Here is a 57,070-nt window from a genome sequence, read left to right on the forward strand (position 1 = left end):
CACTCCACTCACTTCACGCACTCCACGCACTCCACTTACCCCCACGCACTTCCCGCCACCCCACGCACCCCACATAATCCACCAAACCTAGCTCATCTCATGCAACCCTATATACGCACCCGACGGTGCTCCTCCCTAATCTATCGAGAGAAACCATTTTCTGTGGTATCTACAATAAATAACTGGAGCTAGAAGCCTTCTTTGGAAAAAGGATTTATGACTTTTCGAGCAAGAGGTGAGCTAGATTTTTCAAAAATAGAATAATTATTAAGTGTAAAATAGTGAGTTTTTGAATTACCTTCATACCAATTGTAGATATCACAGAAAATGCCTTTCTTTGAAATAGTCAGTCGAAGGGTTCTTGCTGATTGAGCGAACTGCCCATTAGTGTGCTAAATGAAAGTCTTTAAGGGCTGGCAAGCCACTTGTAGATATCACAGAAAATGCCTTTCATTGAAATAGTCAGTCGAAGGGGTTCTTGCTGATTGAGCGAACTGCCCATTAGTGTGCTAAATGAAAGTCCTTAAGGGCTGGCAAGCCACTTGTAGATACCACAGAAAATGCCTTTCATTGAAATAGTCAATCGAAGGGGTTCTTGCTGATTGAGCGAACTGCCCATTAGTGTGCTAAATGAAAGTCCTTAAGGGCTGGCAAGCCACTTGTAGATACCACAGAAAATGCCTTTCATTGAAATAGTCAGTCGAACTTGAGCATGTATCTCAATTTTTTCAAGACTTTAGTCAAGTTCAGCACCTTTGCGCATATACTGTGTTAGATTCTTATCTTTATGCTTGTTCGAAAGCTCATAAAATGCTCTGTAAGCGATTACGTATCGACATTTACGTGACAAAATTCACAATGATGATAGGCCCACTCAGGCCAGTTGTCCAAACATGCAAGCCAGTTCCTCGCAGAAATAGGAGGGTGCAGAGATGCTGCATATTGTCGTCTGTATTAAACAAGTTCCGGATTCTAGAGAAATTCGCATTGATCCCAAGAATAATACGCTCATTCGTCAAGGTGTTCCCAGCATTGTGAATTTCTATGATATGCATGGCTTGGAAGAAGCATTGCGCATTAAGGATGAGCAAGGTGCGCGCATTACAGTTGTCACTATGGGGCCGCCACCAGCAGAAAAAGGACTCAAGGAATGTATTTCATTAGGTGCCGATGATGCGGTATTGGTGACGGATCGTGGTTTTGCTGGGGCGGATACTCTTGCTACCTCGTATGTTGTTGCTCGCACAATTCGTAAAATTGCAGAGACGTGGGGGCAAGTAGACATCGTTTTTTGCGGGAAACAAACGTTAGATGGTGATACCGGACAAGTTGGCCCAGGTGTTGCTTGCCGATTGGATTTGGAGCAACTTACCTATGTCAATAAGGTGGTTAAAGTCGATGAAGAAAGCCGTAAAGTACGCGTGCACCGACTCCTAGAGGACGGGATTGAAGTGGTTGAGACAAGCATGCCGGTGTTAATCACCGCACTGAAAGAACTGAATAAAGTGCGACGGGCATCACTGCCGGGCATGATTCGAGCGGCTAGATATAAGCCAACTGTATGGACGACGGCGGATTTTCCCGATCTGGAGCGGGCAAAAATTGGACTTAAAGGTTCTCCAACGATTGTTGCCAAAACATGGGTGCCCGAGATCAAAGCGGTTAAAACGCAAATGATCACTTTCGATAGTCCAGAAGCTGGCGCGGCTCAGCTTGCCGACAAGATATTGACGAAGGACATGCAGAGCCTATTAGATTGGGCTTGATAGATGGGAACGGAGGATGACACGATGGCAAGAGAAACAGAACAGTTGGATCCGACAATGCCGGACTGGTCGGCGTATCGTGGGGTTTTGATCGTTGTTGAGCAGCGCGAGGGCATCGCGAAAAAGGTGTCCTGGCAGCTGTTAGGCGAAGGCAAAAAGCTGGCAGCAAAGCTGGAGGCGCCGCTCATGGCGCTCGTCATCGGCGAGAATGTCGCACATCTAGCTGATGAAGCCGTGCACTACGGCGCGGATCGGGTTTACCTCTGCGAAGCCGCGGAGCTTCGCAATTATAGGACCCGGCCCTATAGCCGGGTCTGCTTGAAGCTGATCGAGGATGCGAAGCCCGAGATCGTGCTGTTCGGCGCGACAGCGACAGGTCGCGACTTAGCAGGTGCGATTGCAACGCACCTGCCCACGGGGCTTACGGCCGACACGACGCAGCTCGACGTGGAGCCGCCGCCATCGCGGCTGTTGCTGGCCAGCCGGCCGGCTTTCTCCGAGAAGATGATGGCTACCATCCTCTGTAAGCAGTACCGGCCGCAGATGGCGACAGCGCGTGCGGGTGTATTCCAGGCGCTGCCGAAGGACGCGGAGCGCCAAGGCGAGATCATCCGTATCGAAGCTACGATGCGGGAAGAAGAAATTGATGCGCAGGTGCTCGAGTTCCTGCGCGAAACAGGGAAGCTCAATCTCGAGGACTGCGAGATTATCGTTGCTGGAGGCCGCGGACTTGGCGGGCCTGATGCTTTCAAGCTGCTCGCCGAGCTTGCGGACGCGCTCGGTGGTGTCGTAGGCGCGTCACGCGCTGCCGTTGATGCGGGCTGGATCAGCCACGAGCATCAGGTGGGGCAGACGGGCGCCACGGTGCGGCCGAAGCTCTATTTCGCCATCGGTATCTCTGGCGCCGTGCAGCACACGGTCGGAATGAGTCATGCCGATGTCGTCGTTGCGATCAACAAAGATGAGAAAGCGCCTATTTTCCAATTCGCCCATTACGGTCTTGTAGGGGATTTATTCAAAATTGTTCCAGCGATTACAGAGGAATTCAGGAAACGTCGTACGCTTTTCGGCATTCACCCGTCTTCAGTGGTTGATGCCTCGATATCCACTACACAGACGCAGTCAGAGGCGACTTTCGCGAGAGAAAGGAGTGAAGCGAAATGAATGAAAAATTCGACGCCATCGTCGTTGGCGGTGGTCCTGCTGGAGCGGCAGCGGCGTTAACAATGGCACGAGCTGGGTTATCAGTTGTTCTGCTTGAAAGAGGCGAGTTTCCGGGCGCTAAGAATATTTTTGGCGGTGTTCTCTATCGTAAGCAAATCGAGGAGCTTGTTCCTGAGTTTTGGACGGAGAAGAATTTTCCGATGGAGCGCTATATTGTTGAACAGCGGATTTGGATGATGGGCAAAGAGTCCATGGTCACGTTTGGCCATCGCAATGAGGCCTATAAGGAGCCTTACAATTGCTTCACGGGTCTGCGTGTCAAATTCGATCAGTGGTTCGCTGAAAAAGCGGTAGCAGCAGGCGCGATCCCGATTTACGAAACCGTCGCGCTGGACGTTATTCGTGAAGGTAATAAAGTTGTAGGTGTCCGAACTGACCGAGATGATGGCGATCTGTATGCGGATGTTGTTGTCATTGCCGATGGCGTTAACTCTTTGCTCGGTAAAGCGATGGGGATTCATAGGGAATGGATGCCGGATGAGGTGTCTTTAGCTGTCAAAGAGGTAATTGCGCTGCCACGAGAGAAGATTGAGGACCGCTTTGGACTTGAGGGAGACGAAGGTGTCACCATCGAATTTATGGGAGAAACCTCGCTTGGAATGGCGGGGATGGGCTTTCTTTACACGAATAAAGAAACGATCTCGCTAGGGGTCGGTGTGATGGTCAACCATTTGCGGGATAAAAAGGTGAAGCCATACGCGGTACTTGATGCGGTTAAACAGCATCCGATGATTCGGAAGTTGATCCAAGGCGGGGAGACCAAGGAATATTCCGGTCATCTCATTCCAGAAGGGGGCTTTCATTCAATCCCAACCCTATCCGGTGACGGCTGGTGTGTCTGTGGTGATGCCGCGCAGTTGATTAACTTTGTCCACAGGGAGGGGACAAATCTCGCCATGACCTCGGGCCGCTTGGCCGGAGAGGCTATTATCGAAGCGAAAGCTCGCGGGGATTTTACAGCCCCAACGATGCACCTCTATGATAATAAAATCAAAGAATCCTTTGTACACAAGGATTTACAGAAGTACAAGGGAATGCACCAATTTTTGAAAGAGCAGGATCCTGAATTATTGTTCGATCGACTGCCACGTGCTGTAAACGAAGCGGCGTACAACATGTTCCTCGTGGATGGGATTACGAAAGCAGAAAAGCAAAAAATGGCCATGAAGCTTATCAAGAATGCCGCAGGCGGTACGGTCAACTTGATGAAGCTGGGCTATAAGGGATGGAGGGCGATGAACGGATGAGCCAAAGTGATATTTCAGATAAACTGTTCACCATTCGTTACAAATGCGATGATAAATCCCACCTTGTCATTAAAGACAAACAAACCTGCTTGAATTGTGTGACGAAGGACTGTAATTATTTCTGTCCTTCTGATGTGTATGAATGGGAAAAAAAGCTTAAGATCACGACTGTAGCATTTGAAAATTGTATTGAATGTGGTACCTGCCGCATTGCGTGTCCTTCTTACAACATCGATTGGGTGTATCCGAAGGGCGGTCATGGGATGACGTATAAGTACGGTTAATTGATCTATGTTGATGAAAATAGAGCCGAGACCATTTAGAGGTCTTAGTTCTATTTTTTGCTAAAAAACGACATTCCTCCATATGTAGGTGTAGTTTCTCCATAGTTTTGTTCCTTTCAGGACACGATAATAGAGAATAGGAGGGATTTATAATGTCGATTTCTTTTGAACCTGTACAAGGTATTTTTCATTTACAGAATAATCATATGAGCTACGTGATTCAGCTTATAAATGGTTCCTATCCAGCCCACGTGTACTGGGGCCGCTCGATACGATCTGGTCAACTCGGTACGGTGATTCAATATAAGGAGCGAGCTTCTTTTAGCCCGAATCCGGTTAAGGATAATAAAACGATCTCTTTTGATACACTCCCACAGGAATACCCTGCTTATGGGACAAGCGATTTCCGTGAGCCGGCGTATCAAGTTGCACAACCTAATGGTTCGACGATTACTGAGCTTGTCTATGACAAGCATCGTATCGTGCAAGGCAAGCCAGTTCTAGAAGGCTTACCATCTACTTATGTAGAAGCAGATCATGAAGCAGAAACACTTGAAATTGAGCTTGTTGACAAAGTAGCTGGCTTGCGAGCCATTCTGTCGTACACGATTTTCGCCGATCATGCGGCTATCACACGTTCTGTTCGTTTTATTAATGAGGGAACTGCTGAACTTAAGTTATTGCGAGCATTAAGCTTGAATGTAGACTTTCCACATGCTGACTGGGATCTGTTGCAGCTCTCAGGAAGTTGGGCGCGTGAGCGTCATATTGAAAGAAGAGCCTTGGCTCCAGGGAAATTAACGGTTGAAAGCCGACGTGGATCGAGCAGTCATTCCCATAATCCATTCGTCGCTTTACTTGCTAAAGATGCCAATGAAGACTACGGAGATGTGTATGGTTTTAATCTCGTATACAGCGGGAATTTCGCAGCGCACGCCGAAGTCGATCCTTTTGCAACTGCACGTGTCTCCATCGGAATCAATCCTTTTGATTTCAGCTGGCTGCTAGAGCCAGGACAACAGTTCCAAACACCTGAGGCTGTTATGGTGTACTCCGGCCAAGGGATTGGTGAGATGTCCAGATCCTATCACCGCCTATATCGTACGCGACTTTGCCGCGGTGAATTCCGTGATCGTGTACGACCTGTCCTAGTCAACAACTGGGAAGCGACGTATTTCGATTTTAACGCAGATAAAATTGAGAGTATTGCTCGTGCCGGAAAAGAGCTTGGTATTGAGCTGTTCGTATTGGATGATGGTTGGTTTGGCAAAAGAAATGACGATACGACTTCACTTGGAGATTGGGTTGTCGATAAGGCGAAACTGCCTAACGGACTTGAAGATTTGGTAGAACGCGTGAACAAGCTAGGACTGGAATTCGGTTTATGGTTTGAGCCTGAAATGGTATCGCCAGAGAGTGATTTGTACCGTAAGCATCCAGATTGGTGCTTGCATGTACCAGATCGTCGGCGTACCGAAGGTCGTGGGCAGCTGATACTTGATTTTTCACGCGAAGAGGTATGTAATGGCGTAATGGACATGCTGCGTAAAATTCTAAGCAGTGCGCCGATCACTTATGTCAAATGGGATATGAATCGGAATATGACGGAGATTGGCTCGGCTGCCTTGCCTCCTGAACGTCAAAGAGAAACGGCGCATCGCTACATGCTTGGCTTGTATCGCGTAATGGAAGCCATTACGACCGAATACCCGCATATCTTGTTTGAAAGCTGCTCCGGTGGTGGCGGACGTTTCGATCCAGGTATTCTGTATTACATGCCGCAAACATGGACGAGCGATAATACGGATGCTGTATGCCGTTTGAAAATCCAATACGGGACGAGTATCGTGTACCCTGTAAGTTCCATGGGATCGCATGTATCTGCGGTACCTAATCATCAAGTTCATCGCATCACGTCTCTGGAAACTCGCGGTCATGTGGCTATGTCGGGTAACTTCGGCTATGAGCTTGATCTGACGAAGTTCACAGAAGAAGAGAAGGAGCTCGTCAAACGTCAGGTTGCCGACTACAAACAACTTCGACCTCTTGTTCAGTTTGGCGATATGTATCGCCTGTTGAGCCCGTTCGAGGGGAACGACACCGCGTGGATGATTGTCTCCGAGGACAAGACACAAGCTATGGTTGTGTTCATCCGAGTGCTTGCACAACCTTATGCGCCGTTGAAGACGTTGCGCTTAAAAGGACTCAACCCTGACTTCGATTATCAAATCGAAGGCGCAGAAGGGCTGTTCCCCGGCGATCATCTGTTATACGCCGGTATTCCTGTCGTTGGTCTGCAAGACGACTTCCAGAGCAAAATCTGGCTGCTTAACGCTAAGCAACAGTAATAGATCTCCCCCCATTTCCTAATCAGGGAATGGGGTGTTTAAGTTGGTCAAAGTGAATAGAGTGAAAGCGAGATTCATTTTTTGGGAATTTTGCGATATGATAGATAGACTCAAACTATCATATTAGTGAAGGGAGACAATTCTAACATGCTGCAACGACCAAGTCATGACGAATATTCATCCTACTACACGGGTTATATCGGGCTGGTGCCCGAAGGAGACTATGTATCCATTTTGAACAATCAAGAAAAAGCACTCCTATCCTTATTCTCACAATTAACGGAAGAACAGGCGTTATCACGTTATGCTCCAGAGAAGTGGAGTTTGAAGGAAGTACTGGCTCATATCACGGATACAGAGCGAATTATGAGCTATCGATTACTGCGAATAGCTCGCGGGGACACGACGGATTTACCTGGCTTTGATCAAGATATTTTTATTGCCAATGCGTCTTTCGATGATGTGGCCTTAGTTGACTTGGTGAAAGATTTCCAAGCGGTGCGACAAGCTACGTTGGCGCTGTTGCCTACAATTACAGAAGCAGCATGGACACGCTTTGGGACAGCGAATACATTCTCTATTTCTGCCCGCGCCATTGCCTATGTGATCGCAGGTCATGCGCAGCATCATCTTAACATTGTAGAGCAGAAGTACTTATAAGCAAAAAAAAGCCTGAAATCCATCAAAGGATTTCAGGCTTTTTTTAGTAAAGTGATAGTGCCAACGAATCTCGTTCATTCAATGAATGAAGAATCGCTTCGCACCCGACAATCTCGATGCTGATGATAGAATCCAGACATTTCTTGAGTGTTGCTCTACCTTTGGTGACTTTGGCCTCAAGTGCTGACTTCAGTAAATTGAACTTCTTTTTATTTTTCTCATCGGAGTATACGGGTACAGGTTTGTTATGAATCGTTATAAACATTTTCATGAGTTCCACCATCCTAAGAATTGGATATAGTACTAGCATATCGGATTATTATTAATAGAACCTTAAAATAGTTTTACAATTTTAAGACAAATAAGAGATTGCTATGTATTTTCGTATATAGATAATACGATTTAGCGGCTGAAAATGTTTCATACAATAGGTAGAAAAATTGAATATTGTGTGAATTTAATTTTCTAAAGCGTGTTAAGTGTGCTGCATGTTTTGTCTATAGGCTTTAGGTGACGTACCGAAACGTTGTTTAAATGCACGATGAAAGTAAGGGTAAGAGCCAAATCCACAGCTAAGCGCAATTTGTTCTAAGGACATGGAGCTATCATGCATACGCTCAACGGCGCTGGATAGGCGTACTTCTGTGGCATATTGGATCATTGTTTTGCCAAAATATTCTTTGAACAAATGGACAGCTCGGGAGATACTAAGTCCTACATGATCTGCGACATCTTCAATTTTGAACGCTGCAGTAGCATGTGCCTCAATAAATCGTTTCATACGAGTGCCCGTGAAAGGGCGCCCCTGCACCGTTTCAGTTGCTGCACGTTCAAGATAAAGACACAGAGCTTGGAGTAAATAACCGCTTAGCTCGGGATTCTCATCTTCCATTCTGCGCTTCTCAAGACTTAGTTGCCGCCAAAGTGAGATCAATCTGGGGTCGAGGTCAATGCGCATGCAAGTTGGTTTGTTGTTGCGTTTCCACCATGCATCAATCCAATCACCCTTGCAAAATAAGTAATAGTCGCCGCTGGCGATTTTCTGATCAGGTTGCGTCTTTGCCTGTTCGATTCTCAGCTCGTAGGGATCGCCAGGTTTATACAAAAGCAGATGACCTGCTTCTATCTGGATCATACGGCCATCAACAAGGGCTTCACAACTGCCTTCTGTCTGTAGTCGAAAAAGATAATATAGCAGTCCGGATTTATTACTGTTATAAAACGGATCCATATGAAAAGAATACCCACAAGTTAATAGTTCAGCTTCCATGTCATTTCGCCTTTCGTAGCCAAATAAGAGATGTTTTAATTATATCGTGAATGGTCATAATAGGCTAATCTCGCGTATACTAAGGCCAAGGTTACTATAATTGATTTCACTATGAGAAAAGAGGAGAACAAATGGGACGTTTAGGAATTGGACTTCAATTGTACACATTGAGAGATGATATGGCACGTGATATGGAAGGTACACTTCGCCATGTTGCGAAGTTAGGATATGAGGGTGTTGAGTTTGCTGGCTATTATGACATGCCTGCAGATAAACTTAAAGGTTTGCTCGATGAGCTTGGATTGAAAGCTTTCGGAAGCCACATTAGCTTGCAAAGATTCCGTGATAATTTCCAAGGTGAGATCGACTACTTGAAAACAATCGGCGCTACTTATGCGATTTGTCCGTATGTTGGTGCGGAAGAGCGTGAGAATGTTGAACAATGGAAATCTCTAATTGCTGAGTGTCAGGGACTTGCAGTTGAGACACAAAAACAAGGATTGCAATTCCTTTATCACAACCATGACTTCGAATTCCATTACAAAGTGGAAGATGAGTTCGTTTTTGACGCGATGTATGCTAATAACGATGCAATTAAAGTCGAAATGGATGTATGTTGGGTACAATATGCAGGCCAAGACCCGCTCGCATACATTGCCAAATATGCAGGACGTCTTCCTTTGGTGCATTTCAAAGATTTCACGAAGGATGCTGATGGTAAACTAGTTACGTTGGAGCTAGGCTTAGGCGATGTTCCTTTAGATAAAGTTATCGTTGCTGCTGAGCAAGCTGGCGCAGAGTGGCTTGTTGTAGAACAAGATAACTGCCAGAAGGCACCTTTAACGAGTATCGAAAACAGCTTTAACTGGGTTAAAGAGCATTATTTGAACGTTCATAACTAATTTATTCTTATTATTGAAGGAGCATTTATCCCATGAGTAAAATTAAAGTAGCCGTCATTGGCTGTGGATCCATTTCCAAACATAGACATATCCCAGAATACGCAAACAATTCAAATGTTGAGCTAGTTGCATTCGTTGATCCGATCATCGAAAGAGCACAGCACTACGCTGAATTGCATGGCGGTAAAGCATACAGCAACTATGTTGATATGTTGAAAGCTGAGAAAGTTGATGCAGTTAGCGTATGTACACCGAACTACCTTCACGCTGAAATCTCCATTGCCGCGGCTAATGCTGGCGCACACGTACTTGTTGAGAAGCCAATGGCTACAACAGCTGCTGAGTCCGAGGCAATGATCGAAGCTGCGAAGAAAAATGGCGTATTCTTGATGGTTGGTCACAACCAACGTCTAATGCCTCCACATGTGAAAGCGAAAGAAATCTTGGAGTCAGGTAAGCTTGGGAAAGTTCTTACATTCCGTACGTCGTTCGGTCACCCTGGTCCTGAAGGTTGGAGCATTGATGGTCGTGAGAGCTGGTTCTTCCGTAAGGAAGAAGCCATTATGGGCGCAATGGGCGATCTAGGCGTACACAAGTCAGATCTTATCCGTTGGTTGCTTGATGATGAAGTTGCTCAAGTAGCAGCTTTCGTTGGTACCCTTCACAAAGAGGGAACTGACGTTGATGATAACGCGACTTGCTTGCTTCGTATGAGAAGCGGAGCTACGGGTTCCCTAGTAGCAAGCTGGACGTATTACAAAGGTCAAGACAACTCCACAGTTCTATGGTGTGAGAATGGTGTTATCAAAATTGATACAGACCCTAACGATCAAGTAATCGTTGAGCTTCGTAACGGTACGGTTGAGCGTTACAAAGTGGGTCAAGTAGCAACGAATGAGAAACAAACATCTAGCGGTGTTGTCAACGAATTTGTTACGAGTATTCTAGATAACAAACCACCTCGCATTTCTGGTGAAGAGGGTTACCAAGCTTTGAAAGTCATTCTTGCAGCATTTGAATCCGAAGCTACGGGTAAAATCATTAATCTTTAATTTATAGAGGTAGTCACGAGAGCTCGTCCCATCATGGGATGAGCTCTTATTTTTTCTCAAACAGCAGGATATGAAGAAAAAGCCTCCAATCCTCAAGTATGAGAATCAGGGGCTTCCTCCAATGCTTCTTAACGACCGCCAATATCAATGGATACGGAGTTCGATTTGCCTACAATTGTTTCTTTGGAGTCTTTGACTTGTACTTGGATGTCCCAAAGGCCTGTTTTGAGTAAAGGACCTTCAACTAACGCGGTAGCTGTATGTTCGTCTTTCCAAGTCGTCGGTATTACTTTGCCGTTTAAAGTTACATAACCCAGAGGGGGAAGATTATTTCCGGTTACCGTAAGTGTTAAACTCGTGCGACCAGATATATCTTGTGAGTCAGCTTCTACTTTATCTAACGTGATTGGCCCGAAACCGAGCATATATTTAGGATTAATAATCGGTGTTAAATAGTTTTTGTATGCGTGTCGATCACCGAAAAGAATATCATATTGCAAAGTTTCGTAATTTTTGAGATCATCTTCTTTTATGTTCATTTCAGCAAAATGATCCTTTGGCGGAATGACTGGATACTTTTTAGCCAATTCCGTTAAGAAGTTTGTATAATAATTGCCTTGTTGCCTCGACAGTTCGATTAGATAAGGTCCTAAGAAAGAAGGGCTAATATTCAAATTGTCTTTCCGCTCATCGTCGAAATTATTCCACACGACCAACGGGACGCTGTACATTTTTTTCAAGAAATCAGGATCATCTTTACCGCTTATATACTTCGTGTCTATATACGTTGCGTAGTCATCACCAAGAGCTGGCAAATGATCGCCCCAGAAAGCAATAATTGTAGGCTCGCCTTTTTTCTCATAGTATTCCACTAATTCCTTCAGCATCTTATCAGACCCATTGATACCTTGGGCCAACGTTTCAAGCATCCCCACGGAAGAAGCGGAGAAGTTGCCTGTTACATTAAACTCGTTTTTCGGGAATTTACCTGGATAGAAATGAAAATGATTTTCCATCGTGTTCGCGAACACGAAATCAGAGCCTGCACTTTGCTCAGTTGCATGAATAATGTTAGCAGCAACTTCACTATCTGCGATGTAAGGACCGGAATAGGTCGGTTTGAAATACTCAATCGGAATATATTTGGAAAAGCCGAAATCTTGATAGATTTTATTACTATTGAAGTACCAATTATAAAATGGGCTAATCGCAGTCGAAGTGTAGCCTTGACGTGCATAAATACTCGCTAATGAATCGACTTCATTTGAAATATATTGATTATAGGCAATGGAACCTTGTGGTAGGAACCGCATGGAGTTACCTGTAAGCACTTCGAATTCAACATTGGCTGTTCCGCCGCCATACTGAGGTGAAAGCATCGTTCCGCTCGTTCCAGTCTTCTGTAGTTTATGGAAGAAAGGAATTGGATCTTTGTCGAACTTCGCGCCAGGGATAATGGTTGGATCCCAGAAAGCTTCACTTAGAATAACAATTACGTTCGGTTTAATTGGTTTTGTGTTAGAATCACCAGCCTTCACTGGTGGTGTGGGTGATGCATTCACGATGGCTTCTACAGCTTTATCATCATAGCCTTCCCGGTGATCCGAGAACATGGCTTTGGTATTCAAAACTGTGGCTAACGCATATCCGTTTGTTTTGGTGTTCTGCACTTGATTCCAAACAGCTGCCTCGATGCCAAACCACTTCTGAACAGGCAGTGGTAGATCGGTATAGACAGCTAAAAACATAACTAAACCAATTCCGGCAAGAATTGCCCGTTCTTTTAAAGCTACTTTTTTAATAAACATGGTTGTACGGTAGAGGATGAAGTAACTGCCAACAAGAAACAGGAGAATGACAGATAAAACGTTAAAAGTCAAAATGTTGGATAAATACTTCACCATATCGGAGGCTTCGCCTGCTACTACTAAATCCCACGGCGTCAAAGGCACGCCAAGTATTTTGAGTTTTACGCCACTAATAAGGGCCAAAATGATCAGGAAACCGCCAATCACCCAATACGCGATTCGAGTGCGCCCGATGATGGCAACGAATAACAAGAGAAGGCTTACTACGATCCATTCGTTGAAAAGAAGCTCTAGAATATGCTTGAAGCTCCAAGACATCATTTCAATGTAGTTTCCGCGGCTCAAGATTTCCATGATCAGAACAGGGATTAATGCAAGGAGTAAAAGTGGCAGCCTTGGCCGGATTACTAATAATAATCGTTCAATGTGTTGTTTCATAGTTTCTCCTGTACAAATATAAGTTAAAAGTCCTTTGAACATCTGATATTATACCATGCATTTCGACATTATTCGATGGTATCTCTATGAAAAATAGATAGATTGCAGGAAAATCGTGGCTATATCAAGAATACTTATAAAGAGTAGATAAGATAGGGGGACTCTCGTATGGCAAAAGAACAAATGCAACTAAAAAGAGAAGCAGTTATGCAACTTCAACACCGAAAAATGACAAAAAGTGCGTTTTTTCGTCGTGGATTGTTCTTATTCATTGGTGCCGTTTTAATGTCTGTTGGGTTAGAAATTTTTTTAGTGCCTAATCGAATTATCGATGGAGGCATTACGGGAATTTCGATTATTTTATCTTATTTGACGCATGGACCGATTGGTGTGTTCTTGTTCTTATTAAATATTCCTTTCTTATTCATCGGTTATAAATTGATTGGTAAAACATTTGCTTTATCTACGCTTTTCGCTATTCTTGTCATGTCGACAGGAACGGCTTTGCTTCATCCTGTGAAGGAACTTACGAACGATCCCTTGTTAGCCGCGGTATTCGGCGGGATCATTCTTGGTATTGGCGTGGGGATGGTTATACGTTTCGGGGGATCACTAGATGGTACAGAAATCGTTGCGATTCTCGTTTCCAAAAAAATTCCTTTCTCGGTCGGCGAGATCGTAATGTTTTTAAACCTATTCATCCTTGGAAGTGCAGGATTTGTCTATACGTGGGACCGTGCCATGTATTCGTTAATCGCTTATTTTATTGCTTATAAAATGATTGATGTCACTATTGAAGGCTTCGATGAGTCGAAGTCGGTGTGGATTATTAGTGACAACTTTAGAGAAATTGGCGAAGCAATTTTGGATCGCCTAGGACGCGGTGTCACCTATTTGGAAGGTGAAGGCGGATTCTCTGGAGATAACAAGAAAGTCATCTTTTGCGTGATTACACGGTTGGAAGAAGCCAAGTTGAAATCAATCGTGGATGGACTTGACCCTAAAGCATTTCTTGCAGTTGGCAATATCCACGATGTGAAAGGGGGAAGATTCAAGAAGCGAGATATCCACTAGTCAGATTTCTCCTTCTTGATTTCAATATCCTTTTGTGAAGAACCCCGCTCAAAAATACCTAAATTTCGTAGCTGCTGAGCAGCATCCTTGCTGCTCGGGCTCCCGAGCTTTTTCAAAATATGCCCAACATGAATTTTAACTGTTCGTAATGAAATGAAGAAACGATTCGCAATTTCCGTCTGCGTATGACCTTGATCGATCATATCAAGCACTTGAAGCTCCGTTGGAGTGATGAGATCGCGCACCTCTTTGATCTTGAATTGCTGCTCCAGACGTTTAAGTCTGCGGAACTCTTCTCGCATCTGTTCAGAAACAGCTGCATTAATAGCGGACTGGCGGGCATGCGCCGCCCGAATAATGCCTGGAAGCTCTTCGAACCGCGACTTTATTTGATAATCGATTGCCCCTGCTTGAAAGGATCGGAAAATGAAATCCTTCTCCTCCATCGAAGTTAACATGATAACTTTGGCTCCCCAGGATAAGAAGGCTTGCTCCGCAAGACTAATGCCCGCGGGTTCATTTTGAAGCATAATATCCATAAGTACGACATCAGCAGAAGGTGTGGCCTCATTAAACAATGCCTCGGCTTCTTCTGCTGTAGATCGGCTCTCCACGACAATCATATCTCCTTGCCGATTCAAATAATCCGTCAGACCTCGCAACCAGTCCAGATCATCTTCCACGATGAGTATGCGAATTGCATCCATTCCTGTAACTTCCTCTCTTCTGCAAATCTACCGCTGTCCCGGAAAAGTCAAATATACACTTGTACCTTTACCGGGTTCACTGCTAATTTCCAAACTACCGCCGTGCTTTTTCATGACGCTATAGCAGTAAGCTAGACCGAGCCCGAAATTATTCCGGTTGCCACTTTTTGTCGTATAGAAAGGTTCTACAGCTTGCTTAAGAACGGATTTCTCCATGCCCATGCCTGTATCTTTAATTTCAAGTACACTATTTTTTTTGTTCGAAAAAGCTTTAATAGAAAGCTCCCCGCCGCTGCTCATCGCTTCAATGGCATTCATCAGGATGTTCGTTAATGTTTCTGAAACTTGGATGTGATCCAACTGAAGTTCGAGGTGATCTGGCAGCTCTACATGTACTTGAATTTTGCCTAAATAGATATCAAGAGGTTCTAGCACATCTTGCAGCAACTGACGAACGTCAACCTGTGATATGCGCAGGGGCAATTCTTGCGTTTGTTCATGTACGCGACTAATCATATCTTGAATATGCCTGGAGGCGTTCATGACCACATGAATGTCCTGTATTAGCTCTGTTTGCCCTGTATCAGCTGCGTGTTGGTTCATTTTTTCCAAGAATAAACGCATTTTTCCTACATCATTTTTGATGGCATGATTAAGAATAGCCGTACCTGACGTAATGGCTCGGAGTGTTGAATCCAACTTACGGCGCTCGATGAGCAGCCGAATACCGAGAAACCCATATTTGAAGAACGTAAATACAAAGAAAGGGACCACGAAGGCCAAAATCCACACATGATAGATCCAAAGTCGATAGAAGCCGAAGCTAGGTAAAACATAATTGAGTACGCCAACACAAAGTATGGGTGGTAAAAGTGCTAGGCAAGTGAATAAATGAGTGCGTTTCATGGCCGGGAGATGTTCTTTTTTGAATGCAATCAGTAAGGAACCTATTAGGATGTATGGGAAAACCCAGGTCACAACTACTCGAAATTCTATGGGCATTTCTTCGGTATACCCTGGTAATAAGATCAGACAAGCTATTGGCGGTACTAGCAATACAAGCGGTAACCATGTACGTAGCAGAGGCTTCTGCCAAGTGGAATGATAAGCTAAAGATAGCATGGCGAAAGCGTAAGGTAAGCCATAATAAGAAAGCAAAGAACAGATGCTCATTACGCGGTAAAAGAAAGAAACTAATGCTGGATTTGGTGATGTCAGCTGAAAATAGGGGATGATATCCGCTGAAATGACAGCTGCTAAGGCTCCAGAACCGCCAGTAAAAGCAATTGCGCTCATCCAACGCATGGTACGTGAAGCGGGATCTACAATAAGTAGGCTTGATGCGATAAACCAAAGTGCAAAAAGAACAAAAAGCATGTGTTCCCCCTTAGGTAATGTCAATAGATAGTCTTATTGTGGCATGACGTAATCGTTTGCACAAGAGATTCCTTTCTAATAAATGGGAGGATTTGGGCATGATTTCGCGAATTGTTGGTTTATGAAAGGAGTGAAGCGATATCGAGGTTAAAAAGAAAATAATATTTCCAATCCTCCAGATTGTGGGTAAAGTTCTGCTAACCCTCATTTTCATCATCGTCATCACGGTCATTTTGTCCATAGCTGCAGCTGTTCTAGCCGTAAGGCTAAACCCTGAACTAATCGTGAGTATGGAGGCTGTTACTCATAATCCCTTTTTTATTAAAGCATCATTATGGGCACAGATTGTAGGTTTCATTAGTGGAGTTTGCTTGGGGTTTTATACATTTGAGCGTAAAAAGGGATGGAAATTAGGGCTGCAAACTGTTCAGTTCCGCCGTCGGTTTGGTGAGGGAATCCTATGGGGATGCGTGCTGATAACCTTGAGCACTATAGTGATATGGGTATTCGGAGGCATCCATTTCGTTCAGATGGAATGGAGTTTATCGAAGGGTTATGCGATAGGCGGGAGCTTTCTTCTCTTTATTGGCGTAGCGATCAACGAAGAACTATTTGCACGAGGGTATTTACAAGGTCTTGTGAAAAATCGCTTCGGGCCGAAAATAGCTGTTGGAGTATCAACGCTTGTTTTCGCCTTGTTGCATAGCTTTAATCCCGGAATGTGGACTACGGCACTACCTTTTATTAATATCTTTTTGGCGGGTCTTTTAATGGGGTTATGTCGTGAGTTTACAGGGAGCCTATGGATGCCCATAGGACTGCATTTAGCGTGGAATTTTATGCAAGGCTGTGTATTTGGTTTTGATGTTTCAGGAATTCCAATGTCTTCACTTATTACGACAGAAACGAAAGGTGCAATTTTCATTTCTGGTGGAGCTTTTGGGGCAGAAGGAAGCTTAATTACGAGCTTAATTCTTGTGCTTGGCATCATAATGATTTATAACTATTATCAAACCCGAAATCGGTTTAGTCATACAACGCAATCTATTCAGAAAGACAACATCAACTAAGGGGGATTCATCTTTGAGCCAGTATGAAGTTATACATAGTGAATGGGAAGGGGAGTCGACACTCCAACTCGTCGACCACCAGAATGAAGCCGTAGCCGAAATTATTCCGGCTGTTGGTCTACACCTGTTCCGCTTTGATGTGCGGAACCACAGCTACATCGCGAAGCCCGACGCCTTGTCGGAGCTTCGCATCAATTCATCGCGATACGGCGTGCCGATTCTGTTCCCGCCGGGGCGCGTAAGAGAGGCGGCCTTCACCTTCGGTGGCCGCGAATACCGGCTCCCGGCGAATCGGGAGCCTGATCACGCCCACGGCCAGCTGCGCGAGCGGCCGTGGAAGGTCGTCGCCAGCGGCGCGGACGCGGCTGGCGGGGCTTACGTCTCCGCGGAGTTTGACATCGCGGAGACACCGGACATGCTGGCGTATTTCCCACACGCCGCATGCTTCCGCTTTACGTACCGTCTGCAGGACGGTACGCTGTCGCTCAGCGGTGAAATCGCCAACCGAGGCGGCAATACCATGCCGCTTTCGCTTGGCTTTCACCCGTACTTCGCGTTCGCGGAGGGCGAGGCCGACCGCGTGCGGGTAACCATTCCCGCGGCGACAGAATGGCCGCTGTCCGCGGGTGGGTTTGCGGCTGGGGAGCCTGTGCCGACAGCGCTCACAGAGGCCTTACAGAGCGGCGCGAAGGTTACATCGCTGCCAGGTTATCCGGGTGGTTCACAGATGCTCAGCATCGTTCCTGGGTCGCAAGTATGTGAGATTGAGTACGAGGCACGCGACACGAAACTTATCTTTGAAATGGGGGACAAATTCCCAATTCACGTTCTATTCACAGCACCATGGAGCAACGCAGTGTCACTTGAACCGTATACAAGCATCATGAACGTGTTCAATGAATCCTATCCTGCTGAAATCTCAGGTGCACAAACCTTGGAGTCAGGGGCGACCTTTACTTTCAATTGGGCGATTCGTATTGAAACGAAATAAGCTACCAAGGTTCATATCCAAAACCTACTGACGAATAACCTTGATAAGCATGTTGATGGAGTTGTACAATAATCCCTTCCATTTGAGCGGATTTTGCGAGTGCACCTCGTCTTCCTGTGTTGTACAGATTCAGATCCAGATCACCTTGGAGCAAATGAATATGGGCCCCGTTCGCTACAGCAATTGGCGGGCTGGTAATGCCATAAAAAGCGTGATAATGACCATATTTAATCCCGGAAATACCTTGATATTGATGGACATGTTGGTCGTAAGAAGTACCGTTTACATTAAAAGTGTACAGTCGCAATAGATGATGATGACCTAATTCTTCTGAAGTAACCGTTGTGAAGAAATGAACATGAGCTGGTGGAATGCTCCTCATCACACGAAAGCCCCCTATGAGTAGGATATGCTTCATCCTATTCATAGGGGGCTTTTGTCATGACGATGGCAATGGATAAAGATTTGATTGACCGATTTTCATCTTTTTATCATCATAAACACGTACTTCAACTTGCTGCGACTTACCTAGTTCAATCACAGGATTAGATGAGATATCAACGTACAGCGTATCTTTTCCATCGAAATTAGATTTAACTTCCTGCCCATCAATATACACATTGCACGAGGAAAAAAATGGTGAACCGGTTACTTTAATTTTGTTGTCTGCTACCGTGACCTTTGAAATGATAGGATCACCGTATCCTAGTGTATAGGTGGGTTGAACAATCGTATCTTTGTAGCCTTTAGCTTCATAACCATACCTGCCCCCAAAAAGATTATCATACTGCAACTTCTCATAACCAGTGAGATCACTCGCCTGAATGTTATATGCCGGCCACATGTCTTGCGGAGGAATGACAGGTATTTTCTTGGATAAATCATATAAATAATCCGTATAGTAACTTCCCTTTACACCTGCCAAATGCAGCAGCATCGGCCCCAAAAAAGAAGGACTTGATGATAGATTCAGCTTTTCTTGATCAGCTGGCACAAAGTTATTCCAGATTACAAAAGGTGTGTAGTGTGTCTTCGTATACAGTTCAGGGTCATCAGGTAACACATATTTGGCATCGCGGTATACTTTATAATCTTTCTCAAAGAAAGGGAAATGATCACCGAAAAATAAAATAATCGTCGGTTCTGACTTTTTGGAATAATAATCGACTAGAGATTGCAGGGCCTGATCCGTCGCTGTTATGCCTTGAGCATATGTTTCTAAAATGCTTTTCGATTCTGCCGAAATATCACCACTTACTTGAATCGTATTTTTACTGAATTTATCGGGAGGGTAAGGGTGGTGATTTTCCATCGTATTCGCAAAGATGAAATCAGGCCCAGCGCTTTTTTCTGTTTCCTCAATAATTTTGTTCACAACGGCATGATCCGCATAATTGGGTCCTGAGAAATCATTCGGGAAATATTCACTCGAAATGAACCGGGAAAAACCAAGATGTTTATATACTTTTCTACTGTCAAAGAAATAACTGAAAAATGGATTAATCGCAGTTGCCGTGTATCCTTGTCTTGTCGTAATACTCGCCAAGGAGTCGACACCATGATTCATATATTCAATATAAGGAAGTATTTCATCAGGTGATCTCCCGAAAAATCGCATCGAGTTCCCCGACAATACCTCAAATTCAACATTTGCTGTACTCCCCCCGAATTGAGGAGATAACATCTTGCCGCTTGTGAATTTTTTCTGCAACTCGTGCAAATGTGGAATTGGATCACGGCTAAAAGTTACGTTTTTCATCGTCGTTGGATCGAAAAATGACTCCCCGAGCATCACAATAATATTTGGTTTTTTATCATTCGTTGCTGGTTTATCTGGGATTTGGTTTAAAAGTGAAGTAATTGCTTTCTTACTATAACCATCTGGTTTCGCTACATTTAGAAAATTAAGCATTTGAACAGTAGCGTACAGATATCCATTTTCATCATAGGTAATCGTTTGATCCCAGGGGACCGTGTAAACCCCATATAGTTTTGTAAACGAAAGAGGTTTGTCTGCATAAAGACTAGTTGCGAGAACAACAGCGATTACACCATAAACAGAGCGTTCGATCCAATGAAACTTCATTTTACGATTGCGTAAAATGAGATGAAACAGACAAGCCACAATAATGATAAACAGCAGGGTATAGGTAACAATAAGATTCGTAAAATATTCGCTCAAGAACTTCTTATACTCCATAAGTTGGTTATTAAAATATAGATCCCATGGATAATAAGGTGCACCAATCGCCTTTAACTTACTGCCGCTAATCGCCCCAAGTGGCAACAAAATGGCACATAAGAGCCAAAACGACAGCCTAGAACGACCAGTAATAGCGATGAGAAACAAATACAAAGATCCTACAACGAAATAAGCAAGCACCATGGCCAACGGATACGATGTCATCCAATGATGAAACTCCTTGTAAGTGCTCCTCTCCAAAAATTCAACCATGCACATCAATACAAAAGGAAGTATCACAATCATTACGCGCGTAGGCAGCTGTTTAAGTGCCTTAAGAAAAGTAGTCATTCGTAAAACTCCTATTTATCAGCTTATAAAAACCCGACTCTCCAATGGAGATGCCGGGCGATATTGAACTTTAGATCATGCTTCGTCAGTACCCTCTGCGCTAATTTGCTTTAAAGCTTGTAGAAACGTAGCTGCGGGTTGCGCACCTGTTAACGCATACTTATGGTTAATAACGAAAAAGGGAACCCCTGTTACACCCGCTTGACTGGCAAAAGCAAGGTCATCTTCAACCTGCTCCAAACCTTCTTTAGCAAGAAGGTTGATGCGTGTTTGATTCGGATCAATACCTACCTGACTAGCAGCTTCAAGTAGGAAATCTATATCACCAATATCTTTTCCATCTTCAAAATAAGCTTTGAATAAGTCATCTACAAGCTTCTGTTTGACTTCGCCAGGTGCGATCGCAATAAGCTGATGCGCTCTTAACGTATTGGGCATTTTCGTAACTTTCGCAAAATCAAAATGTAAACCAGATGCTTGTCCAGCTTGAGTCACTTGTTGCAGCATAGCTTGCAGTTTACTTTCGTCAGCACGAAATTTAGTGCGCATAAGCGTCGCGAAATTCTCACCCTCCATGGGTGTCGAAGGATCAAGTTGATACGCACGATAGTGCAGTTCAACAGGTTCATCTGTAAAATCCTCAAGCGCATCCATCAAATTCTTCTTCCCGATGCGGCACCAAGGACAGACTAAATCTTGAAATATCTCAATTATCATAGCAAATATACTCCTTCAATCATGGCTTCAGCTCCATTCAACATTATAACCCAAAGATGATAAATGTCACCATGTAACACAATTCGTAAATCTATTCCATCACAAACCATTCGTGCTAGGTCAAACCATAGTAATCAAACCTTTCTATTACACGCTTTTCCTAATCCAACGCAACTCCCCAAGCCGCAGGCTCTACGATCCCTAAGTCTCACCGACCCCCGACCCCCGACCCCCGACCCCCGACCCCCGACCCCCGACCCCCGACCCCCGAACCCCGAACCCCGAACCCCGAACCCCGAACCCCGAACCCCGACCCCCGACCCCCGACCCCCGAACCCCGACCCCCGAACCCCGAACCTCGACCCCCGAACCCTCTAAGCAATTAACCTCAATCTATTAATGAAATCGGAGATATCTACCTTTTTTCAGATCGAATTTCTGTTGAAATTTTAACCGTAGGTGATTACCGAAGACCTTGAGGGAAGGTATCCCGCTAAAAACTAAATTCTGTGATAGCTACAAGAAGCGGCGGATTGAATTGTACTTTTCAAGTAGTTCATAATCGAAGTTAATAGATTTGTCGAGCTTGAAAAAAATACTGAATAACTATTCTATTCCCTAGTTTTTAGACTTGTACATATCACAGAATTTGTTTTCTAGCGAATATATCCCTTGCGAAGAAAATCCCAAGAGATTGCAGTAAATTTGGAAAATATTATGTAAAACCTCTGTACAAGCGAACGTATGTTTGATATAATTAATTATAGAACATAAGTTCTCGTTAGGGGTGATCGGATATGAATATTAAATCAATTGCTAGTGATGCGTCATTCTGTGAAACAGAAGAGGCGTGTGAGGATTTTCTTATGAACTTGCGTTGGTCTAAGGGATTTCATTGTCCTCGGTGTGATCATCATGAGGCTTTTCAAATTCGTACCCGTAGATTATTGGAGTGTAAAGAGTGTAGAATGCAGATTTCGATTACCGCGGGCACAATTATGCATAAATCTAAATTATCGTTATTAACCTGGTTCAAAGCTATCCAGCTTATGTTTAAAAGCGGTGTTGAATTTACTGCCTACGGATTATCAGAGATTCTAAATATTAATTATAGAAGTGCAAAGCTGCTCGTTGATAAAATTTGTCTAGCAATTAAAGTTGAGGAGAGCAGATTACTTGCTTTGCGCAAAATGAAAATGAAAGCTATTCACTCTAACTCAACTAAATCAAAGTTTCCTAAGCCGAAAATCATCGGTAATTGGTGTGATTCATTTGATCTCAAATCCTATATAGAAGTCAAATTATCTAAACTTACACAGCAATCAGTGATGAAAACTTTTGTGTCTATTCATTTATATTCAAGATTCCTGAAGTGTTTTCAGGTCTGAAGGAGTTGGATGTCACAGTCATAGTAAGAGCATTTGACGGGATCCTTATTTTCAGTCAAGATGGTAGTGATAGATACAACTTTACAAAGAATTAGGAGAATACTGATGAAAAGGGTTGTGCAAGCCCCTATCCATTTTTATCGGAAGTTTATTTCGCCGCTTAAACCACCTACATGTCGATTTTATCCAACTTGTTCGCAATATGCGTTAGAAGCGATTGAGGTTCACGGACCTTTAACAGGTTCTTGGTTAGCTGTGAAACGGATTTGCAAATGCCATCCTTTTCACCCAGGTGGCGTAGACCACGTGCCTGCAAAGAGCGGAAATTAATATAGTGAATCTGTCGGCTTGACACGAGGCTGTTTTTTTCGATATATTGTGCTTAAAGATGCTAAATATTGTTTTTTCGATGAACGGATAAGTACAATCAGATACCTATGAACAGAGAGCCGGGGCAGGTGAAAGCCGGTATAGGAGAATGTTTGGAATATGGTCCCGGAGAATAGGCCTTCGAGCTACTCAGCACAGTTGTGTAAAGCAAGTGTTTACACAAACTTTGGCAGAGAGTAAGCTGGCCTCGTGTCCCAGCGTTAATGGGCAAGTCGTAATAGACTTACTGAGCCCCGAGCTTGTGAAAGGCGGGGGAACCTGGGTGGTACCGCGTGAGTTCAACTCTCGTCCCAAGATGGATGAGGGTTTTTTGTGTTTTCTACTAACCGCTATTGGAGGAACGAATCATGTCCGAACAATCAAAAACATTTTACATTACGACACCGATCTACTATCCAAGTGATAAGCTGCATATCGGCCATGCGTATTCGACTGTTGCCGGAGATGCGATGGCGCGCTACAAAAGGTTGCAGGGCTATGATGTTAGGTATTTGACAGGAACTGATGAACATGGACAGAAAATTGAGCGTAAGGCGCAAGAAAAAGGAACAACCCCACAAGCATTTGTGGACAATATTGTTTCTGGGATTAAAGACCTGTGGGCGAAGTTGGACATTTCGTATGATGATTTTATTCGTACGACGGAAGATCGCCATAAGGACGCGGTTGCGAAGATTTTTCAGCGTTTACTCGATCAAGGTGATATTTATTTAGGTGAGTATGAAGGCTGGTACTGTATTCCGGATGAATCCTTCTTCCTAGAGAGTAAGTTGGTTGATGGGAAATGTCCGGATTGTGGACGTCCTGTGGAGAAGATGAAGGAGCAAACGTATTTCTTCCGGATGAGTAAGTATGCGGATAGACTTGTTCAATATTATGAAGAGAATCCTGATTTCATCCAGCCGGAATCACGTAAGAATGAAATGTTGAATAATTTCATTAAACCAGGTTTAGAAGATTTGGCTGTTTCGAGAACCACTTTTGATTGGGGAATTAAAGTGCCTGGAGATCCCAAACATGTTATTTATGTTTGGATTGATGCGCTTTCCAATTATATTACAGCTCTTGGTTATGGCTCAGACGATGAGACGATTTTCAAAAGGTATTGGCCAGCAGATGTGCACTTAATGAGTAAGGAAATTGTACGATTCCATACGATTTATTGGCCGATTATGTTAATGGCACTTGATTTGCCATTGCCAAAGAAGGTATTTGCACACGGATGGCTGCTCATGAAGGATGGCAAAATGTCAAAATCGAAGGGCAATGTTGTAGATCCTGTTACTCTTATTGATCGTTATGGTTTGGATGCTCTTCGTTATTACCTCATGCGCGAAGTGCCATTCGGAGCAGACGGCACGTTTACGCCTGAAAGTTTTGTGGAACGTGTAAATCATGATCTAGCGAATGATTTGGGGAATTTATTGAATCGTACGATTGTGATGATCGATAAGTATTTTGCTGGTCATATTCCCGCCTATATTCCTGGTGCTACTGAATTTGACGAAAGCCTACTGGAGACGGTTCGTGCGACAGTAACAAAGTATGAAGAATCAATGGAAAAAATGGAGTTCTCCATTGCACTATCCGCGGTGTGGCAGCTGATTAGCCGCACGAATAAATATATCGACGAAACACAGCCGTGGTCGATGGTGAAGGATGAGGCCAAGCGAGATACGCTAGGCTCAGTCATGTACGTGCTGGCGGAATCGCAGCGCATTTCTTCGGTTCTTCTTCGTCCTTTCTTGACGAAGACGCCTGAATTGATCTGGGCGCAGCTAGGACTTGCTGCTGATGACGATTTGCCACGCTTAACCGCGTGGGAGAGCGTGCAGTCCTTCGGTCATCTCCCTACGGGCACCAAGGTGCAGAAGGGAGAGCCGATGTTCCCTAGACTCGACGTAGCGGCAGAAGTCGCCTACATCGTCGAGGCCATGGGTGGCGGTGCTTCGGAGAGCACCGAAGAACCAAAGGCAGCGGCGACAGCGGCCGCTGCAACGACTTCCGTGCCAACGCCGGAGCCCAAAGAAGAAATCGGGATCGATGATTTCGGTAAAGTGGAGCTGCGTGTGGCACAAGTGATTTCGGCGGAGCCTGTGAAAGGCGCCGACAAGCTTCTCAAGCTGCAGCTCGACCTCGGCTATGAGCAGCGTCAGGTTGTTTCGGGCATCGCGAAGTTCTACACGCCCGATGATCTTGTTGGACGCAAAGTGATTTGCGTCACGAACTTGAAGCCCGCCAAGCTGCGCGGCGAGCTGTCTCAAGGTATGATTCTCGCCGCTTCACATGGCGATCAGCTAACGTTAGCGACCGTTCCTGATTCGATGCCGAACGGTGCGATCGTGAAATAATAGCTTAGACACGAAAGACCCTTTTCCAGATTTTCTGGAAGGGGTCTTTTGCTTTTTATGGCAATGCTTTGTCGCCATAGTTGAGGGTATTTTTGAAAACAAAGGGCAAGCTATAGGAAACTAACCACGGAGTGAATGAGATGCTTATTGGGCGTATAGGAAAAGGGATAACTATAGCGATATTAATCATCACTTTGACAGCTTGTTCGTTATTCGGTGGAGGCGAGAAGAAAAAAGAAGAGGCCAAAAAAGAAGCTGAAGCCAAGAGTCAAGAGAGTGTCATTGATCAAGAACTGAAGAAACAGTATCAGATGTTCAATGAAGTGATTGAATATCAAAAAGAACAAGATGCCAAACTTATTAAAGAATCGGAAGAACGTTATAAAAAGTTGAAAGAAGAATCAGACAAACCAACTAAAGGTAGCAGTGAGGAAAAACAGAAAGCCAAAGAGGCTAAAGTTGGGCAAGAGGGATCTGACGATTCTGGTTCTGATGATAATTCAGGTGGCGCTGACGAATCCAGTAAATCAGACAATTCTGAAGCTTCAGAAGAGGAATAAGTATCGGAGAATGTCGAGAAAAACATAGTTGAAACATAAATGGCCATGCTGTGAACAATGCAGCTGGCTTTTTTGACTTTCCTCTCCAGATATATTGACTTCAATAAACCCACCTCGTATAATCAAAACGTTAATAAAAAAAATTACGATTTAGAGTGGGTGTTTATTCAAATGACAAGACATGCGAAGCGTTTTATCTACATAGCTTTATTGATGATAGCTGCTTGCTGCATTGCGGGCTGTGGCAGTTCGAAAGCTGGATTAGTAGAGGGAAAAGTAAATGTCGTTACTAGCTTTTATCCATTATATGATTTTACAAAACAAATTGGCGGCGATTATGTAAATGTAATTAATCTTGTTCCGGCTGGTGTTGAGCCGCATGACTGGTCTCCTAAAAGCAGGGACATTAAAAATATGTCAGGGGCACAAGTTTTCGTATATCAAGGTGCAGGCTTTGAAGGTTGGGTCAAAGATTTCCTTGGAAGTCTATCAAGTAAATCGACAGTACGTGTCGTTGAAGCAAGTACAGGCGCTAATTTGATCACAACGGATGAGAATAAAAAAGAATTTGATCCACATGCTTGGTTAAGCCCGTTAAATGCACAAAAAATGGCTAATAATATTAAAGCAGCATTAATCGAAGCGGATCCAGCTCATAAAGACGCGTATGAGCAAAACTATCAGAAATATAACGCCAAATTATCAGAGTTGGACACAAGATACAAAAAAGAACTTGCGACCACTTCAAAAAAAGAAATTGCAGTATCTCATCATGCATTTGCATATCTATGTAGAGACTACGGCTTGACTCAAATGTCTATCATGGGGTTATCACCAGATGCAGAGCCAACAGCTCAAGATCTCAAACAAATTAATGCTTTTATTAAAGAACATCAGCTCAAATATATTTTCTTCGAAGAACTTGTCTCGGATAAGCTGGCAAAGACGTTAGCCAAAGATGCAAAGGTAGACACCCTTGTACTTAATCCACTAGAGGGACTTACGGAAGAGCAGATTAAAGCAGGGGAAGATTATATTTCAATTATGGACAAAAACTTGAAAAACTTAGTCCTCGCGTTACAATAAGAAAGTAGGACAATTCTTAGTAAGTCAGGAGTAATCAGATGGAAGCTAATAATAGAATGTTATGCCATCAGAAAATCGTTTCTATCGATCAGATTTCATTTGGATATGAAAATAAGACAGTGATTAACAATCTCCAGTTTGATGTATTTGAGCGCGATTTTGTGGGTGTGATTGGTTCCAACGGGGCTGGTAAAACGACGCTTCTAAAGATGTTAGTTGGTCTATTGAAACCAACTAATGGAGAAATCCGATTATTTGATCGTCCATTGAATCAATTCAAGGACTGGGAACGTATCGGTTATGTGCCACAGAAGAATGCTTTCAATCCTTTATTTCCAGCGACAGTTAGGGAAGTCGTACTTTCTGGCATGTATACCAAAAAGAACATATATCGCCGACTCTCCAAAGCTGATTTGCAAAAAGCTGAAGACGCGATGCTGGCGATGCGCATTGAGGATTTAGCCGATCGGCGTATAGGCCAGCTCTCAGGAGGTCAGCAGCAGCGAGCGTTCTTAGCTCGTGCGATCGTGAACAACCCGGAACTGCTTATTCTAGATGAGCCTACGGTTGGGATTGATGCTGAAACGCAGATAGGTTTCTTCCGGATGATCAAGCATATGCATCTCCATCATCATATGACCTTCATTATGGTTTCCCATGATATGGACATGATTCAGTCGTATCTCGGTACAGAGGCGAAGCAAGTAAGCGGTGGCATCAAGTTTTATGTGAAGCATACCCATGATCCCGAGGATTGCCGTGAGACGAATCTAACCCATTCACTCGGCCAGATTCGAGAGATGATCGGAGTTCAGTAAGGAGCGGGCATTTTGGACATATTTACAGAGTACTTTTTTCAACGTGCATTAATAGGTGGATTATTGATCGGGCTGACTGCGCCATTAATGGGCGTTTTTCTTGTTCTAAGACGTCTATCTATGATAGGTGACACCTTAGCACATGTTTCGATTGCTGGCGTAGCACTCGGCTTTTTGATCAATGTATACCCACTAGGCGTAGGGCTTGTATTTGCCTTGCTAGCTTCATTTGCCATAGAAAGGCTGCGCAAGGCATATAAGACTTACGCTGAGCTCTCCATAGCCATTATAATGTCAGGTGGCGTTGCTTTGGCAACGTTACTTTTTACCCTAGGCAAAGGTTTTAATATGAATGTCATGAGCTATCTGTTCGGCAGCATTTATACGTTAGATTCCACTGATTTATGGGTGGTACTCGTTGTTTGTGTACTTGTTATCGGCGTTATCGCTTTTCATTTCAAAGAATTTTTCTTAATGTTTTTTGATGAGGATGCAGCGAGTGTAAGTGGACTTCCTTTGAAATTTTATAATATGATGATTACGATGCTGACGGCACTTGTAATTTCGGTTGCTATCAAAATTGTAGGAGCTTTATTGGTTTCCTCGTTGTTAACAATTCCAGTCGCATGCAGCTTGTTAATTGCTCGCAGCTTCAAACATTCCGTTTTCTTAGCGATTTTATTCTCGGAAATAGCCGTGATCGTTGGTCTTGTAGTAGCCGGGATTTGGGATCTGGCACCTGGAGGGACGGTCGTACTGAGCCTCATCGCTATTTTAATTGGGATTATTTTAAAAAGAGGATTGAGGATATAAATCATGGATTCAGTTAATATTTGGATCGCCCTTTGGGCGGGTATCGCATCTTTCATTTCACCTTGTTGTCTTCCTTTATATCCTTCGTTCTTATCCTACATAACAGGCATTTCGGTCAGTGAACTTAAGTCAGGGAGAACAACGGTTCAAGTTAGGCGTCAAACGATGCTCCACACGTTAAGCTTTATCGTAGGTTTCTCTATCATTTTTTATGCTTTAGGACTAACGGCAGGCTTTGTCGGGAGCTTCTTTATTGACTACCGCGACTTGCTTCGTCAGATCGCTGCACTTTTAATATTTGTCATGGGTCTATTTTTACTCGGTATTTTTCAACCGCAATGGCTAATGAAAGAACGTAAATTGTCTATTAAATTTCGGCCAGCTGGCTATGTGGGCTCAGTCTTTGTTGGCATGGGTTTTGCAGCGGGGTGGTCACCATGTGTAGGGCCGATTCTGTCAGCCATTCTTGCTTTAGCGGCAACAGAACCGGGAACCTGGTTGCAATTAACGACTGCATACTCACTTGGATTCGCTATTCCTTTCTTCCTTCTTTCCTTTTTCATCGGTTCAACCAAATGGATTCTACGTTACTCCAACCTTCTTATGAAAATTGGCGGAGGCTTAATGATTATCATCGCCATTCTTCTTTATACAGGTAAAATGACGCAAATCACCCTTTGGTTGAACTCCATTACACCAGATTTCTTGAAATTTTAAGGGATCATGTAAAATATTCAATCTTCGCTTGAGGGAATTTCTCGAAAATTTGCTCTGTAATAAATTCCCTCAACGCGGTAGCTTGTTCATCTTTGTATACATATTTACCTTTCCCATATTTTCCCCATTTGTATTTTCTCTTTTCTTCGTCCATTTCCAGCTTCGTTTTGGGATACCGCTTCTCAATAATATTCTTGGCTGTTTTCGTGAATCTATGTTGAATCATTTCAAAAGTGAGATCGTGTGTGGCCTCGGCAGGTAAGGTATTGTAGAGCTTTTCAAGTAGCGTTGCATAGCCTTCCTCCCAGCCTTCATGCCAAATAATAGGGGCAATGATGAAACCAAGCGGATATCCAGCCTTGGCCACTTTGCCTGCCGCTTCAATGCGTTCATGAAATCGAGATGTACCAGGCTCGAAGTTCTTGATCACATAATCCGCATTCACGCTGAACCGAAATCGGGTATGCTTGTTATGTTTGGCATCTAATAAAGGCTCCACATGATGGTACTTAGTGACAAATCGTAGGCGTCCGTGTTCCTGTTCACCCATAAATTCGATTAACTGTTTGAGCGATCCAGATATATGTTCAAGTCCTACGGGGTCAGATGTACACGCGGCTTCAAAACGAGTAATTTCAGGCTCGCGTTCCTCGATATAGCCTTTGGCTGCCTCGAGAATCTCGTCTATATTGACATAGACACGTATATAAGGCTTCGCACCCATCGTTGTTTGCAAATAACAATAATGACAATGGCCCATGCAGCCTGTTGCGATGGGTATCGCGTATTCGGCGGATGGCTTGGATGTCTCGAACTTTAACGTTTTTCGGATACCAACGACTAAAGTTCGCTTCGCTATCCGGTATTTATCTAATTCATTTTCTCCGGGCAAATCGCGGATTTGATTATGAGAGGTCGTCATATGAATCTCAAGGCCTTCCTGCTCAGCCCATTGATAAATTTGTTTACCTTTGGGATAATTCAGGGCATCAGGTTCAAAATAAACAAGCTCAGGCACGAAAATCGTCGTGCTAGGTTGCGGCCTTGTAAGTAACTCAGTAGACATAAGGGCCTCCTTCACAAATGGGATTAACAATCTATTATTTTAGTGTGCCAAAGAGAAGTGCTTTGAAATCATGGGAGATTTGACCGCATCTGGGTAGATGGATTATGATAGGAAAGCCAGTATGGCTTGAGAAAACCTTTATACATTTTTTGTGGAATGAAATTCGCACAGCAGGGGGAAATATAGCAATGGCTACGCCAAGTATGGAAGATTATTTGGAGAGAATATACAAGCTTATCGATGAGAAAGGTTACGCTCGTGTTTCCGACATTGCTGAAGGGCTTGAAGTGCACCCCTCCTCCGTAACGAAAATGATTCAAAAATTAGATAAAGATAATTATTTAATCTATGAAAAATATCGTGGTCTCATCCTAACGCCCAAAGGGAAGAAAATGGGCAAACGTTTGATGGATCGGCATGAGCTTTTGGAAAATTTTCTAACGACTATTGGTGTCCATGAGGACAATATATATAAGGATGTCGAAGGCATTGAGCATCATCTAAGCTGGGATTCGATTACGTGCATTGAAACCTTATTAGAATACTTTCGGAGAGATCCCAGCCGAGCAGATGAACTTATGAATGTTCGTAAAGAGTTAGAGGCAGAGAATTAGACAGAGACCGTTTACGGTTCTCTGTCTTTTTTCTTTGGGAATAGAAACAAACTGCTCACGCATACATACCTAAGAAGCCCTATGAATTAGAGCTAAGGGGAGGATGCCGGGTATGAAGATTAATGGCGTGTTTGAAGGTGGCGGCGTCAAAGGGATTGCCTTGGCGGGTAGTGTGAGCGCAGCGATAGAACAAGGATATACCTTTCATAATGTCGCAGGTACAAGCTCTGGTTCGATTGTAGCTGCTTTGTTGGCTGCCGGCTATACCGGGGAAGAGATGAGGGAATTGATCCTTAGAGCGCCATTTAAGTCGTTCATGCAACGTTCTCCTATTTTCAATACGAAGATCATTGGTCCCGCGGCACGCTTATTGCTCAAAAAAGGACTTTATTCCGGGGAAGCCTTGGAACATTGGGTCAATCAACAACTAGCTATGAAGGGTGTTCGCACATTTGCCGATCTTCAGCCAAACCAGCTCCGCATTATTGCTTCTGATATTACGCAAGGCAAGCTATTGGTTCTGCCTAATGATATAGCCCAATACGGCATCGAGCCTGGTAAGCTTTCCGTTGCGAAAGCGGTGAGGATGAGCACGAGCATCCCCTACTTTTTCGATCCAGTCAGAATCCGTCGTAATATAAAAAGCTCCGAGAAGGCTAAGCCTTTCTCGGAGCAGTTTAATTATATCGTGGATGGCGGCTTGTTAAGCAATTTCCCGCTTTGGGTGTTCGACAATGAAATGCCGCGTACTAAAGTCATTCCTGTTATTGGTTTCCAACTTGTTGGAAAAAGTGATACCCCGACACATACGATCCGAGGGCCTATTACGATGCTAGAAGCACTCTTTAGCACTATGCTTAGTGCGCATGATGAGCGTTACATCGAACAGAAGAATCGCTTCCGTACCGTTAAGATTCCTACGCTAGGTGTTGGGAATACACAATTCACCATCTCCAAGGAGTTAAGCATGTCACTTTATGAGTCGGGCTTCATGGCGGCCAAAGCGTACTTCAAAAGTTGGTCTGCAAGTACCTACGAAGAAAATTATGAGAAATACGTCATGCGACCTCCGCATAAATCCTTGACTTAGTGGTATTTCGGGAAATCATCCTTATCGGAATCTTTCGTGCCGTTAATGACGCGGAACTTCGCGTTTTTGGTTTTACCTTTTTCAGCTCCACGAGGAATGGAAGGCTTCTTCCAACGGGAAGGTGGGAATTTATATAATAGAAAAATGACACCAAGCACAAATATAGGAACAAGAAAAAATCTGAAATTTGCGAGCAAGCCTATTGCAATCAAAACGCCTATGGCAATTTCAATCGGAGAAAACTTTCTTCTCATGCCCGTCCCTCCATAATTCGTTTTTCCGCTTCTAGCATGCGGTTAAATGATGCAATGGATACCTCTACTTGACTGTCTTCAGGTTCTTTAGTTGTTAGTAATTGAAGCCAAAGACCAGGGTAACCAAGATAACGAAGAACAGGTACATCACGAAGGGAATTCGTAAAACGTAATACCTCATAAGATACACCGATTACCAATGGTAACAAAATTAAACGCTGCACAATTCGTTCGACCATTCCGTCATAGTGAAGGAAAGAGTAGATGATAACACCAATTAAAACGGTGAATACGATAAAGCTGCTTCCACAACGGTAATGAAGCGTGTTGAACTTTTGAACATTGCTTACCGTTAATTCCATGCCTGCTTCATAAGCGCTGATCACTTTATGTTCTGCGCCATGATATTGAAACAATCTCCGAATCATAGGTGTAAGAGAGATGAAATAAATATATCCCACTAACAAAATGAGTTTGATTACACCTTCTATAAGATTATGAAGAATCTGATTGCTAAATACATTTTGAAACAAAAACTGTTCAATAATAGCAGGAACTAAAGTGAAAATAAATTTCCCGAACAAAAAGGAAAGGACACCGACGAAAGCAACACCTAATACCATGGAAATGCTAGAGAAAATGCCGCCTTTCTCTTCTTTCTTCGTCGTGTCTTCTTCACCTTCTTGCTCGGCGAAGGACTCAGCGGAGAAATTCAGATGCTGTGCACCTTTGGCGCTGGACTCGATAATACCTACAATTCCTCGAACAAAAGGAATTTTCTTAAGTGCTTGAACCCACGGAATCACTTTCTTTGGTACTTCCAGAAAATCAAGGGAACCGTCTTTTTTGCGCACAGCAGTTACGTGCACATTTCTTCCTGCGAACATGACGCCCTCGATGACGGCTTGTCCTCCGTATATACTGTTTTGTTCTGCCACAAGATTCACCTTCTCATCTTTCTCGAATTCAATTATGTTCTTTCTTATTGTAACGGATTCAGGTGTTGAATGCTACCGATTGCGACAGAACATACTATGATTGCTGGTGGAAAGACAAGCCTTATCGGTAGAGAAAGGAAGATCACAGATGACAAGTGCGCATACCGCGAAGAAAAAACAAACGAATCGTTGGGTATTTGTCCTATATATCGGCTTTTTTGCAGGGTTAATATGGGGTGCCCTCAAAATTGTTGAGAATTACTTTAAGTTCACAACGATAGGAATTGGATTTCTTGTCGAACCTTTTTTCAAGCATGATTATTTTAATACATGGATGGGATTATTCTTGGGGTGGATTGTGTTTGCTCTATTCTCGATATTGGCCGCCTTCATCTACATGGTTACCATGTGGAAACTGCGTAGTCCTTTTTGGGGAATAGGTTATGGTGCGCTATGGTGGGCGATTATTTATCTCATAGTAGGGCCAATTACAGGAATGGTGTATTGGATCACCGAGCTGGACCTTAATACTATCATCAGTGATGCTTGTTTATTCCTTGTATGGGGGATGTTTATTGGGTATTCGATTGCCATTGAATATACAAGCGCTAGAACGACAGAGGCTATACCCAAGACATGAAAGTTATGGTAAAATATCAAAGGTTAAATAGCGGAAAGCTGCTAGTTGCCTATGAAGATTGTTGCGGGAGGATTTCGAATTGAAAAGGGTTCTAGTTTTGAATGGTCCGAATTTGAATATGCTTGGTATACGTGAGCCTGGTGTATATGGAACCGTCACACTTTCTTCCATTATTGAAGGTTTGGAAAAGCTTGGAACCGAGCTTTCGCTCGAATTGGAGAGCTTCCAATCTAACCATGAGGGCGAGATTATTGACAAAATTCACGCTGCCTACGGTACAAAGGATGGCATTCTTATGAATCCTGGTGCCTTCACGCATTACAGCTATGCGATTCGTGATGCACTAGCTACGGTCCAATTGCCAACGGTAGAGGTTCATATTTCGAATATTCATAAACGTGAAGAATTTCGTCATCATTCGGTCATTGCACCCGTCGTAATTGGTCAAATTTGCGGATTTGGCGCAGATAGTTATGCGCTTGGATTACGAGCTTTACTACCCCATCTGTAAGCATAGGCTTACGTAGATTGTTTTGCTCTAGCAAAACGTTAAGAAGGAATGGTGATTTGGATGCAGGAGAAACGTATTGAACGTCTTCGCGAGGCTATGCAACAGCAAGAATTACCGGCACTACTCATCACGAACGCATATAACCGTACATATGTATCTGGTTTCACTGGTTCATCTGGCTATGTACTTATTACGTTAGACCGTGCCATTTTATTAACAGACTTTCGTTATATGACACAAGCGCCGCAGCAAGCTAAACTGTTTGAAGTGGTAGAACATAAAGCCAAGGCGATTGAGTCCGTAAGAGAACTCTTGGGGCAGCAAGGGATTACGAAGCTTGGTTTCGAGCAAAGCGACGTGACTTATGGTGATTTTATCAACTATCAACAGGGTCTTCCAGGCATTGAATTTGTGCCAACTTCACGACTTGTTGAATTGATTCGTATGGTGAAAGATGAAGCGGAACTGCAAGTGATGCAGGAAGCGGCGGATTTGGCCGATCAAACTTTCTCGCACATCCTTAATTTCATTAAACCAGGTGTCAAAGAGTTAGATATTGCACTGGAAATTGAAGTGTTTATTCGCAAAAACGGAGGCACCTCGACGTCCTTCGAGACGATCGTAGCGTCGGGTGAGCGTTCAGCGTTACCTCACGGTAAAGCAAGTGATCGCATTCTTCAAGGAAACGAATTTGTCAAATTGGATTTTGGAGCGTATTATAAAGGTTATTGCTCTGATATCACCAGAACGGTTATGCTAGGAAAGCCAACAGATAAACATAAAGAAATTTATGATATTGTGTTGGAAGCACAGCTGAATTGTTTGGCAAACTTGAAACCAGGCATTACGGGCAGAGAAGGCGATGCTTTCGCACGCGATGTCATCGTGAAGCGCGGCTATGGCGATTATTTCGGTCACGGGACCGGACATGGGCTGGGGATGGAAGTACACGAATCTCCGCGTGTGTCGAAAACCGAAGATATGATTTTAACTCCTGGTATGGTTGTTACTGTTGAACCTGGTATTTATCTCCCTGATTTTGGTGGAGTTCGAATTGAGGATGACGTAGTAATTACTGAGACCGGCATTAAAATACTTACACATTCTACCAAAGATTTTCTTATCATTGACTAGCGGAGGGATTTACAAGTGATATCAGTAAACGATTTTAAAACAGGTCTTACCATTGAAGTTGAGCATGATATTTTTACAGTTCTAGATTTCCAACACGTTAAACCAGGTAAAGGTGCTGCATTCGTGCGCTCCAAGCTGAAAAACTTACGAAACGGCAATACCGTTGAACGTACGTTCCGTGCGGGTGAGAACGTTGGACGTGCTCACATCGAAAACCGTGAAATGCAATACTTGTACGCAGCTGGTGACGAGTACACGTTCATGGATACAGAGACTTACGATCAGATCTCTCTTGCCCATGAACAATTGAAGTGGGAATTGAACTTCCTGAAAGAAAACATGAACATCAAGATCATGAGCTATCAAGGTGAAATTCTAGGGATTAACCTTCCGAAGAGCGTTGACTTGAAAGTTGTTGAAACAGATGCAAGCGTTAAAGGAAACACAGCACAAGGTGCATTGAAAAATGCGAAAGTGGAAACAGGTCTTAATGTGATGGTGCCGCTTTTCATCAACGAAGGTGATGTTCTTTCCGTTGATACAGATGATGGCAAATACCTTTCACGCGCAAGCAACTAAAAAGATAAGCCTTTCTGACTCGCAAGAGTCCGAAAGGCTTTTTTTCATTTCTTACCACAGCCCGCCAAATGTATGCTATAATATTGAATTGTTATGCACTAGTATGCGTTAGGAGTGGGTCAGCTTTGTCTCTTATAGTGATGAAATTTGGCGGTAGCTCTGTCGGTGATGCGGAGCGAATGAAACGAGTTGCAAAAAGAATCGTGGAGCGTAAACAAGCTGGTCACAGCTGTGTTGTTGTCGTTTCTGCGATGGGTGATACAACGGATGATTTAATCGACTTGTCCAAGCAAATTTACGATGGAGCCCCACCGGCTCGTGAAATGGATATGTTGTTGACGACGGGCGAGCAAGTTTCCGTAGCGCTTTTATCGATGGCCATACATAATCTTGGTGAACAAGCGGTTTCGTACACCGGGTGGCAAAGTGGCATTTATACGGAGCCCGTACACGGAAAAGCGAGAATTTCTGATATTCAACCTCATCGTGTCCTGAACGCGATTGAGCAAGGGAATGTTGTTATCGTAGCTGGTTTCCAAGGGATGACGGAAGCGGGCGAGATTACAACGCTGGGTCGCGGCGGATCGGATACAACGGCAGTTGCACTTGCTGCAGCGATTAAAGCGGATCTATGCGAAATTTACACCGATGTTGATGGCATCTACTCAACGGATCCTCGGATTGTAAAAGTAGCTAGAAAACTTGCTGAAATTTCCTATGATGAAATGTTGGAGCTTGCCAATCTTGGAGCTGCAGTCCTTCATCCTCGAGCAGTCGAATATGCGAAAAATTACAACGTGACCCTCGTGGTACGTTCAAGCTTTAATTACAATGAAGGCACCAATGTGAAGGAGGAAGCAGTGATGGAGCAAGGAATCGTCGTCCGCGGCATCGCATATGACAAAAATGTAGCAAGAATTAGTATTCTGGGTGTTCCTGAGAAACCAGGTCAGCTTGCGAAAGTTTTCCTAGCGCTTGCTGAAGTGCAAATTGACGTGGACATTATCGTTCAAAGCGGTGTGATTAACGGATCTGCGGATTTCTCTTTCACAACGACATTGGCGGATCGTGAGAAAGCGTTAGATGTGATTGAACAAATTCGTGCTGAAGTTGGTTTCCGTGAAGTAACGTCCGAAGTTGATCTTGTTAAAGTTTCCATCGTTGGTGCTGGTATGGTTAGCTCACCAGGAGTTGCAGCTACGATGTTCAAAGTCATTTCTGATCTTGGCATTACGATCTCATTGGTAAGTACATCAGAGATTAAAATGTCTTGTGTCATTGACAATACGAACTTAACAGATGTGATCCGTGCGCTTCATACCGCGTACGGTCTAGACACAGCGGAGCAAGCCTTCGTTGGTGGTCCAGAAGATCGCAGATAATTGGAGACATCTTAGTGAAACTTGTCCGCAATGAAATAAGCAAGTTTCAATAGAAATGCCGTTATTCCGGCAGCCATAAGTGGACCTACCGGAATACCGCGCATAAATAAGATGCCAAATATGGAACCAAGGACAAGACCCACAATTAATTGTGGGTCTACTTTTAGTAGCTCCAATCCTTTTCCATTCATATAGGTGGCAATCGCTCCGCCCACGAGGGCAATGATGCCAGGCCATGTCGTGAAGACGGAGAGGATATCTTTCATCGAAATGCGGTCACTAGCAAATGGGATCAAAACACCGATTGTTAGGAATAGTAAGCCAAGCTCGAGACCTCTACGTTCCATGGTAGGGAAATAGCGATCTAGACCGATTAACTTAATGGCTAGTAAAAGACAAGCCGCGGTTGTGATGATCGGTGAACGGCCTATGAGTCCAATTATAATTAGAATAACTAAGAGCATATCCCCATTCATGTACATAACCCCTCGTCCTCATCGTCGTCATTTAAGTTTATGAGAGGGGCTTGTATTTAGAACGCATGGTGATGGGGGACTAACGCCCAAAAGGAACCATTTGATCGTGCTCCAGAACAGGAACACAATCCGTTATATTCGTTTTCGTACAAAGTTCGACATCCGCGAGGAAGCCGGACTTTTTCATTTTCTTACCGTTGCTGCAAGCGAGTATAGTCTCAAATAAGTGATTCTTAGCTGCGAGATAGCTACCTCGCATCGCTAGACCGAAGTCATTTGTTATCATGTGCTGCTCGCCAAGTAAATTCGCGATTTCATTCAAGATGAGGCCGGCACATAGGCCGTCCTCCAAAGAGAATACGTCTTGCGTACCCGCGCAGACGATCACCGTGTCCCGTTTAAGCTCGATAGCTGCCGCGGCAGAGGCTCTGCCGTTAATGAGGGCTCCTGCAAGCACACGATCGGCTTTTATCGCTTTTTGAATTCCTCTTGTGCCATTGGTAGTCGTCAGGAGGATGCGTTTACCTTGAACGGCTTCGCGAGTGTACTCAATTGGTGAATTGCCAAAATCAAAGCCAGGAATTTTTTTGCAATAGCGCTCTCCACCAAGTAAATCGCCATCTCTCGCCAATTCCTTCGCTTTCATAACTGTATCAACAGGGACTACCCCCTTGCTGCCATTCATCAAAGCGGTGATGATTGTGCTGGTTGCACGTAAAACATCAACGACAATGACGGTTTTATGGAGAAACTCGTCACTTCTTGCTTCGCAGATAGTTGCGATCACCTCGATATGCATGTGTTAATCCTTTCTGCAAATATAGCATTTATAGGTTTCGCCTAATAAATTGGCTATATTTTTGGATAAATGCACTAGTCCCAAGAAGGACTGCGCAGCCATTTATTTCATACCCAAAGACAACGTATCTGAACGGAGTCCTCTCCTCAAAGCTTCTAATGCAATGACTTCATCTGGGGAAATATTGCCCAAGTGAATATCGGGACCGAGGGAGTTAATTAAGTGCACTTGTTGGCTTTTTAGCGGCGCTTCCCATAAGAGCTTGTCACCTGAAATGGAAGCAAGCACGCTATGCAGTTCCTCATCTTTGCATTTCCCTTCCCCGTCGAAAATGCCAACCCCCCTGCCAGACTCCCGTGCTTCAATCGTGACAAGGGAAGCACCTAATTCCGAATCGATTAAGACCGTATCAATTAATTCTGCTAACTCTATGGAAGAACCCCATCCTTTTTTTCCATACTCCGTAACGACTTCTAACCCTTCATCTAAACCTCTGGCAATTAGCTGATTTCGTTGTCTGCGATCCATCTGTATGGTACCGTCTGAAATTTCAACGCCATTAAAGCCGAATGCACGTATCATGTCAAAAAATGAATCTATCGCATGCTGGGTTACAGCCACTTCCAGAAAAGTACCTCCCGGGTAAATGAGAATGTTATTCTCTTTGGCTAGGCTTATTTTGCTTCGCAGAATGGATTGTGGATAAAGGGGTGAAGTGCCGAATCCAAGTTTGATCATATCCACGTGGCTACTAGAGGTTTGGAGCAAATCCTGAAAGGCAAGCATGCCAAGCCCCTTATCCATCACCATTGTTTTCCCCAACGTTCTTGGTTTAGGTTGCCTTCTTCCTGTAGGGTCGGCTAGAACGGGGTTCCATTTTAATTGAGAGGTCACTTCCATCGGTATTTCTCCTCACTGTCCTTCGAAGGATCAATTATGTGTACAGCATATGCATGAGCACAAATGGAGGTGCCCAGCATGCCTAAAATGAGACGAGCTCGCATAAAGTAGGGAAAAGCGTATGCGTTCGAAGCGAGTTTTGACGCTGCACTACGCTGCTTCGCATGCAGGGGCTATCCAAACTTTTAGGAGGTTTAGGAATTGATGAACAAGATTGTACTCACAATGGCTTCTTTACGATTGATGTCAGGGAGTATTGAAATTATTGCGGCTATTCTCATGCTCAGACTGGCAACGATTGAGAAGGCGCTGTTGGTGAATTCAGCTCTAGCACTAGTAGGTCCTCTAGTACTATTAACTACGACAACGATTGGATTAGTAGGCGTAGCTGACAAGCTATCCTATGGGAAGATGTTGTGGATCATAGCAGGAGTCAGTTGTCTGTTTATTGGGATTATTAAAAAGTAATCGGTCATATTTCTTTCTAGTAAGCATAGAAATGAATATAGAAGACTGGACAACTTGGAGGGCTGTCTCCCAATGCTAGCGAGTATTTCACATTTGTTGCCGCAGAACATCCGATTTATGCTGAGCGAACTACCTCCGAACGTACAAGCTAGCGTGGAAGAAATCAGGGTGAGAGAGTCACGTCCCCTTGAAATTAGTTGGGCTGACCGATATGCCTTCATTAGCGAACGTGGGCAAATGATCACTCAAGAAGCCTTGGCTTACAAACCGTCCAGACAAGATTGTCTAACATTGCTTGAGATCCTAACGAATCATTCGTTGTACACGTTTGAGGAAGAACTGCGGCGAGGCTATATCACCGTTTCAGGCGGTCATCGAGTGGGACTTGCTGGGCGAACGATTCTCGACCAAGGTCAAGTGAAACAAATACGCGATGTGAGCTCCTTTAACATTCGGATCGCGCGCGAAATTCAAGGTGTGGGTCAGGAGATTTTACCGAATCTGGTTGATCAGAGCATAGGAAACATTCATCATACCCTGATCATCTCACCGCCGCAGCAAGGAAAGACTACCTTAATTCGTGATTTGGCTAGACTGATTAGCCGAGGCGAGTGGGGGGCTAGGAATAGCTCTTTAACAGGCAAAAAAGTAGGCGTCGTAGATGAACGTTCCGAATTGGCTGCTTGTGTCAAAGGCGTGCCGAGATTCGATTTAGGACCTCGTACGGATGTGTTAGATGGTTGTCCGAAGGCGGAAGGGATGATGATGATGATTCGTTCCTTATCACCTGAGGTGCTCATCGTAGATGAGATTGGTCGAGCCCAGGATGCAGAGGCGATACATGAAGCCGTGCATACGGGAATTCGTGTTCTAGCGACGGCACATGGATCAAGTTACGAAGATGTCCGTAGACGACCAGTCCTTAGGGAGTTAATGGAGGCAGGTGTTTTTATGAAATATGTGATCCTGCAGCGAAGAAAAGGTGCTTCTGCTTCCTTTCGGATCTTGGATCATCAAGGTAAGGCAATGGGAGATGGATGACGAACGCAAAGGACGATGGACATGCTGAAATTCGTTGGAGGGGTACTGATTTTCGGTGCAGCGTCGATGTACGGGTTTCTACAAGCTGCTCACTATGTAAGACGTCCCAAGCAAATTCGTATACTTATCGGTGCACTTGGCCGAATGGAGACGGAAATTGCCTATGCCCTTACGCCGCTTCCAGAAGCATTTGCTTCATTAAGCAAGCAAGTTGCTGATCCGCTTTCAACTTTATTTCGCTTAATGTCGGAGCGCTTGCTTGGCAGCAATGGTGAGTCGACTAAGGATCTATGGCAAAAGACAGTTAAAGAAGTCTGGGCGAGAACCTCTATGCGGCAAGCAGAGCAAGAAGTCATTCTTGGACTAGGACCGGTGCTGGGACTCTCAGATCGTAGTGACCAAATCAAACATTTACGTCTTGCGATTAGCCAACTTCAATCGGAAGAGACGGATGCCAGAGATGAGCAGCAACGCTACGAGAAAATGTGGAAAAGCCTCGGTGTCCTAATCGGTGCGTTAGTCGTGATTTTAATGTATTAGTGGGGATCATGTATCCGTGCATGACAAGTTCCTTGAAGGCGGAGTGAGGTGCCAGGAATGAATGTAGATGTGAACGCCATTTTCCAAATTGCCGGCATTGGAATCATCATCGCGATGATCCATTCGGTGCTGAAGCAGATGGGAAAAGAGGATATGGCACACTGGGTCACGGTCATAGGCTTCGTGGTCGTGCTTTTTATGGTCGTCAGTATGCTGGATAACTTGTTTAAAGAAATAAAAACTATCTTCCTATTCCAATGAGGTGGTCTGATGGAAATCATCCAAATCGTAGGTCTAGGACTCATCGTCACGATCTTAACGCTTATTATCAAGGAACAGAAGCCGATGTTCGCCTTTCTATTAGCTGCATTTACAGGCATAGTTATTTTCTTGTTTTTAATTGGCAAAATATCTGCGGTTATCGAAGTCCTTGAGGACTTAGCGGTGAAGTCGAATGTGAATCTCGTTTTCCTCAAAACGATTCTGAAAATTATAGGCGTTGCTTATATTGCTGAGTTTGGCGCACAGATCGTTAGGGATGCCGGGCAAGATTCCATAGCTTCCAAAATCGAGCTATCAGGCAAGGTACTCATCATGGTTATGGCGATTCCAATCATCACGGTCATTATCGAAACTGTCGTTAAATTGCTCCCTGCTTAGAAGATTCACCTAAGGAGTGACACGCATGCATCTACTTTATTCGCACCAGAAGCTGAACAACCGGTGGATCTTATTATTTATTCTAACGATGGGCCTTTGGCTCGGCCTGTCAGGCTCCTTAACTGCTGAATCACCTACAGATATCATCATCCAAGAACAAGCGAACCGCTTGAACACAGAGCCGGTCGAGCAATATTGGGATAAGCTGATGAAGGAATATGGAGGGTATTTCCCGGAGAGCAAGCCTCCAACCTTCATGGAACTTCTCCTTGGGACCAAAGGCATTAGTATGAAGAGCATCTTTAAAGGGCTTCTGAGCTATGTTTTTCATGAGATTATCATTAATGGCAAGTTACTGGCATCCATCGTTGTATTGACTGTCTTTAGTATGATCCTGGAAACGCTGCAAAGCTCTTTCGAACGAAATACGGTAAGTAAGCTGGGTTACACGATCACGTATATGGTACTGATCATCATTGCTATTAATAGCTTCAGCGTTGCGATCGGGTACGCCAAGACAGCCATTTCGTCCATGATCCAGTTCATGTTCGCCATCATGCCCTTGTTACTAACGTTATTAGCATCTATGGGAAACGTGACTTCCGTAGCCATTCTTCATCCTCTGATCGTGTTCATGATCCACTCGGTGGGGACGGCAATCTATGTGTTTGTATTCCCGCTCTTGTTCTTCTCGGCTGTGTTGCACATCGTTAGCTCACTCAGCGACAAGTTTAAGGTTACCCAGTTAGCCAATCTGCTGCGCACCGTCAGTTTAAGTATGCTAGGCGTGTTCGTAACGGTTTTTCTTGGTGTTATCTCGATTCAAGGGACAGCGGGTGCTGTTAGAGATGGTGTTGCGATTCGAACTGCAAAGTACATAACTGGGAATTTCGTGCCTGTTGTAGGGCGGCTCTTCTCGGATGCTACGGAAACAGTGATAGGGGCTTCTCTTCTTGTCAAAAATGCAATAGGACTCGTTGGCGTTGTCATTCTGGTTCTCTTATGCGCGTTTCCAGCGATCAAAATCTTAACGCTAGCTTTTATCTACAACTTATCTGCTGCGCTGATGCAGCCCTTAGGTGATAGTCCGATTATTGCTTGTCTGCAAACGATAGGCAAGAGCTTGATATATGTTTTTGCAGCGCTAGCGGCAGTAAGCTTAATGTTTTTTCTTGCCCTGACCATCATGATCACAATTAGCAATGTCTCCGTCATGATGAGGTGAAAGGAGCTAGACGATGGATTGGTTAGCAGGATGGCTGAAAACCGTCATTATGGTCATTATGCTCGCGACGTTTGTTGATCTTTTGCTCCCAAGCAATACAATGCAGCGATATGTGAAGACGGTTTTGAGTCTGTTTATTCTACTAACGCTGCTTACCCCTGTGCTTCAGTTGTTCCAGAAGGACTGGGATTTGGATCAACTGCTCAGTCGAGCGGAGAAGGAGCAGAGTGAGAAATCGATGCTTGCAGGTGGGTTTGGCGGCAATCAAACACAAATGAAATCATTGGCAGCCATCACGAAGGATGCCAATAAAATACAAGAAGCAGAACAGAAGAAAACACAACAAGTTGTACAAACGCAATTAGCCGGATTGATTAAAGAAGACTTGCAAAAACAAACGGAATGGCCAGTTCAGGAGGTACAAGTTTATGTACAAGTAGACAATAATGGGAAACCCAGCATTACCAATGTGAAGGTGACCCTTGATGATATAGAAGCGAAGAAACAAGCGACAACCAAGAATAACAGCATTGCTGCGATGGAGCCTGTCAAGCCTGTAGATCCTATCAAAATAGGGGCAACCGCGATAGCGCAAGATCGTCAGACGCATGCTCAAGGCGACTTGCAGTCAACCCTTAAAGCGCTGCCTAGCGAGCAAGAAAAGGATCGACTCAAGCAAGATATTTCAAGGAATTGGTTGGTAGATCCTGCCAAAATCGAAATCGAAACCGTACAAAGCAAAGGATGGATGGCGAGGTGAATCGATGGGAACATTGCTGCAATGGATGGAGCACAAATTCGGCGGCGGACCAGGTGGGCCTAAACGTAAAAATACGTTGCTTTGGGTCATCATGGTTGGGCTTCTAGGAGCCGCGCTAATGATAATCAACGCATTTATAACTGTCAAAGATCTGGATCCCATCAACACAGGCAGAGCGTCTCCGCCGGCGGAAACTAAGGAAACCTTTGCAGGAAGTACGTCTAAGGAAAACGCAAGCTTTCATGACTATGAACAAGCTTATGGTGACCAACTGAAGGGCATCCTGCAACAAATTGTCGGTGTTGGCGAAGTGGAAGTGCTCGTTACTATTGAATCTACGGAAGAAATGACCGTTGACAAAAATTATAACGATAATCAGAACATGACGACAGAACGCGACAATGGTGGAGCAACACGCAACATATCCCAGGTAACGCGAAGTGGTGAAGTCGTTATTTATCAAGTATCAGGTGACCAGAAGCCGCTTGTGCTCAAATACATTAAACCCAAAATTAGAGGTGTCATTGTTGTTGCGAAAGGTGCAGAAAATCTCACGGTCAAGAAGATGATTATGGAAGCCGTTGAACGAGGAATGGATGTACAAGCGAGTAAAATTTCGATTTTGCCGCGCAAAACAGGAAATTAATCCAATAAATTATCTAACTATTCTAAGGAGGAATAAACAATGAATGCAAAAAGACAAACAATTTGGCTCGTTTCGATGCTTAGCTTGATGGTGGTGCTCTCCGCGTATTATCTGTTTACAGAGGACGTCAATAAGCTCGATCTCGCATCGTCGGATGCCATCTCGAAATCACAAGAAGTGAAGATTGATATGACACAAATAGATCCAGTTACAGGTGCCAAAACAGATGTAAAAGCAACATCTGGCACAGGTACACAAACCGACACGAAAGCTACAACACCGCAAACTTCAACAAAAACAGACACTAAAGCGACGACGACACAAGATAGCTCTAAAACTTCGACAAAAGATACAACCAAACCAACAACGTCCAAAACAGATGATCAAGTGTTGAAGCAAGTAGAAGAACAAGCTAAAACAACATCTGCAAACGACTACTTTACGAATGAACAAGTGAAACAAAACAATTACTTCAGCAAAGTTTCGACAGATCTGATGACGATCATTTTGGATGCGAAGAAAACGCCTGAAGCAGTTGCAAAAGCAACAAACGATTTGTCTGCTTTGTCAGATCTGCAAGATAAAATTGAAAATCTCCAAGATCTTCTGATTCAAGATTTCCCGCAAGCTGTCATTAATCAAGATGGGAACAAATGGAAAGTAACCGTTCAAGCTGATAAGTTGGAGAAAAGCCAAGGTGTTTCCATCGTTGACATGGTTGTGAAAGAACTGGGAGCTATGCCAGAAAATATCAAGATCCAATACGTTCGTCCGTAAGGATTCTAGTGAAGTTTTTGCTTCACAAATGGGTAGTGGAAAGGGTCCGGATAAACTGGACTCTTTCCATTTTGTGCGTTTATGGGTATAATACATACGTTGCGGCTATGAAAACGCATTTTTAAAGGGTTCACCAACGTCTAAAGGAGTGACTTGAATGTTTAAATTGAGTGAAATCAAAGAGTTAATTAAACTCGTCGATCAATCCTCTTTACAAGAACTTGAAATTGAAAATGAAGGTGCACGCCTTTCTATTCGTAAACCGAATAAAGTGGAGCCTGTATATGTATCCGCTCCAGTTCAACACACATACGCACCGATTGGTCAACCAAACTACACAAATACAGCGCCAGCAGCTGCACTTGAAGTGCCAGTAACTGCTAACGGACAAGCCAAGCAAGAGGATTCATCTTTACATAAGATCGTATCTCCGATGGTAGGGACTTTCTATCAATCTGCTTCGCCAGGATCAGCGCCATTCGTAAGCGTTGGCTCTAAAGTAACGGATAAGAGTGTCGTATGTATCGTGGAAGCTATGAAATTAATGAATGAAATAGAAGCTGAAGTGAAAGGCGAGATCGTTGAAATTCTCGTCGAGAACGGGCAGCTAGTCGAGTACGGACAACCTTTATTTTTGGTTAGACCGGAATAGTTGCGTTTGCAAGCTTATGCTGACAGCGCAAGCTTTTCGCAGGAAGAGCTCTTAGGAGGGCAAATCATGAAATTTCATAAAATACTTATTGCGAACCGCGGAGAAATAGCAGTTCGTATTATCCGAGCATGCCGTGAACTTGGCATTTATACGGTTGCTGTGTACTCGGAAGCAGATCGAGAAGCACTACACGTTCGTTTGGCAGATGAGGCTTACTGCATCGGGCCAACAGCGTCCAAAGACAGTTATTTGAACTTCACTAACTTGATGAGTGTTGCAACGTTAACGGAATGTGATGCGATTCATCCTGGATATGGGTTTCTTGCTGAAAATGCAGACTTCGCAGAAATCTGCGAGAGCTGTAATATTACTTTCATTGGTCCTTCGCCAGATGCAATCTCCCGAATGGGGGACAAAGCGGTTGCTAAGCAAACGATGAAGGAAGCGAGAGTTCCAATTATCCCAGGTTCTGATGGATTGGTTGAAGATATTGATGATGCTGTGGTAATTGCACGTGATATCGGGTATCCGATTATTATTAAAGCGACAGCAGGCGGTGGCGGTAAAGGAATCCGTATTGCAGAGAACGAGGAAACACTTGTTCAACAAATTACGGCAGCTCAACAAGAAGCGCAGAATGCCTTCGGTAATGCAGGGATTTACTTAGAGAAGTATTTAACTGGCATGAAGCATGTTGAGATCCAAATCCTTGCTGATAAACACGGCAATGTTGTTCATTTAGGCGAACGTGATTGCTCTGTACAGCGTCGTAGACAAAAGCTTGTTGAAGAAGCACCTTGTCCGATTCTTACGGAGGAAACGCGTAAAGCTATGGGGCAGGCGGCCGTGCGTGCAGCGAAAGCCGTGAATTATTCCGGAGCGGGAACATTGGAATTCTTGTTAGGTCCAGATGGTAATTTTTACTTTATGGAAATGAATACACGTATCCAAGTTGAACACCCTGTTACCGAAATGATTACAGGTATCGATATTATTCAAGAAATGATTCGCGTTGCTGAAGGGAATCCGTTGTCATTCAGGCAAGAGGATGTGCGCATCAATGGATGGGCTATCGAGTGCCGTGTCAATGCAGAAGATCCGAATCGGAACTTCATGCCGTCTCCAGGGCAAGTGAAATTTTATTTGCCGCCAGGTGGATTCGGTGTTCGCGTGGATAGTGCTGTGTATCCTGGGTATACGATCCCCCCACACTATGATTCCATGATCGCGAAGCTTATCGTCTGGGGTAGTACACGTGAAGAAGCGATTAACCGTATGAAAAGAGCTCTCAATGAGTTCGCGGTGGATGGCGTAAACACGACGATTCCTTTTCATTTGAAGCTGCTTGAACATAAGAAATTTATCAGTGGCGATCACGATATTAAGTTCTTAGAAGAGCATGACGTGAACGATCCAGAATCGTAGACAATCATTTGTCATATTTTTACCAAAATGTTATACTAATAAATTAAGATGGCTTATCCCATTTATATTTTAAACTTATGAGGCAAGTTGGCTACACAAACTTTTTAGGAGGTGCCACAATGAGCACAATCGCTCCGGATTACGTCAAGACAGACATGGGCAGCATCCAGATTGCCCCCGAGGTTATCGAAATCATTGCCGGATTGGCAACGGTGGAAGTGCAAGGTGTAGCGGGGATGAGTGGCGGATTAGCTGGCGGCATTGCTGAATTACTTGGACGCAAGAATTTGTCCAAAGGCGTAAAGGTAGAGGTCGGACAACGTGAAGCTGCCATTGACGTCTCCATCATTATCGAGTATGGAAATCGTATTCCAGAAGTTGCAAATGATATTCAGAACAATGTGAAGCTGGCCATTGAATCAATGACGGGTTTAAATGTTGTTGAGGTTAACGTCCACATTCATGATGTTCACTTTAAGCAGGCGGATAAACCGATTGACGAAGAACCAGCGGCTGCCCATCGTGTAAAATAAGCGGTAAAGCTGAGCCATATGGATCAATTGAAACCCCCTACAGGTTGCAGGGGGTTTCCTCTAACTTAGGAAGGGGACAAGCGTAGTGGGTAAAATTGTGGACAGGCTCTTGCTACTTTTCTATAGCCTGATTATTTTCGTCGCATCGATCTTTGTATTGTTCACAGCATCTAGTTGGATCCCACTCGATCAAGCTAGTGAAACGCTTAGTCATTTCTATTACGAGAAAAGTTACGCTTATCCGGGCATTGTTATTAGTTTGATTTTGCTGCTGATTTCCGTGCGATTCCTGATCGTAACGCTTCGTCGCGGTCGTTCCCAGGCGCCATCGATTGATCAACGCACTGATTTTGGGGATATTCGAATCTCCATCGAGACGGTTGAGAATCTTTCGCTGAAAGCAGCGGGACGCACGAAAGGTGCCAAAGATCTGCGTGCACGAGTTAGAGTGAATCAATCCGGGTTAGAAATAACGATAAGAACCATTGTAGATGGGGAAAGTTCGATTCCGGAACTGACTGAAGACATGCAAGGTACAGTGAAAAGTTACATAGAAGATATTACCGGTATTCCTGTAGCTTCCGTAACCGTATTCGTAGCGAACATCGTGCAATCTGCCCCAACGTTTAAAAGCCGAGTCGAATAGAGGTGAATCCACATATGTGGAATGAACTATGGGAATTCCATAGGGGCAAAGTAATCGGAGTGACAGCGGGTATATTCTTCGGTTTTATTTATTTATTTTTTGGTTTTTGGGATATGTTGATCTTTGCATTTATCGTTCTTGTAGGTTTTTATGTTGGAAATAAGCTGGATCGCAAAGAAAGTTTCGTCATGTTAGAAGACATTTGGCGCTATCTCACACAAAAATGGAGAATGTTTCGCTAAAATCCCTGGTTCAACCATGGATTTTTTTGTTTGGATTGGATCCAATTTGACGTATACTAGGAGAAAGAGTTTTTTAGGAGAAGGTCGCTTTGCAGGAGTAAAGCACTTAGGAGGAACAGAATGAAACGCAGAATTGCACGTGAAATTGCTATACAAAGCTTATACCAAATCCAAATGAATGAGGCTACTCCTCAGGAGGCTGTTCAAGTTGCGATTCATGAAGCTGAGCATGATAATGAAACGCAATTGGATTTTTCCGGAGATAAGATAGATCCAGTCTACATTGTTGAACTTGTTGAAGGAACTTACAAGAACAAAGTAAGCATCGATGAGTTGTTGGAAGAGTATCTGAAAGGATGGGCGATGGACAGGCTGTCTCGTATCGATCGGGAAATTCTACGACTGGGTGCCTATGAGATGCTGTATCGCGATGATGTTCCACCTAAGGTTGTTGTGAATGAAGCCATTGATTTGGCTAAGCATTACGGAACTGATGAATCAGGGAAATTCGTAAATGGCGTGTTGGGGAAAATGATCAAAGAAATCGACGAACTGAAAGAAAAAGTTCTGCGTACGCTTTAAAATCAACAACATAGAGTAAGGCTTAAACGGCTAAGGGGGAAATAACATGTCAGCACAAGTAATTAATGGGAAAGAACTCGTGAGCTCCATTCGTGAGGAAATCAGATCTGACGCAGCGATACTTACAGCTCAGGGAAACCAGCCAGGTCTTGTCGTTGTTATTGTAGGGGAAGATGCAGCTTCGCAAGTGTATGTTAGAAACAAAGCGAAAGCTTGCGATGATGTAGGTATTTATTCCGAAGTACACCGTCTGCCTGAAGAGACGACGCAAGCAGAATTAATCGCACTCATCCATAGTTTTAATGCAAATAATCGAATTAACGGGATTCTTGTTCAATCTCCGCTGCCTAAGCATATCAATGAAGAAGCGGTTGTTGATGAGATTGATCCTGCGAAAGATGTAGATTGCTTCCACCCGATTAATGTGGGTAACCTGATGATTGGTAAAGACGGTATGAAACCTTGTACCCCGCACGGTGTAATAGAAATTCTGAAGCGGGCTGGCGTAGAAATCGCAGGTAAGCATGCTGTGGTTGTAGGTAGAAGTAACATCGTCGGTAAACCGATGGCTATGCTGTTGTTGCGAGAGCATGCAACGGTATCTGTGGTGCATTCCCGTACGCCTAACATGGAAGAGATTACTAAGCAAGCCGATATTCTTGTTGTAGCAGTGGGTAAAGCACATTTGATCAAAGCTCATCATGTGAAACCAGGTGCAGTTGTTATTGACGTTGGGATGAACCGTCCTGCAGACGGCAAATTAACGGGTGATGTTGATTTTGAAGCTGTGAAAGAGATTGCAAGTGCGATTACACCTGTTCCAGGTTGTGTAGGTCCAATGACGATTACGATGCTGCTTCGCAATACAGTTGATGCGGCTAGCCGTGCAGCTAAAGCGAATGTGAGCGTATAGTCACCCTATGGCGAGAAATGAGACCAAGATTTTATCCGTAAAAGATTTAAACCGCTATATCAAGCTATTGCTGGAAGGAGATTCGCGTCTCCAAGATGTGTGGGTACGAGGGGAAATTTCGAATTTCACACATCATTCTAGTGGTCATATGTATTTTACATTGAAGGATGCGGACGGACGGCTCAAAAGCATCATGTTTGCTTCGCATAATCAGAAGCTGGGATTTATCCCGAAAGAAGGCACGAAAGTCATTGCTCGCGGTAATATTTCTGTTTATGAGCGAGATGGTGCCTATCAGTTTTATGTGACGGCGATGCAGCCTGATGGCATCGGGAGCCTGTATTTGGCTTTCGAGCAGCTGAAAAAGAAGCTCGAAACAGAAGGGTTATTCGCGCCAGAGCGCAAGAAACCGATTCCTCGGTTTCCACGCGCCATTGGCGTGATCACGTCCCCGACGGGGGCCGCCATTCGTGATGTCATCATCACGTTGCAGCGGCGTTTCCCGTCGATCCCGATCTTGCTGTACCCTGTCCTCGTACAGGGTACGCAAGCGGCGCCTTCGATCGTCAAAGCGATCGAAGCCATGAACCGGCTCGGTGAAGCCGACGTGCTCATTGTGGGCCGCGGCGGCGGCTCACTGGAAGAGCTGTGGGCCTTCAACGAGGAGATCGTTGCGCGGGCGATAGCAGCCTCCGCGATCCCAATCATCTCGGCCGTCGGCCACGAGACGGACTTCACGATCGCCGACTTCGTCGCCGATCTCAGAGCGCCGACGCCTACGGCGGCGGCAGAGCTCGCGGTGCCGCACCACCTCGAGCTGAAGCAGCAGCTATCGCAGCAGGCGCAGCGCCTGCATTACGGGCTGCTGCAGCAGCTGCGCCGCAAGCAGGAACGGCTCGAGCGCGCGAAGCGCTCGCCGTTCCTAACGAACCCCCGCAGGCAGCTGCTCATGCAGCCTGCGGAGCGGCTCGACCGGCTGGCGGAGCAGCTCGGTTACCGCATGCGGCAGCGCCTAACGGAGCTGGCGCAGCGTCGATTAAGGCTGGAGCGTCGCTTGTCCAGCTTCAATCCAACGGAGCAGGCCGTGATGGCAAGACGTCGTTTGGACACGTCCAAACGTCAGATGCTCACGGCCATGCAGACCCTCCTGCGCTCAAAGAAGCAGGAGTGGCAGTCCAGCGTCCGTCATTTGGACGCACTCAGCCCGCTGAAAGTTATGCAGCGGGGCTACAGCCTTGCTTATGACGATCAAGAAAAGCAACTTGTGAGATCGATAACGCAAGTGAATATCGGTGATCGATTATCCATACGTCTTAAGGACGGTAAAATACAATGTCAAGTTTCGGGGATGGAGGCGAACATTGATGTCAACAAGTGAAACTGAAGTAAGTTTTGAAGTGGCTATCGAGCAGCTAGAACGTATCGTAAGTCAACTGGAGAGCGGCGACGTTCCTTTAGAAAAAGCAATTGAACTGTATCAAGAAGGTGTAAGACTCTCCCATATATGCGGCGTTAAGCTGGAGCAAGTGGAGAAGAAAATTGAGATGCTGGTTGAAGGGGAAGCTGGGGTAACAAGGAAGCCTTTCCAGCCTGTCTTGGAAGATAAGGGGAATTAGTTTGAATAACACGACGTCTACTATTCATACATACATCGCTTCCCATGCCCAATTGGTCGAAGCCGCATTGCGTCAATCATTGCCAACTGCTTGGGAGGTGCCATCTTCTTTACGTGAGTCCATGGACTACTCCTTGATGGCAGGCGGCAAACGACTGCGTCCTATTATGGTCCTCGCTGCAGCAGAGTCGCTAGGGGGCTCCCTGGAGTCTGCTATGCCTGTTGCAATGGCTATCGAATTGGTTCATACCTATTCGTTAGTTCATGATGATCTGCCAGCGATGGATAACGATGATTATCGCAGAGGTAAGTTAACGAATCACAAAGTTTATGGTGAGGCAATGGCTATTCTTGCTGGCGATGCGCTGCTTACGCACGCCTTCTTCTGCGTTGCGCAATCTCACAAGAGGTTTGGCGTTCCTGCTGAACGAGTATTAGCCATTACCGAAGAGCTTGCCTTATTGGCAGGTGCCCGTGGCATGGTTGGCGGTCAAGCAGCGGATATGTTAGGAGAGCAAGGTTTAACCAAGTTAGAAGAGCTTACTTATATTCATACACACAAAACGAGTGATCTTATTGTGTTCTCATTGCGTGCAGGTGGACATATTGCTGGAGCATCCGAAGCCCAATTGGAAGCGCTCAGTGAATTTGGACACGCGCTTGGACTTGCTTTTCAGATTCAAGATGATATTTTGGATATTATCGGTGATGAAGCGAAACTAGGTAAGCCTGTGAAGAGTGATGAGAAACAGCAAAAGGTGACATTCCCTTACTTTATTGGGATGGAAGCTTCTGAGCAGAAAGTGCAAGAGCTGACGAATCAAGCGAAAGAAGCCTTAATTCGTTCCAATATACCGAATCCAGAACGGTTGCTGCAGATCGCAGATTACCTGATGAAACGGGATCATTAGACATACGTATACAATTTGTATGACATACCGGTAGGCAGTTTTTCCACATTAGAAAAAAGTTTTCATTTCACGAAAACATCTTCTGATTGGCGATAAATCCTACCTAATCAACGCGGTCGCTCATCATTGAGTTGCCTCGATAGAGGTTAAATCACACGAAATACCCAATTATATGATATAATGGTGAAATCTTAGTATTTTCACATTGAAAGTGAGGAAACAAGCGTGCTGCTCGAACAAATCAATCGGCCTGCAGATTTGAAGCGGTTATCCTTGACGGAGCTGGAAGAATTGGCAGGAGAAATCCGTCAATTTCTTATTGAGAAGCTTTCCGTTACTGGTGGACATCTAGCCCCGAACTTAGGCGTGGTTGAACTCACGATAGCGTTACACACCATGTTTCACAGCCCGTATGATAAACTGATTTTTGATGTGGGTCACCAGGCGTATGTACACAAAATTTTGACTGGACGTAAAGACAAGTTCGATACTTTACGCAAATATAAAGGGCTCTGCGGGTTTATTAAGCGTTCAGAGAGCGAACATGATGTCTGGGAAGCGGGGCATAGTAGTACTTCCCTGTCAGCTGCCATGGGTATGGCAATGGCGCGTGATCTCAAAGGCGAGCATAATAAGGTTGTGGCCATCATTGGTGATGGTGCGCTTACAGGCGGCATGGCATTAGAAGCCATGAATCATATTGGTCATGAGAAGAAGAATATTACGGTCATTCTGAATGACAATGAAATGTCGATTGCGCCCAACGTAGGGGCTCTTCATAATTATTTAAGCAAAATTCGTTCGGACCGTCATTATTTGAAAGCTAAAGAGGAAGTCGAATATTTACTGAAGAAAATTCCTGCCATCGGCGGTACTCTGGCCAAAACAGCGGAGAAGCTGAAGGATAGTCTTAAATACTTTGTTTTAAATGGCGTGTGGTTTGAAGAACTAGGCTTTACTTATATTGGTCCTGTAGATGGACATAACCTGCAAGTACTCATGGATACGTTGAAACAGGCGGAGAAGGTTGCAGGTCCTGTGCTCATTCATATCGTTACGACCAAAGGAAAAGGGTATAAACCTGCAGAGAACGATTCCCATACTTGGCACGGCTTAGGGCCTTACAAAATGGAGTCTGGTCAAGTTCTTAAGTCTTCTGGACCGCCAATGTATACACAAGTTTTTGGAGACACGTTAATTGAGCTTGGCGAGAAAGACTCTCGTGTGGTTGCCGTTACACCTGCAATGCCAGGTGGATCTGGATTATTGAAATTTGCGAAACAATTTCCAAATCGAATGATCGACGTTGGTATTGCGGAGCAGCATGCGGCTACGTTATGTGCAGGACTCGCGAGTGAAGGTTTGAAGCCGGTATTCGCCGTATATTCAACATTCTTGCAGCGTGCATATGATCAAGTCGTTCACGATATTTGTCGTCCGAAATTAAATGTAACCTTCGCCATTGATCGTTCTGGCTTCGTTGGTCCAGATGGTGAAACACATCAAGGGGTTTATGATATTTCATTCCTGCGAACAATTCCTAACATGGTCTTAATGATGCCGAAGGATGAGAAGGAATTGCGTGATATGATGCAAACGGCACTTGAATATAATGATGGTCCGATTGCGTATCGTTATCCGCGTATTAATGGTACTGGTGCAAGCATTGATGAAGCGCCAAAGGCCATTCCACTCGGTACTTGGGAAACCGTACGTGAAGGCGATTATGCGGCAGTTCTCGCTGTTGGACCTATGGTTCAAGTTGCAGAGGAAGCAGCTGCTCAGCTGGCCCAAGAAGGCATTAAACTTCGTGTTGTGAATGCCAGATTTATTAAACCGTTGGATGAAGCTTACTTGCTTCAGCTAGCTAAGGAATCGATACCAGTGATCACGATGGAAGAGGGTTCTATCCAAGGTGGTTTCGGAAGTGCGGTATTGGAATTCTTTGCCGAGAAGCGGGTTGTTGGATTGCAGGTTGAATTAATGGGGATTCAAGACTACTTCGTAGAGCATGGCAGTGTGCCAGAACAACGCGAAGAGGTTGGGTTAACTGCCCATCACTTGATTGCCGAAGTGAAGAAGCTAGTACCTCGCAAGGTCTTGCGAGCGAAGGTCTAGTAACCGATTGTGAATAGGAGCAACACATTAGATATGTCCTCGGATAAAGAACGATTAGACTTATTGCTACTGGAGCAAGGATATTTTGAAAGCAGAGAAAAGGCAAAGGCCGCCATCATGGCAGGCCTTGTTTTTGCAGATGAAGAGCCAGCGGACAAAGCGGGGATGAAGATCAGCCGGAAAGCCGTGCTGAAAGTAAAAGGTGCGCTGCATCCTTACGTGAGTCGGGGCGGATTGAAGCTGGAGAAAGCGTTAAAGCATTTTGTAATCGACTTACACGATGCAGTCATGTTGGACATTGGAGCTTCCACGGGCGGTTTCACAGATTGTGCACTGCAAAATGGTGCGGCCTCCGTCTACGCTGTGGATGTTGGCTATAATCAACTGGATTGGTCACTGCGTAATGATGAGCGTGTTCATGTCATGGAGCGAACGAATTTCCGTTACACGAAATTGGAAGATCTGAACGGTCCAAGACCAAGCTTTGCCAGCATTGACGTATCGTTCATTTCGCTTCGTATTATTCTGCCGCCACTTAAGGAAATTCTAGGGGATCAGGGTCATGTTGTTGCTTTGATTAAGCCGCAATTCGAAGCTGGTCGAGAGAAGGTTGGGAAGTCAGGCGTTGTTAGGGACACGGATGTACATATTGATGTTCTGACAACTGTGCTTTCATTTGCTGAGGAGCTCGGCTTTCGCTTGAAGGGACTCACATACTCGCCAATCACCGGTGGTGAAGGGAATATTGAATTCCTTGCGTACTGGTCGAGTAACGAGACGGAGGAGTCACTTGCAGCTCCAACCACGATCAAAGCCCTTATTGCCGAGACGGTTAAAGAGTCTCAGAAATTACATGGAAAATAAACTCATCTTTGAGAACGCCTTTTGCGGCCCTAAGATGGGTTTTTTCACTTAAGACAAAGGATTTCCATTCCGGATTCGCGAATACTATGGCGAGGTGAAGGACATGGAACAAGGCGATGTAAGAGTCATTTTGTTAATTGGGATCGTTGTTGTTTGTATCGTCTTTTGGCGATTTCAGAAATGGTCAACGGGTTCAAGTCGAAGAAGAGGACGTATTCCAAGGCATGCGAATATCCCTGAGGACGATGTGGTTGATCTTCTTGAAGCCGCTGGTTTTGAAGTACTTGCCGGTAAGACCAAAATCCCAATTACCATGACCGTTGGCGAGAGAGATCAGCTGGAAAGTCGCTTATTTATTGATTATTTTGTGCAGAAGGAAGAAGATGTTTATCTTGTGAAAGTGGCCAAAGATCGTAAACCACTGGAGATGACAGGGAGCGCTGTGCGTGACATGCTGCTGCCCTACACCCTCATTTAT

General features: G+C 44.4%; 62 protein-coding genes (1 of these 62 only partly in view). 48 read left to right on the top strand and 14 right to left on the bottom strand.

What is annotated here, in order from left to right; genetic code table 11:
* The first annotated feature begins 932 nt into the window (after positions 1 to 932).
* The 6 genes from HQN88_RS08150 (at position 933) to HQN88_RS08175 (ending at position 7,529) form a co-directional block, all read left to right on the top strand.
* Positions 933 to 1,766 (top strand): electron transfer flavoprotein subunit beta/FixA family protein, encoded by an 834-nt coding sequence (locus tag HQN88_RS08150; protein WP_173109935.1) that lies wholly within the window; start codon positions 933 to 935, stop codon positions 1,764 to 1,766.
* A 24-nt stretch (positions 1,767 to 1,790) separates the two neighbouring features.
* On the top strand, positions 1,791 to 2,930 hold the full coding sequence (locus HQN88_RS08155) for an electron transfer flavoprotein subunit alpha/FixB family protein (RefSeq protein ID WP_173109937.1): 1,140 nt from the start codon (positions 1,791 to 1,793) through the stop codon (positions 2,928 to 2,930).
* Positions 2,927 to 4,237, top strand: a complete 1,311-nt coding sequence (locus tag HQN88_RS08160) for an FAD-dependent oxidoreductase (protein WP_173109939.1) — start codon at positions 2,927 to 2,929, stop codon at positions 4,235 to 4,237. The genes HQN88_RS08155 and HQN88_RS08160 overlap by 4 nt, the downstream gene beginning before the upstream one ends.
* Positions 4,234 to 4,521 carry a ferredoxin family protein gene (locus tag HQN88_RS08165; protein ID WP_028554142.1) on the top strand — a complete coding sequence of 96 codons (288 nt, stop codon included), beginning with the start codon at positions 4,234 to 4,236 and terminating at the stop codon, positions 4,519 to 4,521. The genes HQN88_RS08160 and HQN88_RS08165 overlap by 4 nt, the downstream gene beginning before the upstream one ends.
* Before the next feature lie 152 nt (positions 4,522 to 4,673).
* Positions 4,674 to 6,869, top strand: coding sequence for an alpha-galactosidase (locus tag HQN88_RS08170; protein WP_173109941.1), 2,196 nt, complete (start codon positions 4,674 to 4,676; stop codon positions 6,867 to 6,869).
* A gap of 147 nt (positions 6,870 to 7,016) precedes the next feature.
* Positions 7,017 to 7,529, top strand: coding sequence for a DinB family protein (locus HQN88_RS08175; RefSeq protein WP_173109943.1), 513 nt, complete (start codon positions 7,017 to 7,019; stop codon positions 7,527 to 7,529).
* Between the two features lie 43 nt (positions 7,530 to 7,572).
* On the opposite strand, the gene HQN88_RS08180 is transcribed toward HQN88_RS08175, so the two are convergent.
* Together HQN88_RS08180 and HQN88_RS08185 are read right to left on the bottom strand one after the other, a co-directional pair.
* Positions 7,573 to 7,800, bottom strand: a complete 228-nt coding sequence (locus HQN88_RS08180) for a hypothetical protein (protein WP_028554145.1) — start codon at positions 7,798 to 7,800, stop codon at positions 7,573 to 7,575.
* Positions 7,801 to 8,004: 204 nt separating this feature from the next.
* Positions 8,005 to 8,799: an AraC family transcriptional regulator gene (locus tag HQN88_RS08185; RefSeq protein ID WP_173109945.1), complete on the bottom strand. Its 795-nt coding sequence runs from the start codon at positions 8,797 to 8,799 to the stop codon at positions 8,005 to 8,007.
* Positions 8,800 to 8,930: 131 nt separating this feature from the next.
* On the opposite strand from HQN88_RS08185, the gene HQN88_RS08190 reads away from it, so the two are divergent.
* Together HQN88_RS08190 and HQN88_RS08195 are read left to right on the top strand one after the other, a co-directional pair.
* Complete coding sequence (locus tag HQN88_RS08190; protein WP_173109947.1) at positions 8,931 to 9,701, top strand: sugar phosphate isomerase/epimerase family protein; 771 nt, start codon at positions 8,931 to 8,933, stop codon at positions 9,699 to 9,701.
* A gap of 32 nt (positions 9,702 to 9,733) precedes the next feature.
* Complete coding sequence (locus tag HQN88_RS08195; protein WP_173109949.1) at positions 9,734 to 10,753, top strand: Gfo/Idh/MocA family protein; 1,020 nt, start codon at positions 9,734 to 9,736, stop codon at positions 10,751 to 10,753.
* Between the two features lie 128 nt (positions 10,754 to 10,881).
* Here the strand turns inward: HQN88_RS08195 and HQN88_RS08200 are convergent, their stop codons facing one another.
* Positions 10,882 to 12,999 (bottom strand): LTA synthase family protein, encoded by a 2,118-nt coding sequence (locus HQN88_RS08200; protein WP_173109951.1) that lies wholly within the window; start codon positions 12,997 to 12,999, stop codon positions 10,882 to 10,884.
* Between the two features lie 228 nt (positions 13,000 to 13,227).
* On the opposite strand from HQN88_RS08200, the gene HQN88_RS08205 reads away from it, so the two are divergent.
* Positions 13,228 to 14,073, top strand: a complete 846-nt coding sequence (locus tag HQN88_RS08205) for a YitT family protein (protein ID WP_420794160.1) — start codon at positions 13,228 to 13,230, stop codon at positions 14,071 to 14,073.
* On the opposite strand, the gene HQN88_RS08210 is transcribed toward HQN88_RS08205, so the two are convergent.
* Positions 14,070 to 14,780: a response regulator transcription factor gene (locus tag HQN88_RS08210; protein ID WP_173109952.1), complete on the bottom strand. Its 711-nt coding sequence runs from the start codon at positions 14,778 to 14,780 to the stop codon at positions 14,070 to 14,072. The two genes, HQN88_RS08205 and HQN88_RS08210, sit on opposite strands and share 4 nt — an antisense overlap.
* Before the next feature lie 27 nt (positions 14,781 to 14,807).
* Positions 14,808 to 16,157 (bottom strand): sensor histidine kinase, encoded by a 1,350-nt coding sequence (locus tag HQN88_RS08215; RefSeq protein WP_173109954.1) that lies wholly within the window; start codon positions 16,155 to 16,157, stop codon positions 14,808 to 14,810.
* A gap of 182 nt (positions 16,158 to 16,339) precedes the next feature.
* Here HQN88_RS08215 and HQN88_RS38330 point away from each other — a divergent pair, with 182 nt between their 5' ends.
* A complete protein-coding gene (locus HQN88_RS38330) occupies positions 16,340 to 17,227 on the top strand; it encodes a CPBP family intramembrane glutamic endopeptidase (RefSeq protein ID WP_173109956.1) in 888 nt (295 codons plus the stop codon).
* Between the two features lie 13 nt (positions 17,228 to 17,240).
* On the top strand, positions 17,241 to 18,218 hold the full coding sequence (locus HQN88_RS08225; protein WP_173109958.1) for an aldose 1-epimerase: 978 nt from the start codon (positions 17,241 to 17,243) through the stop codon (positions 18,216 to 18,218).
* 1 nt (position 18,219) lies between these two features.
* Here HQN88_RS08225 and HQN88_RS08230 read toward each other — a convergent pair whose 3' ends face one another.
* The 3 genes from HQN88_RS08230 to HQN88_RS08240 form a co-directional block, all read right to left on the bottom strand.
* Complete coding sequence (locus HQN88_RS08230; protein WP_173109960.1) at positions 18,220 to 18,600, bottom strand: YmaF family protein; 381 nt, start codon at positions 18,598 to 18,600, stop codon at positions 18,220 to 18,222.
* A gap of 57 nt (positions 18,601 to 18,657) precedes the next feature.
* Positions 18,658 to 20,751 (bottom strand): LTA synthase family protein, encoded by a 2,094-nt coding sequence (locus tag HQN88_RS08235; protein WP_173109962.1) that lies wholly within the window; start codon positions 20,749 to 20,751, stop codon positions 18,658 to 18,660.
* Positions 20,752 to 20,826: 75 nt separating this feature from the next.
* Positions 20,827 to 21,468, bottom strand: coding sequence for a DsbA family oxidoreductase (locus tag HQN88_RS08240; protein WP_173109964.1), 642 nt, complete (start codon positions 21,466 to 21,468; stop codon positions 20,827 to 20,829).
* Between the two features lie 797 nt (positions 21,469 to 22,265).
* Between HQN88_RS08240 and HQN88_RS08245 the strand changes: the two genes are divergently transcribed.
* The 8 genes from HQN88_RS08245 (at position 22,266) to HQN88_RS08280 (ending at position 29,591) form a co-directional block, all read left to right on the top strand.
* Complete coding sequence (locus HQN88_RS08245; protein WP_173109966.1) at positions 22,266 to 22,856, top strand: transposase; 591 nt, start codon at positions 22,266 to 22,268, stop codon at positions 22,854 to 22,856.
* A 105-nt stretch (positions 22,857 to 22,961) separates the two neighbouring features.
* Complete coding sequence (gene yidD / locus HQN88_RS08250) at positions 22,962 to 23,186, top strand: membrane protein insertion efficiency factor YidD (RefSeq protein ID WP_216855662.1); 225 nt, start codon at positions 22,962 to 22,964, stop codon at positions 23,184 to 23,186.
* 407 nt (positions 23,187 to 23,593) lie between these two features.
* Positions 23,594 to 25,597 (top strand): methionine--tRNA ligase, encoded by a 2,004-nt coding sequence (gene metG / locus HQN88_RS08255; RefSeq protein ID WP_173109968.1) that lies wholly within the window; start codon positions 23,594 to 23,596, stop codon positions 25,595 to 25,597.
* A 140-nt stretch (positions 25,598 to 25,737) separates the two neighbouring features.
* On the top strand, positions 25,738 to 26,157 hold the full coding sequence (locus tag HQN88_RS08260; protein WP_173109970.1) for a hypothetical protein: 420 nt from the start codon (positions 25,738 to 25,740) through the stop codon (positions 26,155 to 26,157).
* Positions 26,158 to 26,328: 171 nt separating this feature from the next.
* Entirely contained in the window at positions 26,329 to 27,243 is a 915-nt protein-coding gene (locus tag HQN88_RS08265; protein ID WP_173109971.1) for a metal ABC transporter substrate-binding protein, read from the top strand.
* 38 nt (positions 27,244 to 27,281) lie between these two features.
* Entirely contained in the window at positions 27,282 to 28,061 is a 780-nt protein-coding gene (locus HQN88_RS08270; protein ID WP_173109973.1) for a metal ABC transporter ATP-binding protein, read from the top strand.
* A gap of 12 nt (positions 28,062 to 28,073) precedes the next feature.
* On the top strand, positions 28,074 to 28,874 hold the full coding sequence (locus tag HQN88_RS08275) for a metal ABC transporter permease (protein ID WP_056614758.1): 801 nt from the start codon (positions 28,074 to 28,076) through the stop codon (positions 28,872 to 28,874).
* Positions 28,875 to 28,877: 3 nt separating this feature from the next.
* Entirely contained in the window at positions 28,878 to 29,591 is a 714-nt protein-coding gene (locus HQN88_RS08280; RefSeq protein WP_173109976.1) for a cytochrome c biogenesis CcdA family protein, read from the top strand.
* Positions 29,592 to 29,595: 4 nt separating this feature from the next.
* Here HQN88_RS08280 and splB read toward each other — a convergent pair whose 3' ends face one another.
* Positions 29,596 to 30,657 (bottom strand): spore photoproduct lyase, encoded by a 1,062-nt coding sequence (splB, locus tag HQN88_RS08285; protein ID WP_173109978.1) that lies wholly within the window; start codon positions 30,655 to 30,657, stop codon positions 29,596 to 29,598.
* A gap of 188 nt (positions 30,658 to 30,845) precedes the next feature.
* Here splB and mntR point away from each other — a divergent pair, with 188 nt between their 5' ends.
* Positions 30,846 to 31,271 carry a transcriptional regulator MntR gene (gene mntR / locus HQN88_RS08290; RefSeq protein ID WP_056614749.1) on the top strand — a complete coding sequence of 142 codons (426 nt, stop codon included), beginning with the start codon at positions 30,846 to 30,848 and terminating at the stop codon, positions 31,269 to 31,271.
* A 112-nt stretch (positions 31,272 to 31,383) separates the two neighbouring features.
* Entirely contained in the window at positions 31,384 to 32,361 is a 978-nt protein-coding gene (locus HQN88_RS08295; RefSeq protein WP_173109980.1) for a patatin-like phospholipase family protein, read from the top strand.
* Here the strand turns inward: HQN88_RS08295 and HQN88_RS08300 are convergent.
* Together HQN88_RS08300 and HQN88_RS08305 are read right to left on the bottom strand one after the other, a co-directional pair.
* Positions 32,358 to 32,615, bottom strand: coding sequence for a hypothetical protein (locus HQN88_RS08300; RefSeq protein ID WP_173109982.1), 258 nt, complete (start codon positions 32,613 to 32,615; stop codon positions 32,358 to 32,360). The two genes, HQN88_RS08295 and HQN88_RS08300, sit on opposite strands and share 4 nt — an antisense overlap.
* A complete protein-coding gene (locus HQN88_RS08305; protein ID WP_173110470.1) occupies positions 32,612 to 33,502 on the bottom strand; it encodes a DUF1385 domain-containing protein in 891 nt (296 codons plus the stop codon). The genes HQN88_RS08300 and HQN88_RS08305 overlap by 4 nt, the downstream gene beginning before the upstream one ends.
* A 199-nt stretch (positions 33,503 to 33,701) precedes the next feature.
* Here HQN88_RS08305 and HQN88_RS08310 point away from each other — a divergent pair, with 199 nt between their 5' ends.
* The 5 genes from HQN88_RS08310 to HQN88_RS08330 all read left to right on the top strand — a co-directional run bounded on the left by HQN88_RS08310 (position 33,702) and on the right by HQN88_RS08330 (position 37,799).
* On the top strand, positions 33,702 to 34,193 hold the full coding sequence (locus HQN88_RS08310) for a YqhR family membrane protein (protein ID WP_173109984.1): 492 nt from the start codon (positions 33,702 to 33,704) through the stop codon (positions 34,191 to 34,193).
* 79 nt (positions 34,194 to 34,272) lie between these two features.
* Positions 34,273 to 34,704: a type II 3-dehydroquinate dehydratase gene (aroQ, locus tag HQN88_RS08315; RefSeq protein WP_173109986.1), complete on the top strand. Its 432-nt coding sequence runs from the start codon at positions 34,273 to 34,275 to the stop codon at positions 34,702 to 34,704.
* Positions 34,705 to 34,764: 60 nt separating this feature from the next.
* The gene (locus tag HQN88_RS08320; RefSeq protein ID WP_173109988.1) at positions 34,765 to 35,838 is read left to right on the top strand and encodes a M24 family metallopeptidase; all 1,074 of its coding nucleotides are present in this window, start codon (positions 34,765 to 34,767) and stop codon (positions 35,836 to 35,838) included.
* A gap of 15 nt (positions 35,839 to 35,853) precedes the next feature.
* Positions 35,854 to 36,417 (top strand): elongation factor P, encoded by a 564-nt coding sequence (gene efp, locus HQN88_RS08325; protein ID WP_171630165.1) that lies wholly within the window; start codon positions 35,854 to 35,856, stop codon positions 36,415 to 36,417.
* Between the two features lie 125 nt (positions 36,418 to 36,542).
* Positions 36,543 to 37,799: an aspartate kinase gene (locus tag HQN88_RS08330; protein ID WP_057312237.1), complete on the top strand. Its 1,257-nt coding sequence runs from the start codon at positions 36,543 to 36,545 to the stop codon at positions 37,797 to 37,799.
* 11 nt (positions 37,800 to 37,810) lie between these two features.
* Here HQN88_RS08330 and HQN88_RS08335 read toward each other — a convergent pair whose 3' ends face one another.
* The 3 genes from HQN88_RS08335 to comA form a co-directional block, all read right to left on the bottom strand.
* Entirely contained in the window at positions 37,811 to 38,275 is a 465-nt protein-coding gene (locus HQN88_RS08335; protein WP_173109990.1) for a DUF441 domain-containing protein, read from the bottom strand.
* 79 nt (positions 38,276 to 38,354) lie between these two features.
* Entirely contained in the window at positions 38,355 to 39,074 is a 720-nt protein-coding gene (locus HQN88_RS08340) for a 2-phosphosulfolactate phosphatase (RefSeq protein WP_173109992.1), read from the bottom strand.
* A gap of 102 nt (positions 39,075 to 39,176) precedes the next feature.
* The gene (comA, locus tag HQN88_RS08345; protein WP_173109994.1) at positions 39,177 to 39,974 is read right to left on the bottom strand and encodes a phosphosulfolactate synthase; all 798 of its coding nucleotides are present in this window, start codon (positions 39,972 to 39,974) and stop codon (positions 39,177 to 39,179) included.
* A gap of 201 nt (positions 39,975 to 40,175) precedes the next feature.
* Between comA and HQN88_RS08350 the strand changes: the two genes are divergently transcribed.
* The 22 genes from HQN88_RS08350 to HQN88_RS08455 form a co-directional block, all read left to right on the top strand.
* On the top strand, positions 40,176 to 40,442 hold the full coding sequence (locus tag HQN88_RS08350; RefSeq protein WP_173109996.1) for a YqhV family protein: 267 nt from the start codon (positions 40,176 to 40,178) through the stop codon (positions 40,440 to 40,442).
* Positions 40,443 to 40,514: 72 nt separating this feature from the next.
* Positions 40,515 to 41,483 (top strand): stage III sporulation protein AA, encoded by a 969-nt coding sequence (gene spoIIIAA / locus HQN88_RS08355; protein WP_173109998.1) that lies wholly within the window; start codon positions 40,515 to 40,517, stop codon positions 41,481 to 41,483.
* A 21-nt stretch (positions 41,484 to 41,504) separates the two neighbouring features.
* On the top strand, positions 41,505 to 42,023 hold the full coding sequence (spoIIIAB, locus tag HQN88_RS08360; RefSeq protein WP_173110000.1) for a stage III sporulation protein SpoIIIAB: 519 nt from the start codon (positions 41,505 to 41,507) through the stop codon (positions 42,021 to 42,023).
* Between the two features lie 57 nt (positions 42,024 to 42,080).
* Positions 42,081 to 42,284: a stage III sporulation protein AC gene (spoIIIAC, locus tag HQN88_RS08365; protein ID WP_056614718.1), complete on the top strand. Its 204-nt coding sequence runs from the start codon at positions 42,081 to 42,083 to the stop codon at positions 42,282 to 42,284.
* Between the two features lie 9 nt (positions 42,285 to 42,293).
* A complete protein-coding gene (gene spoIIIAD / locus HQN88_RS08370) occupies positions 42,294 to 42,683 on the top strand; it encodes a stage III sporulation protein AD (RefSeq protein ID WP_173110002.1) in 390 nt (129 codons plus the stop codon).
* Positions 42,684 to 42,708: 25 nt separating this feature from the next.
* Complete coding sequence (gene spoIIIAE, locus HQN88_RS08375) at positions 42,709 to 43,908, top strand: stage III sporulation protein AE (RefSeq protein WP_171630172.1); 1,200 nt, start codon at positions 42,709 to 42,711, stop codon at positions 43,906 to 43,908.
* 13 nt (positions 43,909 to 43,921) lie between these two features.
* The gene (gene spoIIIAF, locus HQN88_RS08380) at positions 43,922 to 44,668 is read left to right on the top strand and encodes a stage III sporulation protein AF (protein WP_173110004.1); all 747 of its coding nucleotides are present in this window, start codon (positions 43,922 to 43,924) and stop codon (positions 44,666 to 44,668) included.
* Positions 44,669 to 44,672: 4 nt separating this feature from the next.
* Positions 44,673 to 45,314, top strand: coding sequence for a stage III sporulation protein AG (gene spoIIIAG / locus HQN88_RS08385; protein ID WP_173110006.1), 642 nt, complete (start codon positions 44,673 to 44,675; stop codon positions 45,312 to 45,314).
* 39 nt (positions 45,315 to 45,353) lie between these two features.
* Positions 45,354 to 46,091, top strand: coding sequence for a SpoIIIAH-like family protein (locus HQN88_RS08390; protein ID WP_173110008.1), 738 nt, complete (start codon positions 45,354 to 45,356; stop codon positions 46,089 to 46,091).
* A gap of 157 nt (positions 46,092 to 46,248) precedes the next feature.
* A complete protein-coding gene (accB, locus tag HQN88_RS08395; RefSeq protein ID WP_173110010.1) occupies positions 46,249 to 46,743 on the top strand; it encodes an acetyl-CoA carboxylase biotin carboxyl carrier protein in 495 nt (164 codons plus the stop codon).
* Positions 46,744 to 46,809: 66 nt separating this feature from the next.
* Complete coding sequence (gene accC / locus HQN88_RS08400; RefSeq protein ID WP_173110012.1) at positions 46,810 to 48,168, top strand: acetyl-CoA carboxylase biotin carboxylase subunit; 1,359 nt, start codon at positions 46,810 to 46,812, stop codon at positions 48,166 to 48,168.
* A 119-nt stretch (positions 48,169 to 48,287) separates the two neighbouring features.
* Entirely contained in the window at positions 48,288 to 48,701 is a 414-nt protein-coding gene (locus tag HQN88_RS08405; protein ID WP_173110014.1) for an Asp23/Gls24 family envelope stress response protein, read from the top strand.
* Positions 48,702 to 48,786: 85 nt separating this feature from the next.
* Entirely contained in the window at positions 48,787 to 49,347 is a 561-nt protein-coding gene (gene amaP / locus HQN88_RS08410) for an alkaline shock response membrane anchor protein AmaP (protein ID WP_173110016.1), read from the top strand.
* A gap of 14 nt (positions 49,348 to 49,361) precedes the next feature.
* Entirely contained in the window at positions 49,362 to 49,589 is a 228-nt protein-coding gene (locus tag HQN88_RS08415) for a DUF2273 domain-containing protein (protein WP_171630180.1), read from the top strand.
* A 120-nt stretch (positions 49,590 to 49,709) separates the two neighbouring features.
* Positions 49,710 to 50,171: a transcription antitermination factor NusB gene (gene nusB, locus HQN88_RS08420; RefSeq protein ID WP_173110018.1), complete on the top strand. Its 462-nt coding sequence runs from the start codon at positions 49,710 to 49,712 to the stop codon at positions 50,169 to 50,171.
* 46 nt (positions 50,172 to 50,217) lie between these two features.
* Positions 50,218 to 51,084, top strand: coding sequence for a bifunctional methylenetetrahydrofolate dehydrogenase/methenyltetrahydrofolate cyclohydrolase FolD (gene folD, locus HQN88_RS08425; RefSeq protein ID WP_173110020.1), 867 nt, complete (start codon positions 50,218 to 50,220; stop codon positions 51,082 to 51,084).
* Positions 51,085 to 51,091: 7 nt separating this feature from the next.
* Positions 51,092 to 52,462 (top strand): exodeoxyribonuclease VII large subunit, encoded by a 1,371-nt coding sequence (xseA, locus tag HQN88_RS08430; protein ID WP_173110022.1) that lies wholly within the window; start codon positions 51,092 to 51,094, stop codon positions 52,460 to 52,462.
* On the top strand, positions 52,449 to 52,700 hold the full coding sequence (gene xseB / locus HQN88_RS08435) for an exodeoxyribonuclease VII small subunit (protein ID WP_056614667.1): 252 nt from the start codon (positions 52,449 to 52,451) through the stop codon (positions 52,698 to 52,700). Before xseA ends, xseB begins: the two co-directional genes overlap by 14 nt.
* On the top strand, positions 52,696 to 53,610 hold the full coding sequence (locus HQN88_RS08440; RefSeq protein WP_420794161.1) for a polyprenyl synthetase family protein: 915 nt from the start codon (positions 52,696 to 52,698) through the stop codon (positions 53,608 to 53,610). The genes xseB and HQN88_RS08440 overlap by 5 nt, the downstream gene beginning before the upstream one ends.
* A gap of 225 nt (positions 53,611 to 53,835) precedes the next feature.
* On the top strand, positions 53,836 to 55,728 hold the full coding sequence (gene dxs, locus HQN88_RS08445; protein ID WP_173110024.1) for a 1-deoxy-D-xylulose-5-phosphate synthase: 1,893 nt from the start codon (positions 53,836 to 53,838) through the stop codon (positions 55,726 to 55,728).
* A 33-nt stretch (positions 55,729 to 55,761) separates the two neighbouring features.
* Positions 55,762 to 56,592 (top strand): TlyA family RNA methyltransferase, encoded by an 831-nt coding sequence (locus tag HQN88_RS08450; protein ID WP_173110026.1) that lies wholly within the window; start codon positions 55,762 to 55,764, stop codon positions 56,590 to 56,592.
* Positions 56,593 to 56,695: 103 nt separating this feature from the next.
* Positions 56,696 to 57,070, top strand: partial view of a hypothetical protein gene (locus HQN88_RS08455; protein WP_173110028.1) — the 5' portion only. The gene runs 78 nt beyond the window's last position; only the first 375 of its 453 coding nucleotides appear in the window; its start codon is at positions 56,696 to 56,698; its stop codon lies off the right edge, out of view.

The organism is Paenibacillus qinlingensis, assembly GCF_013204845.1.
Taxonomy (GTDB): Bacteria; Bacillota; Bacilli; order Paenibacillales; family NBRC-103111; genus Paenibacillus_E; species Paenibacillus_E qinlingensis.

Bases quoted from the DNA above. Each gene is read 5' to 3' on its own strand.
- HQN88_RS08150 (WP_173109935.1), top strand. From the start codon at position 933: ATGCTGCATATTGTCGTCTGTATTAAACAAGTTCCGGATTCTAGAGAA.
- HQN88_RS08155 (WP_173109937.1), top strand. From the start codon at position 1,791: ATGGCAAGAGAAACAGAACAGTTGGATCCGACAATGCCGGACTGGTCG.
- HQN88_RS08160 (WP_173109939.1), top strand. From the start codon at position 2,927: ATGAATGAAAAATTCGACGCCATCGTCGTTGGCGGTGGTCCTGCTGGA.
- HQN88_RS08165 (WP_028554142.1), top strand. From the start codon at position 4,234: ATGAGCCAAAGTGATATTTCAGATAAACTGTTCACCATTCGTTACAAA.
- HQN88_RS08170 (WP_173109941.1), top strand. From the start codon at position 4,674: ATGTCGATTTCTTTTGAACCTGTACAAGGTATTTTTCATTTACAGAAT.
- HQN88_RS08175 (WP_173109943.1), top strand. From the start codon at position 7,017: ATGCTGCAACGACCAAGTCATGACGAATATTCATCCTACTACACGGGT.
- HQN88_RS08180 (WP_028554145.1), bottom strand. From the start codon at position 7,800: ATGAAAATGTTTATAACGATTCATAACAAACCTGTACCCGTATACTCC.
- HQN88_RS08185 (WP_173109945.1), bottom strand. From the start codon at position 8,799: ATGGAAGCTGAACTATTAACTTGTGGGTATTCTTTTCATATGGATCCG.
- HQN88_RS08190 (WP_173109947.1), top strand. From the start codon at position 8,931: ATGGGACGTTTAGGAATTGGACTTCAATTGTACACATTGAGAGATGAT.
- HQN88_RS08195 (WP_173109949.1), top strand. From the start codon at position 9,734: ATGAGTAAAATTAAAGTAGCCGTCATTGGCTGTGGATCCATTTCCAAA.
- HQN88_RS08200 (WP_173109951.1), bottom strand. From the start codon at position 12,999: ATGAAACAACACATTGAACGATTATTATTAGTAATCCGGCCAAGGCTG.
- HQN88_RS08205 (WP_420794160.1), top strand. From the start codon at position 13,228: ATGACAAAAAGTGCGTTTTTTCGTCGTGGATTGTTCTTATTCATTGGT.
- HQN88_RS08210 (WP_173109952.1), bottom strand. From the start codon at position 14,780: ATGGATGCAATTCGCATACTCATCGTGGAAGATGATCTGGACTGGTTG.
- HQN88_RS08215 (WP_173109954.1), bottom strand. From the start codon at position 16,157: ATGCTTTTTGTTCTTTTTGCACTTTGGTTTATCGCATCAAGCCTACTT.
- HQN88_RS08230 (WP_173109960.1), bottom strand. From the start codon at position 18,600: ATGAGGAGCATTCCACCAGCTCATGTTCATTTCTTCACAACGGTTACT.
- HQN88_RS08235 (WP_173109962.1), bottom strand. From the start codon at position 20,751: ATGACTACTTTTCTTAAGGCACTTAAACAGCTGCCTACGCGCGTAATG.
- HQN88_RS08240 (WP_173109964.1), bottom strand. From the start codon at position 21,468: ATGATAATTGAGATATTTCAAGATTTAGTCTGTCCTTGGTGCCGCATC.
- HQN88_RS08245 (WP_173109966.1), top strand. From the start codon at position 22,266: ATGAATATTAAATCAATTGCTAGTGATGCGTCATTCTGTGAAACAGAA.
- yidD (WP_216855662.1), top strand. From the start codon at position 22,962: ATGAAAAGGGTTGTGCAAGCCCCTATCCATTTTTATCGGAAGTTTATT.
- metG (WP_173109968.1), top strand. From the start codon at position 23,594: ATGTCCGAACAATCAAAAACATTTTACATTACGACACCGATCTACTAT.
- HQN88_RS08260 (WP_173109970.1), top strand. From the start codon at position 25,738: ATGCTTATTGGGCGTATAGGAAAAGGGATAACTATAGCGATATTAATC.
- HQN88_RS08265 (WP_173109971.1), top strand. From the start codon at position 26,329: ATGACAAGACATGCGAAGCGTTTTATCTACATAGCTTTATTGATGATA.
- HQN88_RS08270 (WP_173109973.1), top strand. From the start codon at position 27,282: ATGGAAGCTAATAATAGAATGTTATGCCATCAGAAAATCGTTTCTATC.
- HQN88_RS08280 (WP_173109976.1), top strand. From the start codon at position 28,878: ATGGATTCAGTTAATATTTGGATCGCCCTTTGGGCGGGTATCGCATCT.
- splB (WP_173109978.1), bottom strand. From the start codon at position 30,657: ATGTCTACTGAGTTACTTACAAGGCCGCAACCTAGCACGACGATTTTC.
- mntR (WP_056614749.1), top strand. From the start codon at position 30,846: ATGGCTACGCCAAGTATGGAAGATTATTTGGAGAGAATATACAAGCTT.
- HQN88_RS08295 (WP_173109980.1), top strand. From the start codon at position 31,384: ATGAAGATTAATGGCGTGTTTGAAGGTGGCGGCGTCAAAGGGATTGCC.
- HQN88_RS08300 (WP_173109982.1), bottom strand. From the start codon at position 32,615: ATGAGAAGAAAGTTTTCTCCGATTGAAATTGCCATAGGCGTTTTGATT.
- HQN88_RS08305 (WP_173110470.1), bottom strand. From the start codon at position 33,502: ATGTTCGCAGGAAGAAATGTGCACGTAACTGCTGTGCGCAAAAAAGAC.
- HQN88_RS08310 (WP_173109984.1), top strand. From the start codon at position 33,702: ATGACAAGTGCGCATACCGCGAAGAAAAAACAAACGAATCGTTGGGTA.
- HQN88_RS08320 (WP_173109988.1), top strand. From the start codon at position 34,765: ATGCAGGAGAAACGTATTGAACGTCTTCGCGAGGCTATGCAACAGCAA.
- HQN88_RS08335 (WP_173109990.1), bottom strand. From the start codon at position 38,275: ATGAATGGGGATATGCTCTTAGTTATTCTAATTATAATTGGACTCATA.
- HQN88_RS08340 (WP_173109992.1), bottom strand. From the start codon at position 39,074: ATGCATATCGAGGTGATCGCAACTATCTGCGAAGCAAGAAGTGACGAG.
- comA (WP_173109994.1), bottom strand. From the start codon at position 39,974: ATGGAAGTGACCTCTCAATTAAAATGGAACCCCGTTCTAGCCGACCCT.
- spoIIIAA (WP_173109998.1), top strand. From the start codon at position 40,515: ATGCTAGCGAGTATTTCACATTTGTTGCCGCAGAACATCCGATTTATG.
- spoIIIAB (WP_173110000.1), top strand. From the start codon at position 41,505: ATGCTGAAATTCGTTGGAGGGGTACTGATTTTCGGTGCAGCGTCGATG.
- spoIIIAC (WP_056614718.1), top strand. From the start codon at position 42,081: ATGAATGTAGATGTGAACGCCATTTTCCAAATTGCCGGCATTGGAATC.
- spoIIIAD (WP_173110002.1), top strand. From the start codon at position 42,294: ATGGAAATCATCCAAATCGTAGGTCTAGGACTCATCGTCACGATCTTA.
- spoIIIAE (WP_171630172.1), top strand. From the start codon at position 42,709: ATGCATCTACTTTATTCGCACCAGAAGCTGAACAACCGGTGGATCTTA.
- spoIIIAF (WP_173110004.1), top strand. From the start codon at position 43,922: ATGGATTGGTTAGCAGGATGGCTGAAAACCGTCATTATGGTCATTATG.
- spoIIIAG (WP_173110006.1), top strand. From the start codon at position 44,673: ATGGGAACATTGCTGCAATGGATGGAGCACAAATTCGGCGGCGGACCA.
- HQN88_RS08390 (WP_173110008.1), top strand. From the start codon at position 45,354: ATGAATGCAAAAAGACAAACAATTTGGCTCGTTTCGATGCTTAGCTTG.
- accB (WP_173110010.1), top strand. From the start codon at position 46,249: ATGTTTAAATTGAGTGAAATCAAAGAGTTAATTAAACTCGTCGATCAA.
- accC (WP_173110012.1), top strand. From the start codon at position 46,810: ATGAAATTTCATAAAATACTTATTGCGAACCGCGGAGAAATAGCAGTT.
- HQN88_RS08405 (WP_173110014.1), top strand. From the start codon at position 48,288: ATGAGCACAATCGCTCCGGATTACGTCAAGACAGACATGGGCAGCATC.
- HQN88_RS08415 (WP_171630180.1), top strand. From the start codon at position 49,362: ATGTGGAATGAACTATGGGAATTCCATAGGGGCAAAGTAATCGGAGTG.
- nusB (WP_173110018.1), top strand. From the start codon at position 49,710: ATGAAACGCAGAATTGCACGTGAAATTGCTATACAAAGCTTATACCAA.
- folD (WP_173110020.1), top strand. From the start codon at position 50,218: ATGTCAGCACAAGTAATTAATGGGAAAGAACTCGTGAGCTCCATTCGT.
- xseA (WP_173110022.1), top strand. From the start codon at position 51,092: ATGGCGAGAAATGAGACCAAGATTTTATCCGTAAAAGATTTAAACCGC.
- xseB (WP_056614667.1), top strand. From the start codon at position 52,449: ATGTCAACAAGTGAAACTGAAGTAAGTTTTGAAGTGGCTATCGAGCAG.
- HQN88_RS08450 (WP_173110026.1), top strand. From the start codon at position 55,762: ATGTCCTCGGATAAAGAACGATTAGACTTATTGCTACTGGAGCAAGGA.